Origin of the sequence: Planococcus sp. APC 3906 (genome assembly GCF_030407685.1) — a bacterium.
Lineage (GTDB): Bacteria > Bacillota > Bacilli > Bacillales_A > Planococcaceae > Planococcus > Planococcus koreensis.
The window spans coordinates 1-57,671 of record NZ_JASDCW010000009.1; the positions used below are offsets into that span (position 1 = coordinate 1).

The 57,671-nt window shown below is 49.1% G+C and carries 51 protein-coding genes and 1 riboswitch (1 of these 52 running past the window's edge); of the genes, 23 read left to right on the plus strand and 28 right to left on the minus strand.

The annotated features are described in order from the left end of the window. Positions 1-290 precede the first annotated feature (290 nt). Positions 291-1,787 (plus strand): peptide MFS transporter, encoded by a 1,497-nt coding sequence (locus QMA09_RS07085; protein WP_135502648.1) that lies wholly within the window; start codon positions 291-293, stop codon positions 1,785-1,787. A gap of 52 nt (positions 1,788-1,839) precedes the next feature. On the opposite strand, the gene QMA09_RS07090 is transcribed toward QMA09_RS07085, so the two are convergent. Together QMA09_RS07090 and QMA09_RS07095 are read right to left on the minus strand one after the other, a co-directional pair. Then, positions 1,840-2,481 carry a pentapeptide repeat-containing protein gene (locus QMA09_RS07090; protein WP_290212566.1) on the minus strand — a complete coding sequence of 214 codons (642 nt, stop codon included), beginning with the start codon at positions 2,479-2,481 and terminating at the stop codon, positions 1,840-1,842. A gap of 68 nt (positions 2,482-2,549) precedes the next feature. Further along, positions 2,550-3,239: an adenine nucleotide alpha hydrolase family protein gene (locus tag QMA09_RS07095; RefSeq protein WP_183736460.1), complete on the minus strand. Its 690-nt coding sequence runs from the start codon at positions 3,237-3,239 to the stop codon at positions 2,550-2,552. Between the two features lie 273 nt (positions 3,240-3,512). Here QMA09_RS07095 and QMA09_RS07100 point away from each other — a divergent pair, with 273 nt between their 5' ends. From QMA09_RS07100 to QMA09_RS07150, 11 genes are all read left to right on the plus strand, one after another. Further along, the gene (locus QMA09_RS07100; protein ID WP_290212567.1) at positions 3,513-5,915 is read left to right on the plus strand and encodes a Na+/H+ antiporter subunit A; all 2,403 of its coding nucleotides are present in this window, start codon (positions 3,513-3,515) and stop codon (positions 5,913-5,915) included. After that, positions 5,902-6,324 carry a Na(+)/H(+) antiporter subunit B gene (locus QMA09_RS07105; RefSeq protein ID WP_183736462.1) on the plus strand — a complete coding sequence of 141 codons (423 nt, stop codon included), beginning with the start codon at positions 5,902-5,904 and terminating at the stop codon, positions 6,322-6,324. The genes QMA09_RS07100 and QMA09_RS07105 overlap by 14 nt, the downstream gene beginning before the upstream one ends. 3 nt (positions 6,325-6,327) lie before the next feature. Next, complete coding sequence (locus tag QMA09_RS07110) at positions 6,328-6,666, plus strand: Na(+)/H(+) antiporter subunit C (RefSeq protein WP_183736463.1); 339 nt, start codon at positions 6,328-6,330, stop codon at positions 6,664-6,666. Beyond that, positions 6,659-8,146 (plus strand): Na+/H+ antiporter subunit D, encoded by a 1,488-nt coding sequence (locus QMA09_RS07115; RefSeq protein WP_290212568.1) that lies wholly within the window; start codon positions 6,659-6,661, stop codon positions 8,144-8,146. The genes QMA09_RS07110 and QMA09_RS07115 overlap by 8 nt, the downstream gene beginning before the upstream one ends. A 46-nt stretch (positions 8,147-8,192) precedes the next feature. Then, the gene (locus QMA09_RS07120; RefSeq protein ID WP_290212569.1) at positions 8,193-8,678 is read left to right on the plus strand and encodes a Na+/H+ antiporter subunit E; all 486 of its coding nucleotides are present in this window, start codon (positions 8,193-8,195) and stop codon (positions 8,676-8,678) included. Then, the gene (locus QMA09_RS07125; protein WP_183736466.1) at positions 8,675-8,959 is read left to right on the plus strand and encodes a Na(+)/H(+) antiporter subunit F1; all 285 of its coding nucleotides are present in this window, start codon (positions 8,675-8,677) and stop codon (positions 8,957-8,959) included. The genes QMA09_RS07120 and QMA09_RS07125 overlap by 4 nt, the downstream gene beginning before the upstream one ends. Then, positions 8,937-9,305 (plus strand): Na+/H+ antiporter subunit G, encoded by a 369-nt coding sequence (locus QMA09_RS07130; protein WP_290212570.1) that lies wholly within the window; start codon positions 8,937-8,939, stop codon positions 9,303-9,305. Before QMA09_RS07125 ends, QMA09_RS07130 begins: the two co-directional genes overlap by 23 nt. Before the next feature lie 110 nt (positions 9,306-9,415). Further along, positions 9,416-10,111 carry a DUF1538 domain-containing protein gene (locus QMA09_RS07135; protein ID WP_290212642.1) on the plus strand — a complete coding sequence of 232 codons (696 nt, stop codon included), beginning with the start codon at positions 9,416-9,418 and terminating at the stop codon, positions 10,109-10,111. Further along, the gene (locus tag QMA09_RS07140; RefSeq protein WP_290212571.1) at positions 10,108-10,851 is read left to right on the plus strand and encodes a DUF1538 domain-containing protein; all 744 of its coding nucleotides are present in this window, start codon (positions 10,108-10,110) and stop codon (positions 10,849-10,851) included. The genes QMA09_RS07135 and QMA09_RS07140 overlap by 4 nt, the downstream gene beginning before the upstream one ends. Further along, positions 10,826-11,533: a P-II family nitrogen regulator gene (locus tag QMA09_RS07145; protein WP_290212572.1), complete on the plus strand. Its 708-nt coding sequence runs from the start codon at positions 10,826-10,828 to the stop codon at positions 11,531-11,533. Before QMA09_RS07140 ends, QMA09_RS07145 begins: the two co-directional genes overlap by 26 nt. A 180-nt stretch (positions 11,534-11,713) precedes the next feature. After that, positions 11,714-12,901: a CDP-glycerol glycerophosphotransferase family protein gene (locus QMA09_RS07150; RefSeq protein ID WP_290212573.1), complete on the plus strand. Its 1,188-nt coding sequence runs from the start codon at positions 11,714-11,716 to the stop codon at positions 12,899-12,901. A gap of 404 nt (positions 12,902-13,305) precedes the next feature. Here QMA09_RS07150 and QMA09_RS07155 read toward each other — a convergent pair whose 3' ends face one another. Further along, positions 13,306-14,061 carry an exodeoxyribonuclease III gene (locus QMA09_RS07155; protein ID WP_290212574.1) on the minus strand — a complete coding sequence of 252 codons (756 nt, stop codon included), beginning with the start codon at positions 14,059-14,061 and terminating at the stop codon, positions 13,306-13,308. 182 nt (positions 14,062-14,243) lie between these two features. Here QMA09_RS07155 and QMA09_RS07160 point away from each other — a divergent pair, with 182 nt between their 5' ends. Further along, positions 14,244-15,521 carry an MFS transporter gene (locus tag QMA09_RS07160; protein ID WP_290212575.1) on the plus strand — a complete coding sequence of 426 codons (1,278 nt, stop codon included), beginning with the start codon at positions 14,244-14,246 and terminating at the stop codon, positions 15,519-15,521. Between the two features lie 52 nt (positions 15,522-15,573). Here the strand turns inward: QMA09_RS07160 and QMA09_RS07165 are convergent, their stop codons facing one another. The 3 genes from QMA09_RS07165 to rlmN form a co-directional block, all read right to left on the minus strand. Then, entirely contained in the window at positions 15,574-16,359 is a 786-nt protein-coding gene (locus tag QMA09_RS07165) for a YkuS family protein (protein ID WP_183736473.1), read from the minus strand. Between the two features lie 139 nt (positions 16,360-16,498). Continuing rightward, entirely contained in the window at positions 16,499-17,641 is a 1,143-nt protein-coding gene (locus QMA09_RS07170) for an ABC transporter ATP-binding protein (RefSeq protein ID WP_290212576.1), read from the minus strand. Positions 17,642-17,948: 307 nt separating this feature from the next. Beyond that, positions 17,949-19,019, minus strand: a complete 1,071-nt coding sequence (gene rlmN / locus QMA09_RS07175; protein ID WP_135503873.1) for a dual-specificity RNA methyltransferase RlmN — start codon at positions 19,017-19,019, stop codon at positions 17,949-17,951. Between the two features lie 160 nt (positions 19,020-19,179). On the opposite strand from rlmN, the gene QMA09_RS07180 reads away from it, so the two are divergent. Continuing rightward, positions 19,180-19,653 carry a VOC family protein gene (locus QMA09_RS07180; RefSeq protein ID WP_290212577.1) on the plus strand — a complete coding sequence of 158 codons (474 nt, stop codon included), beginning with the start codon at positions 19,180-19,182 and terminating at the stop codon, positions 19,651-19,653. Positions 19,654-19,701: 48 nt separating this feature from the next. On the opposite strand, the gene QMA09_RS07185 is transcribed toward QMA09_RS07180, so the two are convergent. The 3 genes from QMA09_RS07185 to QMA09_RS07195 form a co-directional block, all read right to left on the minus strand. Further along, positions 19,702-21,216: a succinyl-CoA:acetate CoA-transferase ScpC gene (locus QMA09_RS07185; RefSeq protein ID WP_290212578.1), complete on the minus strand. Its 1,515-nt coding sequence runs from the start codon at positions 21,214-21,216 to the stop codon at positions 19,702-19,704. A 123-nt stretch (positions 21,217-21,339) separates the two neighbouring features. Beyond that, positions 21,340-21,984: a LytTR family DNA-binding domain-containing protein gene (locus QMA09_RS07190; RefSeq protein WP_290212643.1), complete on the minus strand. Its 645-nt coding sequence runs from the start codon at positions 21,982-21,984 to the stop codon at positions 21,340-21,342. Between the two features lie 67 nt (positions 21,985-22,051). Further along, a complete protein-coding gene (locus QMA09_RS07195; RefSeq protein ID WP_290212579.1) occupies positions 22,052-23,551 on the minus strand; it encodes a succinyl-CoA:acetate CoA-transferase ScpC in 1,500 nt (499 codons plus the stop codon). 223 nt (positions 23,552-23,774) lie between these two features. On the opposite strand from QMA09_RS07195, the gene QMA09_RS07200 reads away from it, so the two are divergent. Both QMA09_RS07200 and QMA09_RS07205 read left to right on the plus strand, forming a co-directional pair. After that, positions 23,775-24,974, plus strand: coding sequence for an MFS transporter (locus tag QMA09_RS07200; RefSeq protein WP_290212580.1), 1,200 nt, complete (start codon positions 23,775-23,777; stop codon positions 24,972-24,974). A 145-nt stretch (positions 24,975-25,119) separates the two neighbouring features. Beyond that, entirely contained in the window at positions 25,120-26,025 is a 906-nt protein-coding gene (locus tag QMA09_RS07205) for a MerR family transcriptional regulator (protein WP_290212581.1), read from the plus strand. A 136-nt stretch (positions 26,026-26,161) separates the two neighbouring features. On the opposite strand, the gene QMA09_RS07210 is transcribed toward QMA09_RS07205, so the two are convergent. Both QMA09_RS07210 and QMA09_RS07215 read right to left on the minus strand, forming a co-directional pair. Next, a complete protein-coding gene (locus tag QMA09_RS07210) occupies positions 26,162-26,347 on the minus strand; it encodes a hypothetical protein (protein WP_290212582.1) in 186 nt (61 codons plus the stop codon). A gap of 472 nt (positions 26,348-26,819) precedes the next feature. After that, positions 26,820-28,115, minus strand: coding sequence for an NCS2 family permease (locus tag QMA09_RS07215; protein WP_135503887.1), 1,296 nt, complete (start codon positions 28,113-28,115; stop codon positions 26,820-26,822). A gap of 183 nt (positions 28,116-28,298) precedes the next feature. On the opposite strand from QMA09_RS07215, the gene QMA09_RS07220 reads away from it, so the two are divergent. Then, positions 28,299-29,243, plus strand: coding sequence for a nuclease-related domain-containing protein (locus QMA09_RS07220; RefSeq protein WP_290212583.1), 945 nt, complete (start codon positions 28,299-28,301; stop codon positions 29,241-29,243). Between the two features lie 421 nt (positions 29,244-29,664). On the opposite strand, the gene QMA09_RS07225 is transcribed toward QMA09_RS07220, so the two are convergent. The 6 genes from QMA09_RS07225 to QMA09_RS07250 all read right to left on the minus strand — a co-directional run bounded on the left by QMA09_RS07225 (position 29,665) and on the right by QMA09_RS07250 (position 37,483). Beyond that, on the minus strand, positions 29,665-30,876 hold the full coding sequence (locus QMA09_RS07225) for a NupC/NupG family nucleoside CNT transporter (RefSeq protein WP_290212584.1): 1,212 nt from the start codon (positions 30,874-30,876) through the stop codon (positions 29,665-29,667). A gap of 247 nt (positions 30,877-31,123) precedes the next feature. Continuing rightward, a complete protein-coding gene (locus QMA09_RS07230; RefSeq protein WP_290212585.1) occupies positions 31,124-34,186 on the minus strand; it encodes an efflux RND transporter permease subunit in 3,063 nt (1,020 codons plus the stop codon). 121 nt (positions 34,187-34,307) lie between these two features. After that, a complete protein-coding gene (locus tag QMA09_RS07235; RefSeq protein WP_135503893.1) occupies positions 34,308-34,559 on the minus strand; it encodes a hypothetical protein in 252 nt (83 codons plus the stop codon). Positions 34,560-34,693: 134 nt separating this feature from the next. After that, complete coding sequence (locus QMA09_RS07240) at positions 34,694-35,860, minus strand: TraB/GumN family protein (RefSeq protein ID WP_135503895.1); 1,167 nt, start codon at positions 35,858-35,860, stop codon at positions 34,694-34,696. Positions 35,861-35,964: 104 nt separating this feature from the next. Then, positions 35,965-36,813 (minus strand): KPN_02809 family neutral zinc metallopeptidase, encoded by an 849-nt coding sequence (ypfJ, locus tag QMA09_RS07245; protein WP_135503897.1) that lies wholly within the window; start codon positions 36,811-36,813, stop codon positions 35,965-35,967. A gap of 67 nt (positions 36,814-36,880) precedes the next feature. After that, positions 36,881-37,483, minus strand: a complete 603-nt coding sequence (locus QMA09_RS07250; RefSeq protein ID WP_290212586.1) for an SAM-dependent methyltransferase — start codon at positions 37,481-37,483, stop codon at positions 36,881-36,883. Positions 37,484-37,590: 107 nt separating this feature from the next. Then, positions 37,591-37,769: riboswitch (Lysine riboswitch) on the plus strand. Between the two features lie 158 nt (positions 37,770-37,927). Here QMA09_RS07250 and dapA point away from each other — a divergent pair. Beyond that, positions 37,928-38,818, plus strand: coding sequence for a 4-hydroxy-tetrahydrodipicolinate synthase (dapA, locus tag QMA09_RS07255; protein ID WP_290212587.1), 891 nt, complete (start codon positions 37,928-37,930; stop codon positions 38,816-38,818). A 46-nt stretch (positions 38,819-38,864) separates the two neighbouring features. Here dapA and QMA09_RS07260 read toward each other — a convergent pair whose 3' ends face one another. The 4 genes from QMA09_RS07260 to QMA09_RS07275 all read right to left on the minus strand — a co-directional run bounded on the left by QMA09_RS07260 (position 38,865) and on the right by QMA09_RS07275 (position 42,402). Continuing rightward, the gene (locus tag QMA09_RS07260) at positions 38,865-39,707 is read right to left on the minus strand and encodes an STAS domain-containing protein (protein ID WP_290212588.1); all 843 of its coding nucleotides are present in this window, start codon (positions 39,705-39,707) and stop codon (positions 38,865-38,867) included. A gap of 133 nt (positions 39,708-39,840) precedes the next feature. Further along, the gene (locus QMA09_RS07265) at positions 39,841-40,776 is read right to left on the minus strand and encodes a GGDEF domain-containing protein (RefSeq protein WP_290212589.1); all 936 of its coding nucleotides are present in this window, start codon (positions 40,774-40,776) and stop codon (positions 39,841-39,843) included. Positions 40,777-40,791: 15 nt separating this feature from the next. Beyond that, positions 40,792-41,592 (minus strand): alpha/beta fold hydrolase, encoded by an 801-nt coding sequence (locus tag QMA09_RS07270; RefSeq protein ID WP_290212590.1) that lies wholly within the window; start codon positions 41,590-41,592, stop codon positions 40,792-40,794. Positions 41,593-41,760: 168 nt separating this feature from the next. Continuing rightward, positions 41,761-42,402 (minus strand): Yip1 family protein, encoded by a 642-nt coding sequence (locus tag QMA09_RS07275; protein ID WP_290212591.1) that lies wholly within the window; start codon positions 42,400-42,402, stop codon positions 41,761-41,763. 270 nt (positions 42,403-42,672) lie between these two features. On the opposite strand from QMA09_RS07275, the gene QMA09_RS07280 reads away from it, so the two are divergent. Then, positions 42,673-43,566: a DUF2382 domain-containing protein gene (locus QMA09_RS07280; protein ID WP_135503911.1), complete on the plus strand. Its 894-nt coding sequence runs from the start codon at positions 42,673-42,675 to the stop codon at positions 43,564-43,566. 77 nt (positions 43,567-43,643) lie between these two features. On the opposite strand, the gene QMA09_RS07285 is transcribed toward QMA09_RS07280, so the two are convergent. Both QMA09_RS07285 and QMA09_RS07290 read right to left on the minus strand, forming a co-directional pair. Next, positions 43,644-45,104, minus strand: a complete 1,461-nt coding sequence (locus QMA09_RS07285) for a CoA-acylating methylmalonate-semialdehyde dehydrogenase (protein WP_135503913.1) — start codon at positions 45,102-45,104, stop codon at positions 43,644-43,646. A gap of 12 nt (positions 45,105-45,116) precedes the next feature. After that, complete coding sequence (locus QMA09_RS07290) at positions 45,117-46,307, minus strand: iron-containing alcohol dehydrogenase (RefSeq protein ID WP_290212592.1); 1,191 nt, start codon at positions 46,305-46,307, stop codon at positions 45,117-45,119. 359 nt (positions 46,308-46,666) lie between these two features. Here QMA09_RS07290 and QMA09_RS07295 point away from each other — a divergent pair, with 359 nt between their 5' ends. Further along, positions 46,667-47,950: an ATP-grasp domain-containing protein gene (locus tag QMA09_RS07295; RefSeq protein WP_135503917.1), complete on the plus strand. Its 1,284-nt coding sequence runs from the start codon at positions 46,667-46,669 to the stop codon at positions 47,948-47,950. 476 nt (positions 47,951-48,426) lie between these two features. Here the strand turns inward: QMA09_RS07295 and QMA09_RS07300 are convergent, their stop codons facing one another. From QMA09_RS07300 to QMA09_RS07315, 4 genes are all read right to left on the minus strand, one after another. Then, entirely contained in the window at positions 48,427-49,695 is a 1,269-nt protein-coding gene (locus QMA09_RS07300; protein WP_290212593.1) for a sensor histidine kinase, read from the minus strand. 12 nt (positions 49,696-49,707) lie between these two features. Beyond that, positions 49,708-51,612 carry a SpoIIE family protein phosphatase gene (locus tag QMA09_RS07305; protein ID WP_290212594.1) on the minus strand — a complete coding sequence of 635 codons (1,905 nt, stop codon included), beginning with the start codon at positions 51,610-51,612 and terminating at the stop codon, positions 49,708-49,710. 346 nt (positions 51,613-51,958) lie between these two features. After that, on the minus strand, positions 51,959-52,735 hold the full coding sequence (locus QMA09_RS07310; protein WP_290212595.1) for an anti-sigma factor: 777 nt from the start codon (positions 52,733-52,735) through the stop codon (positions 51,959-51,961). After that, entirely contained in the window at positions 52,728-53,294 is a 567-nt protein-coding gene (locus QMA09_RS07315) for an RNA polymerase sigma factor (protein WP_290212596.1), read from the minus strand. Before QMA09_RS07315 ends, QMA09_RS07310 begins: the two co-directional genes overlap by 8 nt. A gap of 300 nt (positions 53,295-53,594) precedes the next feature. Here QMA09_RS07315 and QMA09_RS07320 point away from each other — a divergent pair, with 300 nt between their 5' ends. Beyond that, positions 53,595-54,926 carry a hypothetical protein gene (locus QMA09_RS07320; protein ID WP_290212597.1) on the plus strand — a complete coding sequence of 444 codons (1,332 nt, stop codon included), beginning with the start codon at positions 53,595-53,597 and terminating at the stop codon, positions 54,924-54,926. A 54-nt stretch (positions 54,927-54,980) separates the two neighbouring features. After that, positions 54,981-55,934, plus strand: a complete 954-nt coding sequence (locus QMA09_RS07325; protein WP_290212598.1) for a class F sortase — start codon at positions 54,981-54,983, stop codon at positions 55,932-55,934. 75 nt (positions 55,935-56,009) lie between these two features. Here QMA09_RS07325 and QMA09_RS07330 read toward each other — a convergent pair whose 3' ends face one another. Then, positions 56,010-57,437 carry a bifunctional metallophosphatase/5'-nucleotidase gene (locus QMA09_RS07330; protein WP_290212599.1) on the minus strand — a complete coding sequence of 476 codons (1,428 nt, stop codon included), beginning with the start codon at positions 57,435-57,437 and terminating at the stop codon, positions 56,010-56,012. Positions 57,438-57,605: 168 nt separating this feature from the next. Here QMA09_RS07330 and QMA09_RS07335 point away from each other — a divergent pair, with 168 nt between their 5' ends. Continuing rightward, positions 57,606-57,671, plus strand: the 5' portion of a protein-coding gene (locus QMA09_RS07335) for a hypothetical protein (RefSeq protein ID WP_290212600.1). Its footprint extends 591 nt past the window's final position; the window shows 66 of its 657 coding nt (coding positions 1-66); the start codon lies at positions 57,606-57,608; its stop codon lies beyond the right edge, outside the window.

A 57,671-nucleotide genomic window follows, 5' to 3' on the forward strand; every position in this document is an offset into this window, starting at 1 on the left:
ACAATTTTCGCGCGAATACCTAATAAATGGTTATTATGGTACATAAATACTTACTATATTCTTTAGTTCGACCCGTTTGGCTACTTATTTGCCATTCCACTTCCATTTCAAGAAAAGTTCCACTGTTTTAAATTCATTTATTATTCTAATAAAACTATTTAAAAGTAAGTATTAAATAGTCTTACAGAAAAATTTAAATTTAGCGCCTATTTTACTAATTTTTAAGTTTTTTTTGATTTTCATACTTAAAAAAAGTATTATATTAGCATACGTAAAAAGGAGGTAGTAAGATGTCTGACAAATATAATCGCCAAGACATCGTGAACACAGTGCCGCAAAAAGGTTTCTTCGGCCATCCAAAAGGATTGTTTACTTTATTCTTTACTGAATTTTGGGAGCGCTTCTCATATTACGGCATGAGAGCCATCCTGGTTTTTTACATGTACTACGAACTTTCCGACGGCGGACTTGGACTGGACCAAACAACGGCCCTTTCCATCATGTCCATTTATGGATCTCTTGTTTATATGTCCGGTGTCATCGGTGGCTGGTTAGCCGATCGAATATTCGGCACATCGAAAGCCGTCTTTTACGGCGGAATACTCATCATGTTCGGTCACATTGCTTTGGCCATTCCTGGCAGTCTGCCGCTTTTTTTCGTTTCCATGGTACTCATCGTCCTTGGTACCGGTTTACTGAAGCCGAATGTTTCCAGTGTCGTCGGTGAAATTTATGCTGAGAACGATGACCGCCGCGATGCCGGATTCAGCATCTTCTACATGGGGATCAATATGGGTGCATTTATCGCGCCGTTGATCGTCGGTACAGTCGGCATGAATATGAGCTTCCACCTGGGCTTCAGCATTGCCGCAGTCGGCATGTTCCTCGGGCTTGTTGTATTCATGCTGACGAAAAAGAAAAACCTCGGTTTGGCTGGCACTGTGGTTGCAAACCCTTTGACTCCTTCCGAAAAATCAAGAACCATCAAAGTTTTCTCAATCGGCGCCATTGCCATTGCTGCCATCGTCTATCTTGGCTTGCAAACTGGCTTCCTGACGTTCGACAGCTTTATCGCATCAGTCGGTATTCTTGGGATTTTGCTCCCGACTGCTTATTTTGTGGTCATGTACCGCAGCAAAAAAACGACAGAAGTGGAACGTTCGCGCATCTTGGCCTACATTCCTTTGTTCATCGCATCGGTCATGTTCTGGGCAATCCAGGAGCAGGGATCGACCATCCTTGCAGCATACGCTGACACACGCACAGACCTTGAATTTGCGGGCATCACGATTTCACCTGCATGGTTCCAGTCGCTGAACCCATTGTTCATCATTGTGCTGGCTCCCGTGTTCGCATGGATGTGGGTTAAACTTGGCAGCCGCCAGCCTTCCATCCCGCAGAAGTTTTCGCTCGGCTTGCTGTTTGCCGGAATATCGTTCCTGGTCATCCTGCTTCCTGCCTATTTCGGCGGACCGGATACACTGGTGAATCCGTTATGGCTTGTACTGAGCTACTTGATCATCGTATTAGGTGAACTTGCCTTGTCGCCTGTCGGATTATCAGCAACTACCAAGCTGGCCCCTGCCGCTTTCTCAGCGCAGACGATGAGCCTTTGGTTCTTGTCAAACGCAGCCGCGCAAGCAATCAACGCACAGCTCGTGAAATTCTACTCAGCTGAAAACGAAATGATGTATTTCGGTATCATCGGTGGAGCATCCATCGTCCTGAGTATCATCCTGTTCCTATTAGCTCCAACCATCCAGCGCTATATGAGAGGCGTACGATAAATAAACGACAAAAGGCCGGAAGCATTTTGCTTCCGGCCTTTTTATTTCACGGTCAAACGTCCTTGATCACTAATCCCATCTGGCGCGCGAATGCCATTGCCTGTTCTGGCGACACTTCGCAGCCTGCCAATTTTTCGACAGTCACTTGGATGTTCTCAAAAGAATTGCTGCTCAGGTCGACGCCTTTCAAGCTAGCTTCAACAAAATTGATGTCGTTCATCTCGCATTTATCAAATTCGGTCTGTTTTAATTCCGCTTGGTAAAAATCAGCATAGCGCAGACTTGATGATTCAAAGCGCGCCGTATTGCACAGCGAAAAACCGAATGTCGCGTAATTGAGCACGCAATCCTGAAACAGGGTATGGCGCACGCCGGCTTCCGCGAAGTTCGTGCCGACAAGCTTGGAATTACGGAACTCCGTCCGGTGAAAGACGCAGCGGCTGAAATCCGCGTTCGACAAATCACAATTGATGAACAGAACGTCGATAAATTCACTGCGCGGCCACGCTGCTTCAAGGAAATTGACGTTTTCGAAAATGACTTTATCAACCCGAAGCCCCTCCTCCGGTTCGATGTCGATGGTTTCATGTACGATTTTGCAATTGCTTATGTAATGGTCGTCCAACGCAGAGGAAAACGGCATGGTTTCCATATCATTGGATATTATCGGCGCAAGGCGCTTGGCTTTTTTCAACATGAATCCCCCTTTAACTGAACAAGCGGCCGCTTCCAAATGGAAAGTGGCCGCTTTGTTATAGCAATTTATCCAATTGACGGCGTTTTTTCAATGCATGACCGGACGAGCATCGGATCCACGATGTAGTCGTCTTCCACTTCCACTTGGTATAGCTTGCTGTTGTGCATGAACTTGAAAATCCCGTTATTGAAATCTGTGCCAATTTCTTTGAAGAAAATTCCTTCATACTGGCATTCTTTCGTTTGGGTAAAACTGATTTTATACGTGTCAGCGTCTTTCACTAAATAGCAGCGGACCCCTTTTTCAAATTCTTCATGATCACTGCCTTTGATTGAACGTTCGACTGAAACGACATGAAAATCCGCAAATGGAATTTCCCGCAGCAGCGAATTCAAGAAAGAGCCTTTTGTAATTTCCTCCCAGCGGCTTCTCGCCGTCTGGCCGATGATGATTTGGGTAATATTCAAATCATGCGAAACTTCGGCAATGACTTTTGCGGAGGGGCGGCTTTCATTATCCCGGATGATAAAATCCTCAGCCCCGTATTCTTCAGCCAGTTCTTTCCACCGTTCAACATAAGCTGATTTTTCGGTATCAAATTCATCAAATGGCCGTGAATCGACCATCAATATATACAACGGACAATCCAGCATGCTCGCCAGCTTGTTCCCACGGTTAATCAGGCGTTCGCCATTCGGCCCGTAAAAAACGCAGACCAATATGCTTTCGTCCATACGCCCTCTGATTTTTTTCATCTTTTTCACACCCCTCCTATGATTTTCTATGCAATCTTTCTTCACAATCCGTAAGTTCAAAACTATGACATTGTACTGCGTATTTCATTATAAATCAAGACACGCCTTCACTTACCTGTACCATACAGGAGCCCATAAGTGAAAACAAGCCGTTATTCCTGTATAATTTAATGTATATGCCAATAGCCTAACCCATATTCCATTCCACTCAGGCTGCTACTGTCAGCCTTTTTTATTTACCTGTTCCTAATCCCAACTTCAGGAGGTTTTGCAATGCATTTTCTTATCTTAGCCATTTTGATTCCCTTTCTCGCAGCCGCTTGCATTCCATTCATACATAGGCGCATTGGGCTAATTAACATCGGCTGGCTCATCCTTGCTGTTCCTTTGGCACTTTTCATCGTTTTTGTTTTTCAGATTCCTGTCATCTCATCCGGAGAAACCATCTCCGCATCCATCGATTGGATTCCTTCCCTCGGCATCAATTTCACCATTTTTGCGGATGGCCTCAGCCTGATTCTTGCTTTGCTGATTACCGGCATGGGAACCTTAGTTATTCTCTATTCCATCTACTATTTGTCTCCAAGGGATTCACTTCCACATTTTTACGCTTACTTGCTCTTGTTCATGGGAGCAATGCTGGGCGTCGTCCTCACTGATAACTTATTGGTCCTGTATGTTTTCTGGGAACTGACGAGCATTTCCTCGTTTCTATTGATCGCTTTTTGGTATCACCGAAAAAATTCCCGTGTCGGCGCCCAAAAATCTTTGCTGATCACGGTTTTCGGCGGCTTCGGCATGCTGGCAGGCTTCTTGATGCTGCATGTCATGACCGATTCTTACAGCATCCGCGAAATCATCTCCGTCATCGGACAGCACACAGACCACAACTTATACTATCCGGCGCTATTCCTGGTGCTGCTCGGGGCGTTCACGAAATCGGCCCAGTTCCCTTTCCATATCTGGCTGCCCGATGCCATGGAAGCTCCGACTCCCGTCAGCGCTTACCTGCATTCAGCCACCATGGTCAAGGCTGGCATTTACCTGGTCGCCCGTTTCACTCCGATTTTCGGCGGCACGGCTTCCTGGTTTTGGACGGTGACATTGGTCGGGCTCGCCACGTTGTTCTGGGGAGCATTCTGCGCTGTCCGCCAAACCGATTTGAAAGCGCTGCTTGCCTACTCGACCGTCAGCCAGCTCGGCCTGATCATGAGCCTATTCGGCATGGGATCGGCTGCCCTTCATTACGGCGCCGCCCCTGAAGGCGCCGTCTACGGACTGGCTACGTTTGCCGCGCTGTTCCACCTGGTCAACCATTCCACTTTCAAAGGCGCATTATTCATGGTGGTCGGCATTATTGACCATCAAGTGGGAACGCGTGATATCCGGCGTCTCGGCGGACTGATCGCATTCCTTCCAGCCACGCTTACGTTCGCGGTGATCGGCAGTTTTTCCATGGCCGGTTTGCCATTATTCAACGGTTTCCTAAGCAAAGAGATGTTTTTCACAGCTTCGATCAATGCGGCCGGACTTCCGTTGTTTTCCGCTGCCGCCTGGGGCTGGATTATTCCTGTTATCGCTTGGACAGCGAGCGTCTTGACGTTCGTTTATTCGATGATTCTTGTGTTCCAGACGTTTTTCGGCAATTACCATCCGAAAAAACTCGATAAAAAACCGAAAGAAGCTCCTTTGGGCATGCTGATTTCTCCCGCAATCCTCTCCATCTTGATCATCGGGATCTTTTTCGCGCCGAATTTGCTTGGGGACCATTTGCTGAAACCGGCAATGGCCACTTTGCTCCCGGGTGTGGCCGGCGCAGCCCCTCACATTTCGGCCTGGCATGGCGTTAACGCCGAATTGCTGATGACGCTCGGAGTTTTTGCTATCGGCGCTGTCCTGTATGCATTCTTGCGCCAATGGAAGAAAATCTATGGCCTCCTGCCTGAAAATTGGGCATTCAACGTGTTGTACACCAACTTCCTGAGCGGCCTTGAACGAAAATCGGCACAATTGACCGGTTCTTATATGACAGGCCATTTGCCGCATTATTTCACCTACATTTTCGTGTTTTTCATTCTTGCAGCTGGCGGTTCCTTGCTGTTGTCGGGTGGATTGACGTTCGACTTCGCAAACGACGCGCCGCTTCCGGCATACGAAGTGCTGCTGGCTATTGTCATGATGATTGCCGCCATCGCCATTCTTTTCGCCAAATCTAGGCTGACAGCAATCTTGCTGAATGGCGTTCTCGGCTATTCCATCGCGATTTTCTTCGTCTTGTTCCGTGCGCCCGATTTGGCGCTTACCCAATTGGTCATCGAAACCGTGACAACAGCCTTATTCCTATTGAGCTTTTACAACCTGCCTGAGTGGGAAAAGGAAAAGGCGCCGAAAAAAACGAAAATCCGCAATGCTGTTATCGCCGTTTCCGGGGGGCTGACCATTACGCTCATCGCCCTATCCGTGAACGGCACCCGGTTGTTCGAATCGATTTCAACGTTTTACGAGGACTCCTATGAATTGACCGGTGGAAAAAACATGGTCAATGCCATTCTTGGCGATTTCCGGGCTTTTGACACATTGCTCGAATCGCTTGTCCTTTTTATCGCCGGCCTTGGTGTCTATACGCTGATCCGGCTTAAAGGCGGAAAGGAGACTCGCAAACATGGAGATCAATGACGTTATTTTAAAAACAGTCGCTAAAGCAGTCGTACTGATTATTTTCACCTTTGGCATCTATCTATTCCTGTCCGGCCATAACGAACCGGGAGGCGGATTTATCGGCGGACTCGTCCTGGCATCGGCTTTCGTGCTGATGTTCCTGTCCTATGATTCCGAAACGGTCAGCGACGCCATCCCGATCGACTTCAAGAAATTGTCTGCGTTCGGTGTGCTGTTAGCTCTTTCAAGCGCCACCATTCCGATGTTTTTCGGCCAAGCTTTTCTGAGCCAGTCTTTCGGCTATTTCGATCTGCCCATCTACGGCAAAACCGAATTGGCGACTGTGACCATCTTCGAAGCCGGCATCGCTTTGACCGTCATCGGGGTCGTCGTCAATATAATCTTAAGCATAAGTGAGGATGAATAGCCCATGGAAACCTTGATCATTTTATTGGTCGGTGTGCTGACTTCTGTCGCCATCTACCTTCTATTATCCAGAAACCTGGTGCGGGTCATCCTCGGCACTGCCATCCTTTCGCATGCTGTCCATTTGCTGATTTTGTCTATGGGCGGCTTAAAGCAAGGCACCGTCCCGCTGCTTGGCGAGGAATCCGGCAGCTATGTCGATGCATTGCCGCAAGCCCTCATTCTGACAGCCATCGTCATCAGTTTTGCTGTCACAGCTTTCATCCTGGTATTGGCTTACCGCGCCTATCAGGAACTCGGAACCGACGATCTCAATGAGATGAGGGGTGTAAACGATGAATAATATCATTTTGCTCCCGATGCTCATTCCGATCATAGCGGGCGTCCTGCTGATTTTCCTGCGTACATTCGGACGTATGCAAGCCTGGTTCAGCATCGTTTCTATGGCGGCCGTGGCAGGCATAGCGTTTTACTTATTGAACACGGTACAAGACCAAGGAATTTTGCGCCTTGACTTCGGCGGCTGGGTGCCGCCTTTCGGTATTTTGTTTGTAGCGGATTCATTTGCGCTGCTGCTGGTGCTCGCAACAAGCATCGTGACATTGGTGTGTTTGTTGTATGCTTTGTTCACGACCGGCAAGCTTTTGGGGTCGATGTATTTTTACCCGACCGTGCTGTTTCTTATCGCCGGCGTCAACGGTTCGTTCCTGACTGGCGACTTGTTCAATCTTTTCGTCTGCTTTGAAGTGATGCTCCTGTCTTCTTACGTCCTCCTTACGCTCGGCGGCACCAAGCGCCAGCTCCGCGAAGCCGTCAAATACGTCATCATCAATATCGTATCGTCATGGTTCTTTTTAGTGGCGCTCGCCTACCTGTATGGAACGGTCGGAACCTTGAACATGGCACATGTTGCCGTACGCGTTGCTGAAAATGGCCAAGGACCGCTGCTCACGACTATCAGTATCGTTTTCCTTGTTGTCTTCAGCTTAAAAGCGGGCTTGCTGCTTTATTTCTGGCTGCCCGGTTCCTACAGCACGCCGCCTACTGTCGTTTCTGCGTTATTCGGTGCACTTTTGACAAAGGTCGGGATCTACGCGCTGTTCCGTGTATTCTCCCTTATTTTCCACCACCAGCCGGAAACCACGCATACCATCATCGGCGTCATGGCTGCTGCGACGCTGATCGGCGGCAGTTTAGGCGCGATCGCGTTCAACGATATCCGAAAAATTGCAGCCTATAACATTGTCATCTCGGTCGGTTTTATCCTTGTCGCGCTCGCGGTATCGACACCGAATGCCATCGAAGGCGCTGTTTATTATCTTGTCCACGACATGATTGTCAAAGCGCTGTTGTTCCTATTGATCGGCACGCTCATTTCAATGACCGATACCGTCCAGTTGAACCAAATGAGCGGCTTGATGAAAAACTATCCGCTGCTCGGCTGGTCATTTTTCATCGCTATGCTGTCTCTTGCCGGCGTACCGCCATTCAGCGGATTCATCGGCAAAGTCCTCATAGCGGAAGGCGCCATCGACAATGGATCGTATGTGCTGCTGGCACTTGCGCTATTGTCCAGCTTGTTCGTCCTGTATTCCATGCTGCGCATCTTCAAAAACAGCTTCTGGGGCGAAACCATTATCAGCAAAGAAGAACAAGTTCCGCTGCACAATAAATTCCTTTTCCCGAGCCTGCTGCTGGTATTGCTGACATTCGGCATGGGCATCGGCACCGAATGGCTTTCCGTCTATGTGACGGATGCTGCTGAGACATTGCTGAAACCTGAAATTTATATAAACGCCATTTTAGAAGAAGGCGTAAATTAATGGCTGCCCGCAAGAACTTAAACAGTAACGAAAGGAGAGGCTTTTAATGCCGGCTCAGTTTCTGCTGAACATCACCATCGCCCTGTTATGGACGCTGCTCATGGACGAAGATGCATTCTACTTGCCGACGTTTCTGACCGGTTATTTGATCGGCATCGGCATCCTGTTTTTCATGCACCGATTTTTCGGGACGAAATTTTACATGCTGCGCGTTTACTCGACCATCAAGCTTTTGTTCATCTTCACCTCCGAACTGGCGCAGTCAAGCCTGCTGATCATGAAACAGATCCTCAGCCCGACATTGAAAATCCGGCCCGGCATTTTCACGTATGAACACAATATGAACGGCCCTTATGAACTGACGACGCTTGCTTTGCTGCTGACGCTGACGCCAGGTTCGGTCGTCATGGAAGTGTCGCCGGACGGCAAAACATTTTATATCCACGCCATGGATGTTGAAGAATCACGTGATACCATTTTAAAATCAATCAAAGTATTTGAAAAAGCGATCATGGAGGTGACAAGAGGATGATAAACACGATATTATCGATTGCGCTGTTCCTATTCATCTTTGCCATCCTGCTTGCCCTTTACCGCATCATCAAGGGGCCTTCGATGCCGGACCGGGTTGTCGCGCTTGATATGATCGGGGTCAACTTGATCTCAGGGGTCGCGGTCTTTTCCGTGGTCCTGCAGACACACGCTTTTCTGGAAGTCATCCTGATTGTCGGCATCCTTGCTTTTATCAGCACCATCGCTTTGGCCCGGTTCGTTGAAAGGGGGGATATCGTTGAGCATAAGCGGGATCTTTGAATACATCGGCGCTTTTCTGATTTTGATCGGTTCGGTTATGGCGGTCATCAGTGCAATCGGCATCCTTCGCTTGCCGGACGTCTATACCCGTTCCCATGCGGCAACCAAAAGCTCGACCTTGGCGGTTCTGCTTTCGTTGACCGGAACGTTCATTTACTTTTGGGCGTCTGAGAATTTCATCAGTGTCCGCCTGCTTCTCGGCATCATGTTCGTCTTTTTGACAGCTCCGGTTGCAGGCCATTTGATAACCCGGGCGGCCTACCGTTCCCGCGTGAAACTATCGGATTCCTCGACCGAAGATGCACTGCATGATGTGCTTTATGGCAAACAGAAAGATTCACAGTAAACAGCAAGGAGCTTACGGGCTCCTTGCTGTTTTTTTAACAAAAGGTCATGTTTATGACATTAAGAGAGAGGGAATAACAGGGAAAAATGCGGGGAAAGGGATTGTTGATGATGGGAAACGTCAGAGATACCTTAAAAGAAGTAGCTGCTGCTATCCTCCCTGTCACCATCGTGGTCCTTATTCTGCAAATCCTCCTGATCCGGCTGCCGTTGGAGGCGATTCTGCAATTTCTGATCGGCGCCGCTTTTGTCGGCATCGGATTTTTTTTATTTCTTCTTGGCGTAACAGCCGGCTTGCTGCCAGTCGGCGAGTTGATCGGCAAACGCTTGCCGAAAACCAAGAATATTTTCATCATTGTCGGCACCGGTTTTTTGCTGGGGCTCGTAGTGACGATTGCCGAACCGGATGTCCGGGTGCTCGCCAAGCAGATCGACCAAGTCTCTGAAGGCGCCATCGGCTCAGGAATCCTGGTTCTCGCCGTCGCACTCGGTTTGGCCATTTTCGTCGCACTTGCCATGGTCCGGACCATTTTCAGCATCCCCATCCATTACCTATTGATCGGCGGCTATATCCTGGTCTTTGGCTTATCGTTTTTCGTTCCCCATGAATATGTCGCCATCTCTTTTGACGCTGGCGGAGTGACCACGGGTCCCATGGCGGTGCCGTTCATCCTTGCTCTCGGCGTCGGCGTAGCCTCCGTCCTTCGCTCCGGTTCATCTGCAGCTGGTGAAGGTTTCGGGCTGATCGGCCTTGCCTCGATCGGACCGATTCTGGCGATCATGCTATTGGGGGTGTTATTCCAGTGAATCTTCATGTATTCCAAGGATTCGGGGATATCCTCATTGAAGTGAGCTATGCCTTGATCCCCTTAATCCTCTTTTTTATCACCTTCCAATTCTTCATGCTCAAACTGGATAAACAAAAGGTTTATCAAATTGTCCTGGGCTTCATCCTCACCTTTTTCGGACTGGCCTTTTTTTTGCAGGGCGTGCATATCGGATTTTTTCCCATCGGCCATATGATGGGGCAAGAGCTGGGCTCTGATCGGCATACATGGCTGCTGATTCCGATCGGTTTCGTACTGGGCTTTGCGGCAACATTCGCCGAGCCGGCTGTCAGCATCATGAACAGTGAAGTCGATAAAGTGACCGGCGGCTATATTTCAGAAAAGGTCATGCTTTACACCGTTTCCACCGGAGTCGGAATTTCAGTGGCGCTATCGATGTTCCGCATTCTTTATGGCATTTCCCTTTGGTATTTCCTCATTCCGGGATATATAATAGCGTTAATCCTCGTATTTTTTTCCAATAAAACATTTATTGCTATCGCGTTTGATTGTGGCGGCGTCGCTACCGGACCTATGACGGTTACGTTCATCTCAGCGATGGCAGTCGGAGCGGCTTCTGCCATCGAAGGCCGGCATCCGCTGACAGACGGTTTCGGGCTTATTGCATTGGTGGCGTTGACGCCCATCATCGCGGTATTGATAGTCGGACTGATTTTCACAAGGAAAGGTGGCGATGCAGACGATGAACCTGAATCATAGACTGATGATTACTATCGTCAAACGCGGCTATTCCCGTGCGGTTATTGCTGAAGCGAAAAAAGCCGGCGCAGACGGCGCAACTGTCATGTATGGAGAAGGCATCGGCCGCAACGAAAAACCGACCTTCATGGGCCTCCCTGCTACTCATGAAAAAGACATCATTTTCATTGCCATTGACGGCTCACTGGAAAAACCGGTTGCTGAAGCGGTTTCCCGCTGTGGAAAATTAGGCCAGCCTGGACAAGGCCTCGGCTTCACGCTCCATTTGAACAAATTGATCGGCGTACCGCATTTGTCGGACCGCCTTTACTTCACCAAACCGCAGAAAGGGGAACGTTCCATGAAGCCTTTGAAGGATCAGTTCCAATTGATCGTCACCATCGTCAATAGCGGTGATGCTGAAAAAGTAGTCGCTGCCGCTGCCGAAGCCGGAGCCGAGGGCGGCACCATCCTTACCGGCCGGGGCACGGGCGTCAATGAACAGACGAAATTCATGAATTTCACGATCGATCCCGAAAAAGACATCGTCTTCACGCTGGTGCCGGAAAGTTTCGCCAACGCCGTCGTCAAACGCATTGAAGAAGCCATTGATTTATACTCTCCTGGACAAGGCATCGCTTTTTTGATCGATGTCGAAGAAGTTTTTGGCGTCAATCACTCTTCATTGAGCAGAATGGAATAAAATAGGCTCTTATGCTAATTAAACAATTTTAAAAACCGGAATCGTCTTGGATTCCGGTTTTTCATGCGCTTTGATATGAAAACAAACACCAGAATTATTAGTTTATTTCTTCCAGATAGACAAACACGCGTGAATATGAAAAACTTGAAGGATAACGTTCTTTAGAAAGCAGGGTTTTGAATGAGTGTCGTATTAAAAGAAAAAGGGAGATGGGATCCTTTGAAGGTATTTGCAAAAGTAGCTGCCGCCTACCTGGTATCAAAGATGCCTCTCCGCAAAGAAAAAAGAAAAATCGCATTGATCGGCGGAAATCTTGGTGAAAAATACGAAGACAACGCCGCCATTTTCCATAAATACGTAGTAGCCAACCACGCGGACAAAGTGATGGCTTATTGGATGTATGACCCAAAAACGGCTTATGCTTTGGATGGCAAAGTAGAAAATGCTGTCCCTCTTGGAAGCTTCCGCAATTACGTATTGTTTTTCCAGGCAGAGTACACGTTCCATGGACATTCTTTGCTTTATGACATCGTGCCGTCAGCGGATAAGTTCCTGTTCCTCAACCGCAAAACCATCATCACGCACGTCAGCCACGGCATTGAAGGCTTCAAAAAAATACTGATCCAAAAAGAAGACATTCCATTGTTGAGCCGCACGAATTATTTTAATTGTGCGTCTGAATACGAGAAAGAATTGAAACGGAAAGAGTGGAAAATACCTGAAGAAAAGCTGATTGTCACCGGCTTTCCGCGATTTGACCGCTACGAACTACACGAGCCGGCCAAAGAAATGAAAAAAATTCTTATGATGATGACTTGGCGCGAATGGCTTTTTGAATTGACGGAGGAAGAATTCCTCGAAAGTGCCTATTTCCGCAATACGATAGGGTTGATTCAGCACCAGGGAATCCGGGAATTGATCAGCCAAAATGGTTTGCACATGGAGATTGCCTTGCATCCGTTCATGAAGAAGTTTGAAAAGCATTTCGCTGGAATGGGCGCACCGTTTACAGGCATTGAGTTCCTGGATGCCAAGCACCATACCATCGAGAAGGCAATCGAAGACAATGATATGCTAATCACGGATATCTCGAGCGTTTCATGGGATTTCCTGTATTTGAACAAGCCGATCATTTTCAATATGTTCGACCGAGACGAATACATCGCTAAGCGCGGCAGTTACCTGGACCTCGAAAAAGATCTGTACGGCTACAAAGCCGATTCCATCGATGAGGTCTATATGGCTTTAAAACGGATTGTCGAACAAAACATCACTACTAACGAATGGCAGCCTCAGGCACACCAATACATCGATTATTTCGATCACCAAAATTGCCAGCGGCTCGCTGAACGCGTGCTGGAAGTTTAACGTGTGTCTCTATAAAAAAGAAAGGCCTTTCGCGCAATGCGGAAGGCCTTTTCTATTATTGCAATTAAGTTCAGGCGGCAATGAGGCGCTTAATGCCGGTTAACTTCGAAATAGTTCATGTTAACTTCTGGCTAGGTCATGTTGACTCTCTCGCACTTCATGTTAACTTCCGGCTTAATACTGTTAACTGCGATTTTGTTCATGTTAACGGGCGAAACTACTGCCCAAAACCAACAGATAGATGCATTTCGCTTAGACGAAATGCGCAAGTGCTTGAACTTGCAGCTTAGAGAGGCTCCCATCTGCTAGTGCCGGTTAACTTCCTAGCAGTTCATGTTGAAGTCTCCGCTCGCCATGTTAACGCTGAATTATTGCAGGTCAACGGGGAAAGCTTTCTCATCTTCTTATAAATTAATCTCTAATTCGACGGGGCAATGATCCGAGCCAAGAACATCCGTGTGGATTCTGGCTGCAGCCAATTTCGGCGACAGGCTTTCCGATGTAATGAAATAGTCGATGCGCCACCCGATATTGCGCGGCCGGCAATTGGTCCGGTATGACCACCATGTGTAGCTGTCGGTCTTGCCGGGGTAGAAAAAGCGGAATGTATCCACAAATCCACTTGCCAGAAATTCACTCATCTTTCCTCGTTCTTCAGGCGTAAAGCCAGAATTTTTCAAGTTTGCTTTCGGGTTGCGCAAATCGATTTCCTCATGGGCTACATTCAAATCACCACACAGGATAACCGGCTTGATTTCATCCAATTTTTTGACATGCGATAAAATCGCATCTTCCCATTGCAAACGGTAATCGAGCCGCAGCAGGCCGTGCTGCGAATTCGGCGTATAGACGTTGACCATGTAAAAATCCTCGAATTCCAGCGTGATGATGCGCCCTTCTGCGTCATGCTCTTCGCTTCCGAGTCCATACAATACGGACATCGGCTCTTTTTTCGTGAAAATGGCCGTCCCCGAATAACCTTTTTTCAACGCGTAATTCCAGTATGTATGGTAGCCTGGCAGTTCCAGATCAATCTGGCCTTCCTGCAATTTGATTTCCTGCAGGCAGAAAATATCGGCGTTTTCCCTGTTGAAAAACTCCATAAATCCTTTTTTCATCACAGCCCGAAGGCCGTTGACGTTCCACGATATCAATTTCAAATTAAGCAGCTCCTATCTCTCCCTTTCAGTCTACTGAAATTGTCCCCGCTTCTCAATCACAGTGCTTTTTTGCCAATACCAATAAAAATTATGTAAAATTTCAGTGAATTTATTGGATAATGCATCATTTTTTATTTTCATCAAGTACAATGAAATTATCTATCGCTTAAGGGGATTCAGCCATGAAAAAATTTACGAAAGAAGAGAAAAGCTGGGCATTGTATGATTGGGGCAGCTCCGCCTATTCGATCATCATCACGACAGCCGTGTTTCCGCTTTATTACAAAGCATCCGCCACTGAAGCGGGCATCGATTTAGCGGATTCCACCGCTTATCTCGGCTATACGATTGCCATTTTCACATTCATTCTGGCAATGATCGGCCCCATTCTCGGTACGATTGCCGATTACCAAGGACTGAAAAAGAAATTCTTTACCGCCTTTTTCCTGCTCGGCACCATTTCCACTGCCGCATTGGCATTCGTGCCAAGCGAGAATTGGCTCATGCTGCTCATCTGCTACACATTTGCGGCACTTGGTGCTACGGGAGCCAATGTGTTCTACGACGCCTTTATCGTTGACGTCACGACAGCGAAGCGCATGAACAACGTTTCCGCATTCGGCTATGGACTGGGCTATATCGGTTCGACCATTCCGTTCATCTTATCGATTGCCGTCATTCTGCTGGCATCAAATGGCGTCATTCCGATTTCGACGACAACGGCCAGCCGCATCGCTTTCCTGATTACAGCTGTCTGGTGGGCCTCTTTCTCCATTCCGATGTTCAAACGGGTGCACCAGAATTATTACATCGAGCGGGAACCAAATCCGATCCGCCAAAGCTTTAAGCGCCTCAGTAAAACGATTCGGGAAATCCGCCAATACCGTGCGTTATTCCTTTTTCTTCTCGCCTACTTCTTTTACATCGATGGCGTCGGGACGATTATTGCCTTATCGACCGCTTACGGCACAGACCTCGGCTTGTCGGCCACCAGCCTGTTGATTGTGTTGTTTGTTACCCAAGCGGTAGCTGCGCCATTCGCCATCCTTTACGGCCGGCTGTCTGAGCGCTTTACCGGCAAGAAAATGCTGTATGCCGGAATATGCGTTTACATCGTCGTCTGCATTTATGCCTTTTTCCTGGAGACGATTACCGACTTCTGGATTTTGGCCATGCTTGTTGCAACGAGCCAAGGCGGCATCCAGGCGCTTAGCCGCTCATACTTCGCCAAATTGGTGCCAAAAGAGAACTCCAATGAATTTTTCGGCTTCTATAATATTTTCGGCAAGTTCGCCGCCATCCTTGGACCGCTGCTGGTCGCTGTCACTTCGCAAGTCACTGGAAATTCCAGCATGGGCGTCTTCAGCCTGGTCGTCTTATTCGTCATCGGGCTCGCTATTCTGTCGCGTGTCCCAGAACCTGAGGAACACATTACAGTCGACGAAGCCGCGGTGGAATAAACAAAAATAAAGCGGCCCCGGGATATCCCGGGGCCGCTTTTTATGTGATCGCTTATTTATCGTTTGAGTCTTTTGGCGTGATTACTGCTGCGCCTGTGCTGGTCTTTTTGACTTCGGAATCTCCGAATTCAACGACTTCGATGCCGCCTTTTTCTTTATCGGCTTCTTTTTCAGCTTTTTTGATTTCTTTTTCAGCTTGTTTTTCAGCTTTTTCGTGCTCTTTTACTGCTTTTTCTTCAGCCTTTTCTTCGGCTTTCAATTCTTTTTGGACTTCTTTTTCCTGCTTTTCCAGTTCTTTTTCTTCTTTCTTTTCTTCACGCTTCGTCTTCAGCTCGTCGACTTTGCCTTTTGTTTTGCCGCTGACATCTGCCGCTTTTTCTTTCACAGTGCCGACTTTTTCTTTTACCTGCTCGACAGTGCCGCTCAATTTTTCTTTAGAACCGGCAGTTTTCTCTTTCAGCGTCTCTTGCATTTCCTTGCCGCTTTTCGGCGTTAATAGGAGTCCAGCTGCCGCTCCGACGATTGCGCCAGTAACTGCGCCTTTCAAGAATCCACTTCCTGTACCGCCGCCTTCATGAGCGGTTTCAGGTGCAGGGAGTTTTCCGCTGCGTACAAGGCGTTCTTCGACTTCTTCGACGATTTCGTATAATGTGCGCCCTTTAGCTTCAACCAAAGGAACGTTCATATGGAAATCAGCCAAATCTTCCAAGTCTCTTACAACGACACAGTCATAATCTACCGCATCTGTTTTATCTTTTAACATTTCTGCATTATATCCTTTTTTCTCTAATGCATCTTTAACTGAAACAAACGGTTCTTCTACTGCAACTTTTACCATTTCTTTTCCACTCCCTTTACCTTAATTGTGTATACTTGTTTATTTCCCCTCATTTTCTGCAGGATAAACGCATACTTGAAAATGAAATATTTTTAATATACCGTAAATTTTAAAAAAGTGTGGGCAAGCTAGTGGAAAGTCAGGTGTGAAGAATTGCAGTTTCTTCATTGCCAATAGCTGTATCGTTTTTTATCCGGTTGCCGCTTTCCGCATCAAAGAAATGGACATGCGACATATCGAACGCCAGGCGAGCCGTATGCCCAGGTTCGATGGCCGTGTCGGCCTCAACGCGCGCGATAAACTCCTGGCCAGCATAAACCGCGTAAATAATCGTTTCCGCACCCGTCAGTTCTGAAACCGTGATTGTGGCATCGAATTCACTGACTGGCAAGTTCGAGAGATCTTCATTATTGACATGGATGTGTTCAGGACGGATGCCCAGCGTGATGTCTTTGCCTTCATATCCCTGATTTTTCAAGACTGCCAGCTGTTCAGGCAAAATGTTTACTGCTTTGTCGCCAAGCTTGAACGTGCCGTTTTCCATATGCCCCTCGAAAAAATTCATCGCGGGCGAGCCGATAAAGCCGCCGACAAAACGGTTATCCGGAAAATCATAGACTTCTTTCGGGCTGCCAATTTGCTGAATAAAACCGTCTTTCATAATGACGATGCGCGTTGCCATCGTCATGGCCTCAGTCTGATCATGGGTCACGTAAATCGTTGTCGTTTTCAGCCGCTGATGGAGTTTGGTGATTACCGCCCGCATTTGAACGCGCAGCTTCGCATCCAAATTGGACAGCGGTTCATCCATCAAAAACACTTTCGCATCGCGGACAATCGCACGGCCGAGCGCCACGCGCTGGCGCTGTCCACCAGACAACGCTTTCGGCTTGCGATTGAGATATTCTTCCAAGCCTAAAATAGCCGCCGCTTCCGAAACGCGCTTCTTAACATCCTCCTTATTCATCTTGCGCACCTTCAAGCCGAACGCAATGTTTTCATACACCGTCATATGCGGGAACAATGCGTAGTTTTGAAAGACCATCGCAATGTCCCGGTTTTTCGGCTCCACATCGTTCATGCGCTTGCCATCTATGTAAAAGTCTCCTTGCGTGATTTCTTCAAGCCCGGCAATCATCCGCAGCGTTGTGGATTTTCCGCAGCCGGATGGGCCGACAAAAACGATGAACTCTTCATTTTTAATATCCAAATTAAAATCCGAAACGGCTACCGCGCCGTTTTCATATATTTTGCCTAAATGATTGATCTGTATTTCTGCCATCGTTTACCACCTCTTTTTTATTTTTGATTATATCACTTATCAGTATTTTACGAAAAAAGAAGGCCGGTTGCCTCTTTCAGACTCGTCAAATGCAGTTTATGCGCGTTCAGAAAGTTTTACGTGCGTTCAGCTCAGTTTACGCGCGTTCAGATTTTTTTATGCGCGTTCAGCTCAGTTTATGCGCGTTCAGCAAAGTTTACGTGCGTTCAGCTCAGTTTACGTGCGTTCAGAATTTTTTATGCGCGTTCAGCTCAATCTACGCAAAAAAGGCACCCTCTCAAGAGGATGCCTTCAATCCGCATACTTATTAAACTGCCGCTGTTTTTTCTTTTTTGATTTGCTTGCTGCGCAATTGGCCGCAGGCTGCGTCGATGTCGGCGCCTTGTTCGTGGCGGACGCCGCAGTTGATGCCTTTTTTCTTCAAAGCGTCATAGAAAGCGCTGATCGCTTCCGGCGTGCTTTGCTGATACTGGTCGTGCTCGCTGACCGAGTTGTACGGAATCAAGTTGACGTATGACAGGTGGCGCTTGTCTTCAAGCAGCTTCGCCAGCTTATGCGCTTCTTCGACGTGGTCGTTGACGTCGCGCAATAAAATATACTCGAATGTGATGCGGCGGTTGGATTTCTCCAAATAATAATCGATCGCATCCATCAATTTCTCGATCGGATAGGCTTTGTTGATTTTCATAATGCGTGAACGCAATTCGTTCGTTGGCGCGTGGATGGAAATCGCCAAGTTGACTTGCAGGCCTTCATCCGCGTAATCGTAGATTTTCGGCACGATGCCGCTTGTCGATACGGTAATGTGGCGAGCACCGATGGCCAAGCCTTTTTGTGAGTTGACGACTGTCAGGAAGTCCATCAAATTCGTGTAGTTGTCGAACGGTTCGCCGATGCCCATAACAACGATGTGGCTGACGCGCTCTTCTTTTTGCTGAGCGTCAAAGTGAGCCTGCACTTGCATGATCTGCTCGACGATTTCGCCCGCGTTTAAATCACGGCTCTTTTTCAATAGGCCGCTGGCACAGAAACTGCAGCCGATGTTGCAGCCGACTTGGGTTGTCACACAGACCGAGTTGCCATATTTAAAGCGCATCAAAACGGTTTCGATCAAGTTGCCGTCCTGCAGGCGGAAAAGGAATTTAATCGTGCCGTCAGCAGATTCCTGTTTCACTGCTTCTTCAAGCGTGCGGATTGCAAAATTATCTTCAAGCAAAAGGATGACGTCTTTGCTCAAATTGTTCATTTGGGAAAATTCAGTGACGCGTTTAATATACAACCAGTCCCATACCTGCTCAGCACGGTATTTCTTCTGGCCATTTTCTAAAAACCATTCTTTTAATTGATCTATCGTCAAACCATAGATGGAATTTTTCATTAGTAGTACCCTCATTTCGGAATTTCACAATTGCTTATTATAATACTAAATTTCCAGCTTGACAACAACTATTTTCGTTTATACTGAAAAATCTGTTTTTTATTGATGAATTAAACCCTTTAAAATGGGGTAATAGCTAGGTATAACAGGAGGCGATTAGATGAGCAGTGAAATTACACATGTCGGACTGGCAGTACCGGATTTGGACCAGGCGATGCAGTGGTATTGCAGCGTATTAAGCTTTTACATATTGTCAGGGCCGACCGAATTTGACGCGGCCGAGGCAGAAGTTGAAAACATCACACAAAATTTGCAAGGACCGGAAATCAAAAAAATGCGTAATGTCCATTTGATGTCGATGGGTGGCGTGGGCATCGAATTATTCGAGTTCCGGGAAGCGGACCTCGATGAAGGGCCGCCAACTGCGCACCGCGGATTTTTCCATATCTGTCTGATTGTCGAAAATGTGGTTGAAGCGATCGAGCGCATCGTCCAGCACGGCGGCAAGCAGCGCAGCCAAATCCACCAAATGAACAAAGACAAAAATCATTACCTTGTTTACACGGAAGACCTTTTCGGCAACATCCTGGAGCTTTCCAGCCGCAGCACATCCGAAATGTACAGCAATCGATAAATCATTAAAGCCGGCCGCTCCCATAAAGGGGCGGCCGGCTTTTCGGGCTTAAACCAGTTGTTCTTTTTTCGCCAGCATAGAGCCATGCTTGGCCAAGTCCGCGTGCCACGAGAATGCTTTTTCCAGCACATGCGGCGTCTGTCCGCCCCGTTCCAGCGCTTCTGTGTAATAGGCACGCATTTGCTCGCGGTACATCGGGTGGACGCAATTCTCGATGATGAGCGGCACCCGTTCACGCGGCGCCAAGCCCCGCAGGTCGGCGTATCCCTGTTCCGTGACAACGACATCGACATCGTGCTCGGTGTGGTCGACGTGCGGCACAAATGGCACGACGCTTGATATGTTGCCGCCTTTGGCAATCGATTTCGTGACAAAAATGGCGAGGCGTGCGTTACGGGCGAAATCACCTGAGCCGCCAATGCCGTTCATCATTTTTGTGCCCGACACATGGGTCGAGTTCACATTGCCGTAGATATCGAATTCCAACGCCGTGTTGATGGAAATCAGCCCCAAGCGGCGAATGATTTCCGGGTGGTTGGAAATTTCCTGCGGCCGCATGATGATTTTATTGCGGTATTTTTCAAAATCGCCAAAAACCTGTTTCATTTTCGGTTCCGACAACGTAATCGAACAGCAGGAAGCAAAATCGACCTTGCCTGAATCCATCAAATCGAAGACAGCGTCCTGCAGCACTTCCGAGTAAACTTCCAAGTTCTTGAATTCCGAATCGACCATGCCGTGGAGCACGGCGTTTGCCACCGAACCGATGCCTGACTGAAGCGGCGCCAGCTTGTCCGTCAAACGCCCGGCTGAAACTTCAGCACGCAGGAAATCCAGCAGATGCCCCGCCATGATTTCCGTTTCTTCATCCGGCTGGACGATTGTCGACGGCGAGTCCTGTTGCTCGGTAAAGACGATGCCGCGTATTTTTTCCAGATTAACTGGAATGCCGATCGTGCCGATGCGGTCATCCACTTTCGTCAACGGAATCGGTCCGCGTTCCCCTTGCTTTCCAGTATCGTAGATATCGTGCAACCCTTCAAACAATTCCGGCTGCGCTAAATTGATCTCCACAATGATGTTCTTTGCGTGTTTTGCAAACACCGAGGAATTGCCGACTGACGTTGTCGGGATGATCATGCCATCTGCCGTTATCGAAAGCGCTTCCACAATCGCAAAATCAATCGGCTCGATGACGCCTGCCCGAATCCATTCCGCCGTATGCGATAAATGATGATCCACGAACAGCATCTCGCCTTCGTTGATCTTTTTGCGCATCGCCGGTTCTGCTTGGAACGGAAGGCGTTTGCCCACAATGCCCGCTTCTGCGAATAATTTATCAATATCAGAACCGAGTGAGGCCCCAGTAAAAACATTCACTTTGAATTTTTCCGTTGCCGACCGCTGAACAAGTGCGGTCGGAACCGCTTTCACGTCGCCCGCCCGTGTAAATCCGCTGAGCCCTAGAGTCATGCCATCAGCAATCCAGGATGCCGCTGTTTCCGGCGATACAACACGGTCCTGCAGTTGGGTGGCTTTGATTCGTTCAAATCGCTTTTCCATTTCCCATCACTCTTTCATCGTTTTTAGCTAATTTTAACGCAAGCCTCTTTGAAAAAGCGTAATCGGGTGTGGAATAGCGAGTCTAGGACTGAACCAGCGGAAACGGCAGCTGAACCAGCAGAATCAGAAATCCAGGAGCTTCCGGAAATAACTTGAATACGTCTGGCTGACCGGAATCCGCATGCCATTGTCCATCGCCAGCACAAAAGTCGAATGGGTGTCCGGATAAATCTCTTCTATATGATGGACATTGACGATAAACGAACGGTGACAGCGGATGAACAGCTCCCTGGGCAGCACCCATTCGAATTCCTGCAGCGAGTTCTTATGGGTTCCCGAAAAGCCGTCAGTGTGGACATGGGTCTTGCGGTCTTTCACTTCCAAGTATTTGACCTCTTCGAACGGAATCGGCTTCCAGCCGTCCGCACTCTTCACCGTCACCACCGACTTGCCTTCTGTATACGCCGGATAAATCGCCAGCGCGCAGCCCGCAATTTCGCCGCCTTCCTCAAAAGGCACTGCCATTCCATGGTACGGCACACCAAACACTTCTTTATCAATAAATTCCGATGCTTTATGCCCCGTCGCCAACGCTTTATGGGCGATGGTGCCTTCTTTCACCGGATCCCCTGCTTCGATTTTGAGGTCGATCCGCTTGCTCGGCCGGTAATAGATGTATTCAGTTGTATTGGTGACGGCAATCGACACTTCATCGGAAAACAGCGTCCCCATGACATCGAGCAGCGATCCCAGCGTAAATTTATCCATCATGCATTTCCCGCCCCGCTTTCTTTCATTTCATATTAAAACAGCCGGCAAGAACCGGCTGCGGAGTTTATTCCTCAAGCATCGTCCCGGTTTCCAAGAAACGGGTATGCCACGAAAAGGCCTGCTCCAGCACATGCGGCGTCTGGCCGCCGCGCTTCAGCGCTTCTGCGAAATACGCGCGCATTTGCCCGCGGTACATGGGATGCATGCAATTCTCGATGATGAGCGGCACCCGCTCACGCGGCGCGAGCCCCCGCAGATCGGCGTAGCCTTGTTCGGTGACGACAATCTGCACATCGTGTTCCGTATGGTCAATATGGGAAGCAAACGGTACGATGCTTGAAATCTTGCCGTCTTTCGCCGTCGAGCGCGTGACGAAAATCGACAGCCGCGCGTTGCGGGCAAAATCGCCGGAGCCGCCGATGCCGTTCATAATTTTCGTGCCGCGCACATGCGTTGAATTGACGTTGCCATATATATCGAATTCGAGTGCTGTATTGATCGACAGCAAGCCGAGCCGGCGGATGATTTCGGGATGATTGGAAATTTCCTGCGGCCGCAGCATGAGCTTGTCGCGGTATTGTCCAAAATCCCCATACACCTGCTCCATTTTTTCAGGCGACAGCGTAATCGCCGACGCGGAAGCGAATTTCACTTTCCCGGCATCCATCAAGTCGAAAATAACGTCCTGCATCACTTCCGAATACACTTCCAGATTCTCGAACTCCGAGTCGATCATGCCTTCGAGCACGGCATTCGACACCGTGCCGATACCCGACTGGATCGGCGCCAGGCTGTTCGTCAGCCGCCCGCTCCGGACTTCACTGCGCAGAAATTCGAGGAGATGCCCAGCCATGCGTTCCGTTTCCTCATCGGGCGGCACAATCTCCGAAGGCGAATCCGGCCGGTCGCTGAACACGATGCCCCGAATTTTCTCCAAGTCGACTGGAATGCCGATCGTGCCGATGCGTCCATGGGCATTTTCAAGCGGAATCGGCCCCCGCTTGCCTTGTACCCCGGCATCATAAATGTCGTGGATGCCTTCGAAACCTGTGGGCTGCGCCATATTGATTTCGACAATGACATTTTCCGCCTGCTTAACAAAAATAGCCGAGTTGCCCGCAGATGTTGTCGGAATGATCATGCCATCCTCGGTGATCGCAAGCGCTTCAATGATGGCAAAATCGATCGGTCCGAGCACGCCGCTCCGCACCCATTCGGCGGTATGCGACAAATGCTCGTCAACGTACCACACTTCGCCGTCGTTTATTTTTCCGCGCATGACAGGGTCCGACTGATACGGCAGACGCTTTTCCATAATCCCCGCTTCGGCGAAAAGCCGGTCGATGTCTGCACCAAGCGATGCGCCGCTGTAGACGCTCACTTTAAAGCGCTCACTTTTCCCGCGCTCCGCCAGTGCATGCGGCACCACTTTTGCATCGCCGGAATGGGTGAATCCGCTGAGCCCCAATTTCATGCCGTCCGAAATCCAGGAAGCCGCTTCTTCTGCAGTCACCACGCGCTCCCGCAGCTCCTCCGCTCTAATGCGTTGAAGTTTATTGTCCATTCACATCACCTTCCTTGCATTTATTGCGGCGCAAGCCGCCACACATTGCTTTGCAGGAACACAAAGCCCTTTGCCAAACCGCTTTTTCTCCATAAGTATACCCTTTTAAGGGCCGAGTTCTCCAGATTGACAAGCTCTTAAAGCTCCCATAATATAGAAAAGTTGATTAAATAAATTCTATTAGATTGTGCACCAGCCGGCTATAGAAGAAAAGAGGCATTCCATGACTACAGACCAACGCAAGAAAATATATATTTTGATGATCAATATGTTCATCGCCATCGCAAGCTTCGGAATCGTTATCCCGATTCTTCCCTCATACCTCGAATCCATCAATCAAGGCGGCATGGCAGCAGGTTTGATGATCGCCATTTTCGCCGGAGCCCAGTTCCTATTTTCTCCGATTGCCGGCAAATGGGCGGATCAATACGGCCGCCGGCAAATGATCATCTACGGGCTTTTGGGCCTGACCATTTCCATGTTCGTCTTTTACCTGTCGAACGGCATCTGGGTCTTGTACCTGTCGCGCGTCATCGGCGGCATCGGCGCAGCGATGCTCATCCCGGCCATCTTCGCTTACATAGCGGACATCACGACGCTTGACCAGCGCGCGAAAGGCACTAGCTTGGTATCCGCAGCGATGTCACTTGGAATCGTCGTGGGTCCTGGCATCGGCGGATTCCTCGCCGATTTTAGCTTGAAATTGCCTTTCCTCGTATCGGCATTGGTCTCGCTTGCCGCTGTATTGTTCTCAGTCGCGCTGTTGAAAGAACAGGACGCAATCGAAGCGGACCCTGCCACCACGATGGACATGACGCAGAACGAGGCGATGCTCACGAAGATTTTCCGTTCCGTTAGCATGCCGTATTTCATTCCGCTTGTCATCACGCTCGTCATGAGCTTCGGGCTGCTGGCTTTTGAATCGGTCATCGGCCTGTATCTTGACAATCAGTTCAATTCAACCGCCAAGGACATCGCCTTTATGATTACAGCGACAGGCGTCGTCAGTGTCATCGTCCAGCTGTTCATCGTCGACCGCATCGTCCGCCGTTTCGGCGAAGCTGCGATTCTGATCGCTTTCCTCGGCGTTGCTGCAGCCGGTTTTGTGATGGCGCTGTTCGCCGGAAGCTATGTGATGTTTTTCGTGGTGACGCTGATCATCTTCCTGGCGACGTCAATTCTGCGCCCCGTCCTTAATACGCTGATTTCCAAAATGGCTGAAGGTGAAGTCGGTTTTGCAATGGGCATGAACAACGCCTATATGAGCGTCGGAAACGTACTTGGGCCGCTTCTTGCAGGCGCATTATATGATATCGACATCTCGTATCCGTTTATCCTTGGCCTCGTGATGCTCATGATCACGTGGACCATCACAGTCGCATGGCATCGCAGCCGCATTGCTAAAACACGCACCGCTCTCTGAAATTCCCATCCCCTGCATCTTTTGCGAAAGATGCAGGGGATTTTTATTGCCGATAACCGATATTGCAAAGGCTCTGGGCTTTACGGCGTCCGGAAATAAGTTGTATAATTATTATACAAAAATCTTAAGGAATGTGGGTAATGCTATGTACAACATCAAAGCAGCTGCCAAAATTTTAGATATGCCAAAAGTGACGATCCGTTCGTGGGAAACGCGCTACAGCGCCATTACACCAGCCCGCACGGAAACTGGGCACCGCCTGTATTCAGACCAGAATCTTGAAGACTTGAAATGGCTGAAGATCCAAGTCCAGGAAAAAGGCATTAAAATTAGCGAGGCCGTAAAACAACTGCATTCTTCCAAGAGAAAACCGATCGAAAAAGTGCAGAACCCCGGTGATTTTGACGCGGATACCTACGACAAACAAATTTATGAATTGTATATGGCCGCGTCCGAATTGGATACAGAGCGCTTCAACTACTTGCTGGACTTGAATTTCTCGCTTTTCCATTACCGCACGGTATTCTTCTCGATTGTCGTACCGTTGATGGTGCAAATCGGCAAAGAATGGGAAAACGGCTCGATGCCCGTAGCACACGAGCATTTGATCAGCCACATCATCCAGCAGCGCTTCACGCAATTTTTCCGTGTATTCCCGACATCGCCCGATTTGCCGAAAGTTATGGCGTTCTGCCCGACTGGGGAATACCATCAGCTTGGCTTGATGCTGTTCACGCTGTTCTTGCGCGAAAACGGCTTTTCGGTCATGTTCCTCGGCGCTAATACACCGCTTGATGGATTGGAAAAAATTGTCGAACAGCAAGACGTCCGCATTGTCTGCATGGCGATTTCCGATCCTTCATCCCGCCCGTTAGCCGAGAAATACGTTGCGGAAATCGGTGCCGCTGATAAAAGCGTCCACTTCATGGTAGGTGGACAAGGCGTCATCGAACCGCTGACAACCGGCAATGTCTCTTTTCTCGGCCCGACATACGAGTCTTGGCAGCAGGAATTGGATCGCATCAAAAAACTCCCGTTAAGCAAAGCTTAACGGGAGTTTTTATGTATAGCTTTTATAGCGTTAATGTAAAATGACTTGAGTGACTATAGAACCAATTATCTCCGATTATTATTAATACTACACAAAAATATGCCAGCTTCCAGGCAAAAAAAAAAGACCCCCCTGCTTACAGCAGGTCAAGGTCTTGATAATCTTTCTGGTATGGTCCATTGTCGGTGACTTCAGAATGGTACAGCGCCTTCAGCGCGAAGCCTTTTTCAAGCTCCATCTCTTTCATCAAAATTTTCAAGCGCTTTTTCAATTCAGGATGATCGCTGACGAGCTGTTCCATTTTCGATTTCGTGTATTTCATGGGAATTGCAACTCCTTTCCGGTGTTCTTTGTTCCATTATACCACCGCTCAATAGGAAAACGCTGTCCAGAAATTTCAAACAACCGCTTTCCTCTCGTGAGTTGCGAATGGCAAAGAAAAGGCGGAGTAGCAAGAGCGGAACGGATGCATTTCGCAGGCGAAATGCGAAAAAAGCGGGTGGATCGGTGAAGAAAGTGAGTTTACGTGCGTTCGTGAGGATTTACGTGCGCTCAGGAAAATTTATGCGCGTTCAGGAAGTTTTATGCGCGTTCAGCGAAATTTACGTGCGTTCAGAAAGTTTTATGCGCGTTCAGCGAAATTTACGTGCGTTCAGGAAGTTTTATGCGCGTTCAGCGAAATTTACGTGCGTTCAGGAAGTTTTATGCGCGTTCAGCGAAATACTGAGTATCTTGCCGCCGAATTTATTCTCAAAAAACCCCGCATTTGCAAGGAGCAAATGCGGGGTTTCGTTTCAAATATAATGCAGTACGAAGTTCATCAGGAACAAGCCTGAGATCACGTATAGCGGCACAGAAACTTCGCGCCATTTGCCGATGCCGATTTTGAGGATCGGGTACAGAATAAAGCCGATGGCAATGCCATCCGCGATGCTGTACGTAAACGGAATGAGCGCGATGATCATCAGCGCCGGGAACGTTTCGCTCATGTCTTTCATTTCGATGTTGCGGATCGTCTGCAGCATCAGCCCGCCGATAATGATCAGGATCGGTGCAATCGCACTGTCCGGAATCAGTTTAATAAGCGGAATGAAAAACACGGAAGCCAGAAACAGGACACCGGCAGTGATGGCCGTCAAGCCTGTGCGTCCACCGGCTGTCATCGCCGCAGCGCTTTCGACGGAAGCCACGGTCGGGCTTGTGCCGAATACGCCGGAAGCCATTGCCGACAGCGAAGTCGCCTGGAAAGCACGCCCGAATTTTTCAGGCTGATCAATCAAGTTGACTTGGCCATGGACGAGTCCGATGTTCTCGAACACCATCACCATCGTCAGCGAGAAAACCGCGACCCAAAAGACCATCGACAATGCACTATCGAATGACAGCGCGCCAAAGCCAGCGAAAGCTTCTTGCAGATTCAGCGAAGAATCTCCCATATTGCTCGTATCAATCAAGCCGAAAAACGATGCAATGATGGTACCCGCAATAATCGTGATGAGGAAATTCCCCGGCACGTTGCGGATGAACAAGATAACCGCGAGAATAAGCGTCAATGCCGTTGCCATAACAACCGGATCACTCAGCGAACCAAGCGCCAGAATCGACGCTTCTCCGCGGATGACGAGCCCGCCTTTTTCAAGGCCCAGCAGCATTAGGAACAACCCGAGCCCGACCGTAATCGCTTCTTTCAGCGAATGCGGCACCGCGGCGCTGATCACTTTTGCAAAGCGCGTAAACGCGATCGCCACGAAAATCACACCGGTGACAAAGACAACCGCCAATGCTTCCTGCCACGTCAAGCCCATCGACTGGACCATCGTGTACGAAAACAGCGCATTGATGCCCATGCCAGGAACCAGCAGGATCGGCGCATTGCCCCAGAATCCCATCACGAACGCTCCGAACACCGAGGCCCCGATTGTTGCGATGATTGCCGCCTCGATCGGCATGCCGCCTTCCGATAAAATCAGCGAGTTGACTGCAATGATGTAAACGACTGTAAAAAAGCCGATCAATCCCGCTGTCATTTCGCGTTTTACCGTCGTACCGTTTTTTTGAAGACCGAAGAACCGGTCCATCCAATTAAACATATGTTCAACCTTCTATTAAATTAGCCCTCTCCCTACCCGCTCTGCCTATAAATTTCATAGGTAAGCCAAGACAAAAGTGTAATCCCAAAACGCTTTAGTGTCAAGGGTTGAAGCTTGTCATCTTGTATGGTTTATTGGCGGCTGCGGTGCTATAATTCAGGTACTTTACCCGGAGGTGATCGATTGAAACGATTGACTGAAAATGAAGCATTGGAAACCTTGCTGCTGCGGCTGGCGGACGGCCATCCGCAGCGAATTTTCTTGGAGAACCGGCTGTACCGGACCGCTGGCGGCGAGCGCGGCGAAGCACGCCTGCAATCCCGGTTCAAGGAATTCTGGATAGACGGCGACTTCAAGGTCTTATGGGACGTGAGCCTTGCGCTCGGCGACTGGAAGGTGCAGCTGGACGGCATATTGTTGACGGAACGCTGCGCTTTGGTGATCGAATCCAAAAACATCAGCGGCGAAATCTATTTCAACGAAGCTACAGGCGAATTTTTCCGCCTGAACCTGAACGGCGAGAAAACCGTCTTGGAAGACCCGCGCGTCCAGCTAAGCAAACACATCCGCTTTCTCACCCGCTGGTTTGCGCAGCACAAGATTCCGTTGCCTGTCAGCGGACTGGCAGTATTCACTTCCAAGCACTGCGAATTCATCACCAAACCGCCTGGCGCCCCCATCTGCAAAACGTACCAGATGCCGGACCACCTACTGAAAATATGGCAGTCCCATCCCCCAAAAACTGCCAGGCTTCACATTGCCAAAGTCTCCAAACTGCTTCTCGCCAATCAAACCCCTTTCAAGCGCCAGCCTTTGTGCCGGCAATACACCATCAACCCAAGTGACATAAAAACCGGTGTTCTGTGCCGCGCCTGCAGCACACTTTCGATGCAGCGCGAAAAGCGCGGCTGGACCTGCACTCGCTGCGGCGAACGCGATGCCGCTGCACACGTTCATGCCGCACGCGAATACTTTTCAATCGTGGACGACTCTCTGACCAATCGCGACTTCCGGAAATTCTGCAAGCTCGAATCGCGGTCAGTTGCATCTCGGTTGCTCAGCAAACTCGAACTCGACACGACTGGTGAATGGAAATCATGCGTCTACCGCCTGCAGAAGAAAAAATAGTTTCTCCCCCTCCTTCGGAATTTTCGGAGGAGGGATTTTTGGCTGAACGCGCGTAAATTTTCCTGAACGTGCATAAATCTCACTGAACGCACATAAATCCTCACGAACGCGCATAAATCTTTCTGAACGCACGTAAATCCTCACGAACGCGCATAAACTCACTTTCTTCACCGCTCCACCCGTCTTTTTCGCATTTCGCCTGCGAAATGCATCCATTCCGTTCTTTTCACACCGCTTTTTCTTCACCATTCACCACTCGCAACCCATAAAAACAAATTCAAAGGCTGAAAAGGATGCTTTTCGCCAGCGAAAAGCTTTTTATAAGAGATAAAAGACTACATCCTACAGAAAAGAAAGCAGGCTCTCAAAACAAAAAAACCTCACTCGCAGTTTTCTGCGGGTGAGGCTGATCTATATTCTATTAAACGAACATACCGGCGATTGCTGCGCTTAAAAGCGATGCAAGCATACCAGCCGCAACAGCGCGCATGCCGAGGCGTGCGATGTCCGGGCGGCGGTTTGGTGCAAGTGCGCCAAGACCGCCAAGCAGGATGGCGAGTGAGCTTAAGTTAGCAAATCCACATAACGCAAAGCTGACAACCAATACTGTTTTAGGTGACAGGTTAGCAATTTCAGGGGCAAATGCAGTGTAAGCAACAAATTCATTCAACACCAATTTCTGGCCGATATAGCTTCCGGCTTGTACAGCTTCTTCCCATGGCACGCCGATTGCGAAAGCAAGCGGGGCGAAGACAAAGCCAAGGATGCCTTGGATTGTCAGGTTATCCGCTCCGAACCAAGAGCCGATTCCGCCAAGCATACCATTCAGCAAAGCGATTAACGCGATGAACGCAAGAAGCATCGCACCGACATTCAACGCAAGCTGCAAGCCATCTGCTGCACCGCGTGCAGCAGCATCGACGACGTTGACCGATGACTGGTCTTTTTCCATGACGAATTCTTTTTCAACGATTTCTTCCGTTTCCGGCATCATGATTTTCGCCATGATCAAACCGGCAGGAGCGGCCATGAAGCTTGCCGCCAACAAGTATTCAAGAGGCACGCCCAAGAGCGCGTAACCCGCCAGTGTAGAACCGGCTACTGAAGCCAGTCCGCCTGTCATAACTGCGAACAATTCCGACTTTGTCATGTTGGCGATGAACGGACGGATAACGAGCGGCGCTTCTGTCTGGCCGACGAAGATGTTTGCCGCTGCGGAAACGGATTCCGCTTTGCTTGTTCCAAGCAATTTCGACAGCGCGCCGCCAAGGATTTTGATGAACCATTGCATGATCCCTAAATAATACAAGACGGAAATCAATGAAGAAAAGAAGATGATGATCGTCAAAACTTGGAATGCGAAAACGAAACCGAAGTTTGCTGCGTCTGCCGCTGGCCCAAATACGAAGTTGATCCCTTCTTTTGCGTAATCAATGACGTTTTGCACTTTATTGGAAAGCCATAATAAAGCGTTTCTGCCCAATTCCCATTGCAGCACCATGAACGCGAATGTAATTTGTATTGCTAAACCGCCCAAAATGGTACGCGGCTTGATTGATTTACGTGCACTTGACATTAAAAAGGCAAGTCCCAGGACGACGAATACACCGAATATACCCCATAAGAAATTCACATTTTCACCTCATTGTTTTATTCAACCTGAAACGCTTACATTCCAGATTGGTTTTCCTTAAAGCTAGTCCTCTGTCGTCAGACATCTTACCAAATCCACAAAGATAAGTAAATGTATAATCCTTGACAAATCTTTAATAGGAAAAATGTTTAAATGCAATGAAAATTCGAACTAAGGCATCTTTTCCAGTCGCTATCCTTTCCTTTCCCATATTATTACCCACCGATTCATTAAAAAAACGCGCAGCTTATCGCTGCGCGCTTACTTTATTTTTTCGATGGCTGATCCGGTAAAACACAAGGTATAATGCCGGAATCATCACCAAGGTAAAGAGACTGGAGAACGTCAGCCCTGCGATAATCGTAATTGCCAATGCTTCAAAAAGCGGATCTCCCGTCAGCGCGACCGGAATCAGCGCGACAATCGAAGTTACAGAGGTCAAAACGATCGGCTTGATGCGGGCATAGCCGGATTCAATAATCGCTTCATCAATATTGAAATTGCCGGATAGCCGGCGCGTTTCCACAAAGTCGATCAGCACGACGGCATTCCTTACAACAATCCCCGTCAAGGAGACAATCCCCATCACACCAAGGAAACTTAATGGCGTCTGTGTCAAGAATAGGCCAAGAATTGCGCCCGACACACCCAAGTACACAGCAATCAGCACAAGGAATGGCAATCCGAACGATTTGAATTGGAACGCAATGACCAAGTAAACAAGCAAGATGACAACCAGGAACAAGACCCCGATTTCAGTGAAGAATGCTTCCTGATCGGAATTTTCCCCGCCTGTCGACAATTCGTAGCCCGACGCCAAGTCTTCTTTCTGCGCATCGACCACTTCAAGCATGCTGGCTTCAAAATCGGCAGCATCGCCAAACGCTTTCAATGTAATCGCACGTTCGGCTTCCTGATGCGGCACCTGTGCCAAAGCAGTTGTCTGTTCAGGCGTCAGCAATTCATCCAAGCCCACCAACGTCGGCGGACCTGGCTGTGCTTGCGGTGAACCAGCGGGCACTTGGAAGTCAGCCAAATCGATGTCCTGGCCGTTCTCTATGCCTGACTGCTTCACTGTCACTTCATACGGCTTCTGCCCTTCGTAAATGCTGTAGAGCGGAACGCCTTGAGTCAAGAACTGCAGCTGCCCTGTCACAGTGCTGAGCGGAATGCCGTTCGCTTCAAGCGCTGCCTGATTCGGCACGTATTCCACAGCAGGAACCGGATCTCCCAGATTATCTGTGACGACGTCTGCGCCATTCTCCAGCATCGCCGCTTTTAATTCGTCGCGCAATGCAGTCAGTTCTTCAAGATTCTCTCCTTTAATGGTGACGGTCACCGGAGCACCTGCTGGCGGCCCTTGAACGATTGTATCCAGGAAAATTTCCGCTTCCGGGTACTGGTCGCGCAACTCCGGCTGCCATTTCTCAATAAAGTCGGCTGCCGTCGTTTGTTCGCGGTCAATCCGAATCGCTACCTGTCCTGTATTGGAGCCGGTATTATCCATCGAAGAGGCGAACAAATTCGGCAAGCCTTCACCAGTGAAAATCGCGATTTCTTCGATATTTTCGTCTTCTCCCCTTAACTCTTCCGTAACGTTAGCGAGGAATGCATCGGTTTCTTCAATCGAAGTCCCTTCAGCGAGGCGGACGTTCATCGTCACCTCTTTGCGGTCAGCTGCCGGGAAGAATTCGAATGGCGTGAAGAACGCCAACGCCAATAGCCCTGTTGCCAGCACCAATCCTCCGATGCCGATCCAGAGCGGGCGTTTCAATACGCCGCGCAATACTTTATTCGAATAAAACAGCGCAAGCTTCTCAAGCGGTTTGCCAAGAAAACCTGGTGTATCGGATATCTTTTTCGAGCGGCGTTTCGTTTTCAGGTATTGCATCATCGGCACCAAGGTAATCGACAACACCGTAGACGCGATGATTGTCGTGATGAGAATGCTCGGCAATGCTTTGATGAACGCGCCATTGCCGCCTGACAGCAGCAAGAGCGGAGAAAAAGTTACAACAATCGCCAAACTGGATGCGATGATGGAAGAAAACACTTCTTTGACGCCGTTGACAGCGCCATCCAACGGCGAGTCGCCCAGCTTGTAGCGGCGCTGGATATTGTCATTGACAACGATGCTGTCATCGACCAAAATACCGATCGCGATGATCAGGCCGATAACCGAAATCTGGTTCAAGTCGACGCCCATCGATGGAATCGGGATCATGCCGATCAACACAGATGAAAGAACTGTCACCGCTACGACGAATGCACCGAACAGCGTCAATCCAGCGGTCGTCACGACGAGCACCGCAAGCACGGCAATCAATAGAGAGACGTATAAGCCTTCAAAAATCGATGTGACATTTTCAGCCTGTGATTCATAGCGTTCCGCTTCAACGCCAGCTGGCAAGCCTTCATTGAACGCATTGATCACTTCAGATACTTTTTCATCAACGCCCGGGACATCTTGTCCCCCTTGCAAAAATACCGTATACGAAATGGCGCGTTCACCTTCGAACGTCACGATATCTTCCGTTTCGCCATCCACAGTTTCAATCACTGCGATGTCTTCAAGCGGTACTGCAGCGGATCCTACCTGCAGCTTCTTCAATTTCTCGATGCCCTGTTCCTGCTGCACCGTCAAAACCACTTGCTCGTTGCCATTGTCATGGGTGCCGAGCGACAACGGCTGGTTTGCCTGTTGGAGCGACTGCAGCACTTCAAACGGCTGCAGGTTGTTTGCTGCCAATTGCTCCGCTTCCAGTTCAATAAGGATCTGCTGGCTGTTCAAGCCTTTGACAGCAGTGCCGGCCACGCCATTCACCGCTTCCACTTCTTCAGACAGATCGGCTAATGCCTGCTCCATACCGCGGAGCTCTGCTTCATCCCCGTAGAACATATACGATACGAGAGGGAATGTCAGATCCAGCTTTTCTACGGATGGCTGCTGCGCCTGTTCCGGGAAGCTGCTCGATGCACGCTGCACCTGCTGCTGCATTTCCGTCACCAGTTCATCGGGATCGAATCCATCTTCCAATTCAAGCGTAATGATGGAAGCGGAATTCGCTGACACCGATTGCAGCGACGATACGCCATCCACTTTCTGCAATTCCTGTTCGATCGGATTGGTGATGGCTGTTTCGATTTCCTCAGGGCCAGCGCCTGGCAAAATTGTCGACACCAGCACAAGATTCGGCGGCGTCTCCGGAATTTCCCGCTGAGGCAAAGTGACAAATACATAGGCGCCGATAACGGTGAAAATAAAGATTAAGAATAGGAATAATTTGCTGCGATCCAATAGGTATTTCATGATGCGCCTCCTTTATTTATATGTATAACTATTGTATGACATTTATATAATAAAAGCTAAATCGGCAACCGAAAATTGCAGAAAAAAGAGGACCGGAGTTCTCCGGCCCTTTTCATTGTGCTCAATGCATATGCTGAGCGCGTTTGTGCTTCATGAAATACGCTGCAGCAAAAATCAATAGCGGCGGCACCATGCTCAATTTGAACCACATGCTGCCGCTTCCGTCAAAGGCGATCAGGCCCATCGGCAGAAGCAAAGCTGCGCCGCTCCAAGCGAGCGCTTTCCATGACCGTTTCCACAATCCATAGATGAACAACACGACCGATGCGATGACCAGCGACCAGAGCAGGATTCCCATAAGGAATAAGCCCATGATTTGTTCCTCCCCAACCGTAATGTCTTTCTCTCTATCTGTTTACTTCTCTATACCCGTTCTCAAACCCTTTCAATGCGTGCCCAAATAAAAAAAATCCGGGTGCACAAAGCGTCCCGGATTTTCGATTCTGCTTATAGGTTTTTCAGGAATAAACGAATGACGTCTGCCCCGCCGATGATGTTTCCAGCGGAAGTGCCGATGTTCGTCAGTACGACAACAAGCAAGACGCGTGTGACTTTATTGTCCCAAAAGCCTTTAAGGGTAAAAACGTCTTTCGACAAAGTTTCAAAATCGCCGACATTCGGGCGGCGGACATACGCCTGCATCAGACCGGAGAACCAGCCTGCAGCGAGCAGCGGATGGAGCGCGCCGACAGGGCCGCCGACAAACGCCGTCAGGATGGCGAGCGGATGGCCGAACGCCAATGCTGCCCCGATTGCACCAAGCGATGCCGTCCACAGCACCCAGCTGATAGTGCCATCAATGCCCGCAGCGGGATTGTTATAGAAGGTGACCGCGAGCAGGACCACCAGCAAAATCGGCAGCGCCCAGCCCAGAATCTTCGGCCACTTCGATTTCGGCGGCACTTCTGATAATTTCTCCAAATCGTGTTCGCGGTGGATTTCCTGTGTAATTCCCGGTACGTGAGCAGCGCCAAGCACCGCGACCACTTTTTGGCCTGGCGCATCTTTGATCTTTTGGGCAAGGTATTGATCCCGTTCATCGATGAGCGGCTTTTTCAGTTTTGGAAACGATTTGGTGAAATCGTTCAAGACCGCATTCAGCGTATCTTGCGATTTCATCTTTTCAAGGTCTTCCTCTGAAATCGTTTCGCTGCTGAAAATGCTGTAGAACACAGATGTCAGCAGCTGCGCTTTGCCCATAAAGCCGATATTGCTCCAGATGCGGGAAAACGTGACCTGGATGTTGCGGTCGGCAAGCACCAGCTCGGCGCCGGTTTCTTTGGCGGACTCAATGCCTTGAAGCATTTCCTGCCCCGGCTTGATGCCGAACTGATCGGCCAAACGGTTCTGGAACGAGGAAATGGCCAAATTCATCAGCAGCAAGCTCGATTTCTTTTCCTTGATGACTTTGAAAATATCGGTTTCTTTCCACTTGCTCTTGTCAGTCACCGACTGGTAGCGCTGAGCGTCCAGCTCGATGCAAACCGAATCCGGCCGCTCCGCTTCAATGACTTCTTTGACCTGCACCGCGCTTTGGCGCGAAACGTGTGCTGTACCGATGAGAATGATTTCCCGGCCGTCGATGTGCAGACGCGTTATATTTTCTTCATGCATGGATTTACTTCCTTCACAGAACTTAATTTCCCTCCGCCGCAAGGCGAAAAGACTGTCTATTTCAATAATGAATCACATCGCCGAAAATATCAACTATTGGCGCGTCAAAGCCCTTTTGCGTTGAACGTATTGCCGTTGCGCAGATCGCCATGTTCAAAGCCTTTATAGAACCAGCGCTTGCGCTGCTCCGACGTGCCGTGCGTAAAGCTTTCCGGCACGACATAACCGCGTGAGCGCTTCTGGATCGTATCATCGCCCACCGCACTCGCTGCCGTCATCGCTTCTTCCAAGTCTCCTTCTTCAAGAAGGTCCATGCCTTGCGCATGATGCGCCCAGACGCCGGAATAATAATCTGCCTGCAATTCAAGCTTCACTTGCAATTCGTTATAGTCTTCCTCACTCAGCTTATTGCGCATCGGCTGTACCTTGCCCATCGTGCCGAGCAGATTTTGCACGTGATGCCCCACTTCATGCGCAACGACATAAGCCATCGCGAAATCCCCGGGCGCCTGGAACTGTGTCTGCAATTCTTCATAGAAGCTCAAATCGATGTAGAGTTTCTGGTCGCCGGGGCAATAAAATGGCCCTACTGATGCGCCAGCTGTGCCGCATGCCGAATCGACGCTGCCTGTATAAAGCACCAAGGTCGGCTCCTCATATTCCAAGCCTTCTTCTGCGAACACTTCCGTCCATACCTGTTCGGTATCCGCGAGAACGACCGATACAAATTCCGCCAGTTCCTCTTCTTCTTGGGTAGCCACATAAGGTTCATTTGATTGCTGGGCGCCGCCCATTGTATCCAATATGGCGTCCGGGTCGCCTCCGAGAAATGATATCAGCAAGACAATAAGCAAGCCGCCGATGCCGCCTCCGGCAATCAGGCCTCCGCCTCCGCCCCCTCTGCCTCTCCTGTCTTCAACGTTGCCGCTGCCCGCTCTGCCTTTCCATTTCATCTTTTCCCTCTCCTCGCCAATCACTTTTAATAAGCTATACCCCGTTCGGTACTGCTTTTAATCCATTTTAAAGGAGTCGATAAATTAAAAATCGCTCTCTTAAATCGCCTTCTACTCCCGGCAGTTCGATTTCCCGGAATTGTTCAAATGCCGTGCTATGCTCTAAATAGCCAATGTAATCATCTGACGGGAAGAATAAGATCAGCTCGACAGGCCGCGGCGAGCGTTCTGTGGACTTCAGGATATTATTGATGACCGAGATGAAAATCTGAACGGAAAACGGGTTGAAAAAATAGAATTTATTGTCGCGGGGATGGATCCGGTATTGTTCAGCAAGCGTGCATGTGAAACGGATCCTCCCTTTTGCCGTGGGCCGCTTTTGCACGTATGATTCCAGGTTTTCACAAGCCAGTTGGTGAAGGCCTTGATCCATTTCCACACCAGTTGTTGCCGCACCGAACAAATGGTGCACCAAAAAATTGAGGCGTCCTTTGCCGGAGCCGAAATCGACAAGCTGGTCGGTTTCCGATAAGCGGTGGTTGTTGAACAATGTCTCAAGCAGTCCGTATGGTGTCGGCTCGTAGCGATTGTAATGGAAAGAATCATGGAATCCCTGCTGGATGCCCGCAGTATGGATATTCAGGTCGTGGTCGTATTGGCGTTCGTCCATCAAAATCTCCTCGATTCTTTGTGTAATCAAGCCTTGCATACTTGCAATTCAAGCAGGAATTTGGTAAAGTCTAGCTAATTCAATAATTTCTTGCTCCGCTTTTTCGGAGTGAGGATAGAGGCGCAAAAACCATCAGTAAACAGTTCGAGGATGATGAGATCCGGCGACAGCTGTTGAAAGGGGGATTTGCCGAAGTGGCCAGGCGCTCATTGCCGAAGCTGCTGGGTCTGCATTAAACAAATGCAGGACTGTCATATAGGAGACTATATGGGGGGCTATCTGACGCATGGATTGGGCGCTTTACACGCCAATCCTATCGCAGCAACGAGACCCCTCGTTGCTGCTTTTTTGTTTTTCCGATACGCTTGCAGCCTCTGATTACGCACGATCAACGCAGCAGCAGACAATACAACAGACTAAAAAAATGAGAAAAGGGTGGTATTTATGAATTTCGGACAAGTAGTGACAGCAATGGTGACGCCTTTTGACGCAAGCGGCGACATCGATTTCCCAGCAACTGCAGCCTTAGTGGAACATTTGATTGAAACCGGGAGCGATGCATTGGTGGTAGCCGGCACTACAGGCGAATCGCCGACTTTATCAGCGGACGAAAAAATCGATCTTTTCAAGTTTGTCGTCGACACGGTCCAAGGCCGCATCCCCGTCATTGCGGGAACCGGCTCAAACAACACACGTGCTTCAATCACGTTGACGCGCGGCGCAGAAGAAGCGGGCGCTGATGCCATCATGCTGGTGACACCATATTACAACAAACCTTCACAAGAAGGCATGTTCCAGCATTTCCAAGCGATTGCAGCAGCCACTCATCTGCCAGTCATGCTATACAATATTCCGGGGCGCAGCGTCGTCAATCTGTCGGTCGACACCATTGTGCGCTTATCGGAAATCGACAACATCGTCTCCATCAAAGAAGCAAGCGGCAGCCTGGACGCAGCAGCCGAGATTATTGAGCGCACACCGGATACGTTCAGTTTATACAGCGGCGATGACGGCTTGACGCTTCCGCTACTTGCCATCGGCGGAGCTGGCATCGTTTCTGTAGCCGCCCACATCATCGGCCGTGAAATGCAAGAGATGATTTCGAGCTTTAAAGCCGGCGACACAGCAAAAGCCGCGCAGCTTCACCGCACACTCCTGCCAGCCATGAATGCGCTATTTGCTGCACCGAATCCGGTTCCTGTTAAATCAGCCCTAAACTGGGCAGGCATAGCGGTCGGCGGTGTACGCTTGCCGATGATTCCGTTGACGGAACAAGAAACACTGACGTTACAAGAAACTTTAGCGCCGGTCGTAAAAACGGCAACTACACAATAATTAAAAATAAACCCGCTGAAGCGAAGGCTTCAGCGGGTTTTTTGCATCAAATTTCAGCAGTCAGTTTTTTAAAGGCTTGCTTCAAGCTGCCGCCAAGCGCCAGCTGCCGGACATCAACGCCTAAATGCGTAATCGTCTGCGCTATTTCTGGCCGGATGCCGGTCAGGACTGCGTGCACGCCGATCAGTTTCAGCGATTCGACCAGCCGGATGATTTGTTGCGCCACCATCGTATCGACTTTCACGACGCCCGACAAATCAATGATTAACGTAGAAACGTCCAAGTTTCCAACCGATAGAAGCGTTTTCTCCAGAATGTGCTCTGCGCGGTCCACCTCGATTGCCCCGATAAGAGGCAAAATCGCAATTTCGTCATTGACGGGCACGACTGGCGAAGACAGTTCTAAATACTCTTTCCGCGCTTCTTCGAGATTTTTTTGATACGAATTGATGTAAGCGAAGCTATAAGAATACGCCGCATGATCGAGCAGGCTGTGGAAAAATTCCATAACGTCGAAAAGCACTTCAAGTTCGATGCCTTCGTGGACAGCTTCCGACTTGATGACTTTGCTGATATGCTTGCGGTAAATATTCGTTTCTGCCAAAGCGCTGTCGAGCATGATGCCTTCTTTCAGGAAATAATTCCCGGTGGCATGGCCCCATTCTGTAATTTCATCATACGCTTTTTGCGGATCCAAGAAATTCTTGATGGATTTTCCGATCAAGCCGATCAGCCCTGAACGGAATTCCACAACCGCTTTCAATAGTTCTTCATAGCCTGCGATATCCGACGGAGCAGCATCTTTAAATGCCTCTTCCTGAATCAATTGGGCGATTAAATATTTATCTTCTTCCACCCGTTGGCCAAGCAATGTAATTTCCCTTTTCATGTGGTACCCCCTGGAGTAGCATTAATCATTCTTTGTCATTATTATACCTGCCAATAAAGGGTTTAGGATACACCAAATTTTCCCGCTAAAAACTTTCATGAAATTATTGCCCGGGAAATAAAAGCGAGCCCACTCAACCGACCGTCACACAATTGCGACCTGCATTTTTGGATGCATAAAGCGCTTTGTCTACGCGCGCAAAAAGCTTTGTGGCTGTGTCTCCAGGCTGGTAGTTTGTAACACCTATGCTGACAGTGATCGGAACATGCTGCCAATCGGCCATTTCCAGGTTTCTGCATAGCTTCTCACCGAGTTCTTCTGCCCACTCAATGCTATAACCCGGCATCAGAATAATGAATTCTTCTCCTCCCATTCGGGCAACAGTACCTTCACCTTCAGTTTCGCCCAAAAGTTTACCCGCCAATTCCTGCAGCACCGCATCGCCCATTTGATGGCCATACGTATCATTGACGCGCTTAAAAAAATCAATATCCACTGCCAGCAGCGATAACGGAAAACCGAATTCTGATTTGACGAGCAATCCTGCTAGTTCCTGTTCCAAATAGCGGCGGTTTTTCAAGCCAGTAAGCGAGTCGACATTTGCGAGCTGATGCAAATCGGCATTGAGTCTTTCGAGCTCTGCTTTTTTGCATTTCACTTCACCAAGAAGATGCTGCAGTTCTTCGTAAGCTGCCGCTGTCTCACGATTGATCTGTTCTGCGTTTTGCTTCGCTTGAAGCAATTCTCTTTCGTATTCACCGCGGATGGTCATTTCGATCATGGCACATTCAAAGCGTCCTTCCCTCTCCACTGCATTCATCAATACAGGAACAGAACCGGCTGCACCTTTGATTGTCAGAAACATTTCGTTCACTTTGCCGTGAAGGGTGATGGCCGGCAAGAAATATGTCTGAAAATAAACCATCGATGCGATCGTCAACATTTCGTGAAAATGCTTCGGGCTTTTGTTGCTAAGCATGTTTCGCATCGCTTCATTCATTTCCAGCACCTTAAGCCCACGATCGAAGACAAGATATGCCAAAGGCGCGAATTGCAATTGCTTTTCCATAACCGGCCACACTCCTCATTGTTCTAGAAAATCTTTGATGCAATAAACCGTTTCTTCCGGGTCGCTCAAATGTGGATTATGGCCCATCGCCTCCATCACGACAAGCTGGCTGCCGTCAATGTGCTCGTGGACATACCGGCTTACATTTGGCGGAGCAATGGCATCGAATTGCGGCTGCAATATCAATGTTGGAACGCGGACTTTGCTTAGCTCACTGCGAACATCCGATAAAAATGTCACTTCCGCGAATTTGCGGGCAATCACCGGATCATTTGCGCACAGGATCTGTTCAAATTCCTGCGCCAAACCGGGGCGCTCTTCGTTCTGCATGACGACTGGCGCTAAATACTTCGCCCATTCTTTATAATTGATTTCCATCATATCCAATAATTCAGCAATGTCAGACTGGTCAAATCCACCTTGATAGTCTTCGTCATTCAGGTAATATGGCGATGGACCGATCATGACCAGTTTTTCAAAAAGCTCCGGCCGCTCAATAGACGCCAGCATACCGATCATGCTGCTGACTGAATGGCCGACAAACAGGATGTTTTTCAATTGCAGCTCATCGCAGACATCCAGCAAATCCTGCTTATAGCCGTGCAGCGAGTTGTAGCGCTCTACTGAATACTGCGATTTATCGCTTTGGCCAGAACCGACGTAATCAAAAAGAACTACGCGGTATTGTTCTGTAAAAGCAGGAGCTACACCACTCCATACCTCTTGATCACAGCCGAAACCGTGTCCAAATAACAGGGTTTTTTCTCCATTTCCATATATCTTTATATTATTTCGGTGAATCACTTGCTGTGCCATTTGCAACTCCCCCTTGCTTTAAGCAATGCTATCTCTATAAAAATCTTCCTTGCTCTAGAATACCATCAATATCTGCAATAAATTCATCTTAGACTAATTACCCTGTTATATATAATTTAGACAGTCCAAAAAGCATATTTCACCCTATTTAGTTTGTTCCATCTTTTCTCAATAAAATTGATTGAAAAACGATGCGAAAATGACAAAGACAATAAGAAGAACAAATATCGTAATGATGATGCCTGGCAGCACAACAATGAAAAACCCTTTCCAAGACGAGACACGATGCGCTTCGCCTACCGCTTTGCAGACGATGATGAATGTCCAGACCGAGACAACCGCCATTACGATAGACATAATCGCCACAATGGGGTTCCCCGCCACATCAGCGCGGTCTGCAAAGAAAGTTTCCGGTGATGCTAGCGCCCAAATGATCAGCAGCGGCAACAGCCAAATCTGTGGTATCTGCGCTGCAGGAAGCGCTTTGAACATTTCCTGATAAGTCGCCGTTCCTTTGAACAGCCGCCCTACAAGCGTCAATATAGCTGCACCTAGGAAATAGCCCACTGCACTCCCGATTGGACCGGTGATCAACGCCTGAAGAATAGCCGCCCACGGTGCCATGTCCGAACTGCGGGTGTTCATCATCCCCAGCAGGCCGGATGCGAATCCTGTCAGAACGATAAGCAGAATGATGTATTTGACCGATTTTCGGTCGATGACGAAACGGACTGTTTCACGGGTTCGCAGCCAAATATCGGTGAACGGATTCACCCCGCGCTCTTTGCTTAAACGATCTTCTCTTACCATAATTCCCTCCTCCTTTCATCAAAATATCGATATGGCGGCCAGCAGTTCCAAGAAATTTTATAATAGTTATCTATTACCCGTTTCCGTATTTTATTAAATATGTATTATAAGAAGAAACTTCAATTCTCTGGATTTTATTTTCCAATTGCTTATTGTTTTTCGGCTTCCGCGGCCAATTGATATGTTTATAAAACTGAAAAGGGTGGGTACACTACCTCTACCTTAACTTTTAGGTTCTACATCGAACCACACACTTAGGAGGAATTCATAATGACAAACCACGAAAACAAATTGATCGGCGCATATGACGTACAGGCAGAAGTATTGAATAAAATCACAGAATTGAAATCACAGGGCTATAGCGAAGATGACATTTACGTCGTTGCGCAAAACCACGACCAAGTAGCGATGGTAGAGCGCCAGACGCATGTGCATGTAGACGCGGATTCAACAGAAGCAAACGGCACACCGCAGCAAGAAGAAGGCTTCATGGGCAAATTCATCAACTTGCTGGCAGGCGAAGAAGCTTCAGGCGATGCCTTCAACAGCTTGAAGTTAAATGAAAAAGATGCGGAACAATCGCGCCGCCAACTTGAAGAAGGTAAACTACTGGTTTACGTCGACAGCGACTACAACGAATCGTATAATTCATTCCATGAAAAACGCGGAACTTCATCTTCCCGTGAAGGTTTTGCTGCCGGCAATACAAACGATGGCTTAACGGCTGGAAACACAAATGGTGTATCATCGGCTAGTGAAGAAGAGAAATTGCGCCTTCATGAAGAACGCTTGCATGTCGACAAAGAGCGCGTGCAAACTGGTGAAGTGAATGTCGGCAAACACGTTGTTGAAAATGAGCAGACAATCGAAGTCCCTGTTGAGCGCGAAGAAGTATACGTTGAGCGCCGCCCAGTGAACGATTCAACGGCTTCGACAGATACGAATCATTCATTTGATTCCAAAGATGCTTACACAGAAGGCGACACAATCCGTGTGCCATTGACGGAAGAGCGTGTAGAAGTGACGAAAACAGACGTAGTAGCTGAAGAAATCGTCATCGGTAAACGCAAAGTCCAAGATACAGAGCATGTGAAAGAAACAGTCCGCAAAGAAGTAGCAGACATTGACGAAGATGTGGAAGATAAAGACCGCAACCGCTTCTAATGTCACTAGCTGAATAGATAAATAACGATGCAAAAGCCCCCGGAAATTCATTTCCGGGGGCTTTGCTATGTCACCGATCAGCTCCAGCGGGCTGTCAGCATTTTTCGTCTTGTGTAGAATTCGACGCCGTCCGAACCGTTGGCGTGAAGATCTCCGTAGAATGAGTTTTTCCAGCCTGAGAACGGGAAGAACGCCATCGGAGCAGGAACGCCCAAATTGACGCCGAGCATGCCAACTTCGATGTTCTCGCGGAAATAGCGCACACTGCGCCCGCTTTCAGTAAAGAGGCAAGCGCCGTTGCCGAAATCGGATTTATTGGTCAGTTCAATCGCTTCTTCCAAAGTTGCCACACGGACAATCGACAGGACCGGCGCAAAAATCTCTTCTTTCCAAATGCGCATATCGGTCGTCACGTTGTCGAAAATAGTCGGGCCGATGAAATAGCCTCCGTCTTGCATGCAAGCATCTTCGCGCCCATCGCGCAGCAGTGAAGCACCTTCCTGCTGGCCGATTTCAATATAATTAGCCGTTTTCGTTTTGTGCTCGTCGCGGATGACCGGGCCAAGGAAGACGCCTTCGTCCATGCCGTTGCCGACTTTCATGCTGTCTGCCGCTTCCATTAATTTTTCAACCAATGTGTCGGCCACGTCTCCCACCGCAATGACGACTGCGCAAGCCATGCAGCGTTCGCCAGCAGAACCGTAAGCGGCCGAAACGATTTCTTTTACCGCCGGGTCAAGCTGCGCATCCGGCATGACGATCGAGTGATTTTTTGCACCGGCCAATGCCTGGACGCGTTTGCCGTGGCTGGTCCCTGTTTTATAGACATATTCCGCAACCGGCTGTGAACCGACAAAAGAAATGGCCGGGATGCCCGGGTGCTCAAGAATGCTGTTGACGACTTCGCGTCCGCCGTGGACGATATTGAAGACGCCTTTTGGCAATCCCGCTTCTTCGAACAATTCCGCCAGGCGGTTCGCAAGCAATGGCGTTTTCTCTGAAGGCTTCAGTACAAATGTATTGCCGAGCGCAATCGCCAGCGGGAACATCCAGCATGGCACCATCATCGGGAAGTTAAAAGGCGTGATGCCGCCGACGACGCCGACAGGATAGCGGTACATGCCGGATTCGATGTCCGTTGCGATATCAGGCAATTGCTTGCCCATCATCAAGGTAGGCGCACCAGCTGCAAATTCGACGCACTCGATGCCGCGCTGCACTTCCCCTTTGGCTTCGGCAAAGCTTTTGCCGTTTTCCACTGTGATCAATTCCGCCAGTTCGTCCCAATGATCGACCAGCAGCTGCTGGTATTTGAACAGAATGCGTGCGCGCCGCGGAACCGCTGTTTTGCTCCATAATTTATAGGCCGCTGCCGCTGCTTTTGCTGCGTCATCGACATCGTCCAAGGTGGAAAGCGGCACTTGCGCAAGGATTTCTCCCGTCGCCGGATTCGGTACTTCGTCAAATTTCGTTGTTTTTGCTTCCACCCATTCGCCATTGATATAATTCTTCAATCTATTCTTTGTCATTGTGTCCATAATTGTTTCCTCCTAAAGTTTTGCTTTTGCCGCTCCGCTTGCCGTAAATTCATAATCGAAACAAACGCGGTACAGCTCTTCGATTTCCTGCTGGTCCGGGATTCGCGGATTATTGCCGGGACTGCCACTGGCCAGCGCATCTCCTGCCATTTTAACGATTGAGCGGGTGAATTGGTCTGCATCGATGCCCCAATCGCGCAAATTCGGAATTTCCAGATCCAGGCAGAGCCGTTTGACTTCATCGACTGCGAATTGCGCCGCCTCTTCGTCTGTCAGCACCGCAGTGTCTCCAGCGAAGACGCGACCCAAATCAGCTAGACGCTCGGCGCACGCATCTTTGCTGAATTCCAGCACACCCGGCAGCAGCATGGCATTCGAAACACCGTGCGGCACATGGAATAATGCGCCGATTGGCCGGGACATGCCGTGCACCAGACAGACAGAAGCGTTCGAGAACGCCATCCCTGCATACATCGATCCTGTCGACATCGCTTCACGCGCCGCAGTATCTTCCGAATCCGCATAAGCTTTGCGCAAATTCGGTACAATCAGTTTGATGGCAGCCATCGCGAGGACATCGGTCATCGGATGAGCCTTTTTCGATAGATAAGCTTCCACTGCATGGCTCAACGCGTCAACGCCGGTGGCCGCTGTGACTTTTTTCGGCGACGACATCGACAGCAGCGGATCGACGATCGCCACAGCCGGCATGAACGCAGGCTGCTTGATCATCATCTTCACGTCGTTTTCCGTATTGGTGATGATTGTGACGTCCGTCACTTCCGACCCCGTGCCGGCAGTCGTCGGTATGGCCAGATGCGGAACAGGCGCTGCCTCCGCAACTTTCGCCATGCCCATATAGTCGCCGATGAACCCGCCGTTCGCCGCCAGGACCGATACCGCTTTCGCTGTATCGATGCAGCTGCCGCCGCCAAGCGAGATGATCAAATCGCATCCACTTTCATTGAACAGCGCCAAAGCTTCTGCGACATATGTATCTGTTGGTTCCGACTCCACTCCAGTATAAACTTCGCTTTCCACATTTTCCTGCTTAAGCAATTCAACACAGCGGCCGACATTGCCAAGCGCTTCCATAATTCCGTCGCTGACGATGAGCGCCTTTTTTCCCCTTAACGCCGCCTCCGTGCCTGTGCGCTCGAATGCGCCGCGTGCATAGACGATCAATTGCGGTGTTCTGAACATTTCACAACCCACCAATTCCTTCACTCCCATCCCTTGTGTTAGTCAATAAAATCATACCGCTTTCTATTTTATCATTAATGCGCAGAGTTTTCTGAAAAATGGAGCAAACACCCATAAGCGGAATAAAATATCCAGAATGTAAATTTTGTTTCAAATGATTAATAATTCAGATTATTTATTGACATTAAGTTATGGTATTGATACCTTTATAGTAACTACGAATCAATAACACGCATGCTTAATGACATATTTTTGATTTCACGGACAGGCAATTTGAACTCCTTTCCGAAGTTAACTATGGGCATTTATCCACCAGTCGAACACTATAGAATTTCACCACATCATAAGGAGGTATTTAAGTGAAAAGCACAAAGCAAAAAAAAATTCTGATTCTCAGCGGCATCGCGCACATGGTCAATGTGGTGGAAACAGCGAAAAGGATGGGCTATTACACAATCGTCACTGACAAAGCGCCGGGATCGCCTGCCAAAAAAGTGGCCGATAAATCTTATGATATCAGCACCTCTGAAATTGACCGGCTCGCAGAAATGGCGAGGCATGAACAAATCGACGGTGTCTTCAATGGCTTTGATGACTTGAATACTTGGAATGCCCTGGCTTTATGCGAGAAACTGGGACTCCCTTATTACGCGACCGAAGAACAGCTGGAAATTTGTTCGAATAAGGATCAGTTCAAAGAACATTGCCGAAAGTTTGGCGTGCCGGTTTCCGAAGAATATGTAATTGATGCAAAGCTCCAGGACGAAGACATTGCCAAGCTTACCTTCCCCGTCATCATCAAGCCGGTCGACAGCTACGCCAGCCAAGGCATCACCATTTGCTATACCCCAGAAGAGCTCAAATCCGGCTATGAAAAAGCGCTGGACTATTCCAAATCCGGCAACGTCATCATCGAACGCTTTATCGACACTCCTTACGGAACCATGATGTATTACACTGTACAAAACGGCGATGTGTTTCTATCCGCCGTAACGGACCGCCACGTTCATCAGCAATTCAAGGAATTACCGCCGCTGCCTATTGCTGTGGCTTTCCCGTCGATGCACAAAGAACTGTATCTCGAAAAAGTGGATCCGCAAATCCGTGACATGCTGAAAGGCATGGGCATTCAAAACGGCGTTCTGATGATTCAGGCACTCTACGAAGAAGGGGAATTCTTCATCTATGAAATGGGCTTCCGCATCAGCGGCTCGCAGCATTACACAATTGTGGAACAGCAGACCGGCATCAATTTGCTTGAAATGATGCTTGATCATGCGCTTGGCGAACCGATCGACAAATACGACATCTCGTCATTTGATGACAGCTATATTCCACGGCCGTCCTGCAATTTGCCAATCTTGCTGGACAACGGCATCATCGCTAAAGTGAGCGGCTTGGAGAAAGTGCTGGCGATGCCGCAAGTATTGTCGTTCGTAGGCTGCAGGCATGCAGGCGATGTTGTCGAGCACACCGGCTCTTATTCGCCGATGTTCGGCCGCTTCAATATCACTGCGGATTCGCTCGACGAACTGCACGAAACAATCGATGCCATCTACGACACATTAACAATCACTTCCACCGAAAAACGCGACATGATATTGGTGCGCTACCAGCCAAAGGCTTTACCTGTCTACGAATAAACGCAAAAAACCGGAGCCCCTACCAAGGGACTCCGGTTTTCTTATGGGTGCAGACATTCTGCCGCGGCGGATATGGCATTTTCGGGCTTGGGTCGTGGAGCGGCGCTTTTTTTTTAGTGCCGGTTAAAATCGGAACAGTTCATGTTAACTTCTCGCTAGGTCATGTTGATTTTCTCGTACTTCATGTTAACGTCCCACTAGATCATGTTAACGCAGATTCAGTTCATGTTATCGAGAGAACCTTCTATCTAAAACCATAGATGGATGCATTTCGCCGTAGCGAAATGCGCAAGTGCATGTGAAGGAGCCGTTCGCCGGGGCGAACGGCTTTTCCATTTGTGCTTTTGAACTTGATCGTGAAGAGATGCTCTCTAGAACACCCTTTTTCGCTAATGCAGGTTAAAGTCCGAGCAGTTCACGTTAACAGCGAAACCTTCTTCTCAAGCCCATGGATAGCTACATGTTCTTCCTGCTTTTTATTGCCCGATAATCTGAGAAGGCAACTTCAAACTCACCGTCGTACCTTTGCCGATCTGGCTGGAAAACGAGATGGCGCCGTCCATTTCCCGAATCAGCTGCTGGGTGACTTTCAAACCCCGGCCGATGATGGTGTTTTTGGCATCGCTGTTGAAATCCAGTAAGGAAGCCAGCTGTTCAGGCGCGATGCCGATGCCGGTATCTTCAATGTAGATGAAGAGATGATGCCTTTTCATCAACGTGGCGATCTGGACCTTGCCGCCGCGCGACGTGGCGTCAATTGCATTTTTCGTGACGTTCAGCAAAATCTGTTTGACGCGCAGCATGTCTTTTTTCAGAATGAGCTGCGGATCGATGTCAAAAGCCGTTTCAATGCCTTTTTGTTCAATATAAGGATTTAAGGTGAGCAACACATCTTCCATCATTTCCTCCAAGGAAATGATGGTTGGCTGACCCTCTGTTTCCGCGCTCGTGAAATGCTCCGCGACAGCGGCTTTCAGTTTGCTGATTTCCAGCACCGCCGCCCGGGAATGGCCCCTGACGCCCGGGTCGTCCGAACTGACAAGCGGTTCCAGCTGCTTAACGGATTTCTCGAGCCCCTGCGCAAGTTCCAGCGACAGCAAATCATTGATTTCGGTCACATAATTCAGCTTTTCTGTTTTCAGCGCCTGGTCTTTCAATGTCGAATAAAACCGGATCGATTCCGAGAAGTAGACATACAGGCCTGTCGACAATACATACAAAAGCAGCATCGTCCCGAAAATCGGCAAGCTATTATGCCACAACCACTCCGCTGCGCCAGTCATATAAAAATGTACAGTGATGGCACTGACCACGATGAGCCACGTCAAAACGCTGAAACCGATTCCTCTTTTGAGTTTATTCGGAAAAGGCTGCTGGATGAAATGGCGCCGCAAAAAGAAGAACAGCAGCAAGATGAAGACGGCCACCAGCAAAACGTTGAGCGAACCCAGCATGCCGCCGATTGCGAAACGGTAAACGACGATCATCGTCGCGGTGATGCCGCCGCTCAGCAGCCCGCCGTAAAGCAGCGACACCAAGAGGGCAATCCACCGCAGATCCCAGACAAAGCCATCCCCCGAGACGATTGGAAAAGTCATGCACAAAATTGCCGAAAGCCCCAGGATGCTACCCAAATAGAACTTGGCATGAAGTTCTGAGTAATTCGACAAGATGAACTGGAAAAAGTACAGCGGCGTCAAGATCAGGAAAAAATTCAGCAGAATATCTTCGATTGCAAAAGCCATTCATGTTCCCCCTTATATTTTCAAGATGATCAAGGTTTGATCATCTTCGATTGCATGCGGTTCCAAAGCGTTGACTTGTGCGAAAATCTCCTGCGCCAAAGTCGCGGCATCGAGTGACAGATCCGCTCGGAGGACGGCTTCACGCAATAGCCTATTCGTATCTTCCGTGTGCTTTTTCCGTTCCACCAACCCGTCCGTAAAGAGGACGACTAAATCCCCTGCCGCCAGCTGAATCGAATCCGATTTGAATTTCAAGCCTTCAGAAATGCCAAGCACCGGCCCCGTCGGATTTAATTCGCGGAAACGCTTTTCCGCCGGCTGGTAGACAAGTACCGGTTCGTGTCCGCCGGAAGCGTAATGCAGCGTCTTGGACGCCAAGTCGATATAGCTGCAGAACATCGTGATGAAACTGGCCTGTTCCATATAATGCGCCGAGAATTTATTGATCCGCGCCAATACGGTCTGCGGCGATTCTTTCTGGTCCATCGCGAATTTCATCATCGTCATCTGGATGGCCGCCGGAATGCCTTTGCCGCTGACGTCGGCGATCGATACGAAGACCCCTTCTTCGTCAGGTACAAGCGTGTAGAAATCGCCGTTCAACTCTTTGAACGGGATGCTGACAACGCCGGTATCGAAAGCCATCGGCACAGTGTTCGTCGACTTCAGCAGCGCTTCCTGCACGGTGACCGCGAGCGCCACTTCGTATTGAATGTTTTGATGCTGGATTTCAAGGCGCTTCAGCTTCTCGCTTTCCGTCACGTCCTTGAACGTCACCATTGTCCCGGCTGCCCCTTCGCTGACAAGCGGCTGTGTAAAGTATTCCACCGGAAAATTCGTGCCGTCTTTGCGCCAGAACACCTCATCGGTCACGAACGAATAATCGTTCGTTTCGACGGCTAGGCAAATCGGGCATTCCTCCATAAAATAAGGGCTGCCGTCCGTCTTCGTATGGTGGATGATTGGGTGGCTGGACCTGCCGACGAGTTCATCGCGGCGGAAACCGAGCATTTCCACCGCCGAATCGTTGACGAAAGTGACCTTGCCTTGAAAATCAATGCCGTAAATGCCTTCGCCAACGGAATTCAGGAACCGCTCGTACGTATTGGAAATTTCCTCAACTTCCTTGAACGGCCGCTGCCCGTAGCGCACAAAAATCAGCACGAATAAAAATCCGTAGCCCGCCACTTTGAAGACATGCGAAACCGTCGCGCTCCAATCGGTGATGGCGGTGAACGAATAAACCAAAGTCGAAAACAGCAGGAAGATGGAAGCCGGCGCAATAAAGCCGACTTCGATGGAATTTGTCTTCCCTTTCTTCTCGAGCGACAGCAAATACAGCAGAATACCGAGATGGACAATTGTCGACAGCGCCATCCCTGCGTTGAACAGCAAAGTCGGCCTGCGGTCCACAACCAGCATCGGCAGCTCACTTTGCAGCAGCAGGATGAAAATGGAGATTGACGTTACGTAAAAGATCGACAGCACCGCAGCCATCGACTTCAATCCCCGGAGTTTAAGCGGCGAATCCAGCTCCACCATGAGGATGATGAACAAAATGGTCTCCGTGATCCGGGCCACCGACCAGAACCAGCCGGTTACCGACGGCTCCACCATCAACGAGCCCGGCATACCTGCGACTGTCAGAATGTGCAGGATATCAAAAATACCGACCGCAAAAAACAAGCTTGAGAAAATCAGCTGCTTGTAATTGTCTCCGATGCGGGTGAACAGCCAGCCTTGGACGGCAATGGAGATAGCGATAAAGATGCTCGTCATTTCCAGAACGACATGCGTCATCAGGAACGCCGGATCGCTGAAATCCGAAAAACCCACTCGCTCATCGATAAAAATCGTCAAGTAGAACAGGATGCTCACGGCGATGGATATTTGTATTAAACGGTTAGCGGCAGTCATAAAAATCACTCTCGAATCTGTAAAGGGATAGTAGCGCATAAATTTTGTGCAGTTTCTATATAAATTGAGCTAGTGAAGCGGACAAGACTCAGCTAAGAGATCTCTCGATATCATATCAAGCAAAATCACGCAGCAGCATCAGCTTTTCCGTTAACCGGCGTTAAAATTTTTTTAACAGGCGTTACATCCGATTTAACAGGTACTGCTTGAAAATTAACAGGTGTTAGCCGGCAGTTAACATGACTTGCTCGGAATTTAACCGGCATTAGCAACAAAACTCTTTTTGCCCACAAAAAAACAAGGAAGGCTCGTTGTAAGACCGAGAACTTCCTTGCTCTTCATCTGCCTATAGACCAGCGCTGAGCACGATTTCACCTTCCGGCAATTCGTTGCCCGCTTCTGGTTCAAGCGTGATCGCGATTGTATCCCATTCTTCTGTATTCTGTTCAAGTTGGTAAAACGCTGCGCCTTGGCCTCCTGCATCCGCTTCGAATGCACCTGCCGGTATCGGCTGCCCGTCTTTCAACAGCCAAATCTGGTAGACTTCACTGCCAGACAACGCCTGCAGCCCTTCGCCTTGGACAACTACTTCGAGCGAATCGCCTTCGCGGACAAGCGCTGCTTTTGCAGTGCCGCCGAAGCTTTCGCTTGCTTGCAAGTCAATCGACTGGAACGCCGCTTCTGTTTGCGCGCCGCCGTCGCCGTCATCGTCCGACAATTGCATTAACGCATAGGCGTTGCCGAGCAATGATACTAGCAGCACCGCGGCGATCATTGGACGCCACCAAATCCGTTCTTTCGGCGGCTTCACCATTGGCACTACTTTCGGTGCCGGCTTCGATGCCGGCTGTGCAGCTTCTATGGATGGTTCTTGAGCTTTGATGGTTTCCTCTTTGACCGGTTCCTGTTGATGGCTTTCGTCAAAGACATTTGCCAGGATGCGGGCTTTCATGCCTGCCGGCGGTTCTGCCGCTTCAGTCAGGTAAGGGAGTTCGCCTACTGCTTCGACAAGTTCGCGGCAGTCTTCGCAGCTGTTCAAATGCAATTGGAATTCGCGCATTTCTTCTTCTGTCAATGTACCGTTCAAATAATCGATGACGTGGTCACAATTCATCTTAGTCATCAATGGCTCCCCCTTCCTGCACACCGTGCAATGATTTTTTCAATTTGCCGAGCGCCAGCCGGATCCTGCTTTTCACTGTACCCAGCGGCAAATCGCAGATTTCCGCAATTGCCTCATGGGTATGCCCCTTAAAGTAAAAGAGCTGGATCATTTTCTGCTGTTCCGCAGACAAGCGCTCTACTGCGGTTTGAATCTGGTCTTTTTGTTCCTGCCATTCGGCCTTTTGTTCCACCGAAGAGTCTCCGTCCGCCATATCGCTGATTTCATCGAGCGGCACTGTCGGTTTTTTGCGTTTTCGTATCAAATCAATCGCAGAATTCCGCGACATTGTAAACAGCCAAGAAGTGAACTTGCCTTTGCTTTCATCGTATTCCCCAGTACCCCGCCAAATTTTGATGAAGACTTCCTGCATGGCTTCTTCCGCCAGTGCACGATCTTCCGTCATCTTCAGCAAAAATGAGAAAAGGATTTTTTCGTAGCGATCATACAATTGTTCGAGTGCGTCTTTGTCCTTGTCCTGAATCAGCCGGTAAAGCATAAAGTCTGAGCTATTCTCCATCCATGTACCCCTTTTTTCATATTTCGTCCTTTAAGCATACTACAATGCTTGCTGCAGATGCATTGCCTAACTCAAAAAACTGCAATTTGGGGAGAAGAAGTTTTTGTTCGAATTCTATAAACCAAACGTGAAAACACGCGGTTTAGATCACTTTTTCCCCTAGAAAATATTGCTTCCTTATATATAGATTCACATCTTTCACGTTTTCTAATCTTTTTTTATTTTCCAGCCGAAAAAGTGATCTATTCTTCTATCACTTGCGTTAGGTCGGCATGGCAATAAAACAAGAGGAGTGTTTTTATGAAATGGAGAAAAGTATTGGCACCGGTCCTTGGTGCAGCATTATTGATCCCAGGAATGGGAACGGCATTCGCAGATGAAATGCCGAAAACGGATACGACAGGCGTTGAACTGCGGGCAACATTGGATTCGTTATTGTCCGAGCATTATGCGCTGGCAGTCGATTCCATGATGAAAACCTATGACGGCGACAAAGGCGCAGAAGCAGCAGCCGCTGCATTAGCTGAAAATGCCGCTGACATGGAGCCGGTGATTGCTTCTGTCTACGGTGAAGAAGGCGGCGCGGCTTTCGAAGAAATTTTCGCGGAGCACAACATGGGCACCACTGAATACGCCCAAGCGATCAAAGATGGCGACGAAGCGATGGAAGAGGAAGCATTAGAGCAGATCCAATCGTTCGTTGACGACATGGGTGCGTTCCTGGCCACAGCAACTGAAGGCAATTTGCCTGAAGAAGGCGCAGTAGACGCACTTCGCCAGCATGAAGATTTCGTCCAAAACACATTCGACCTTTATGTAGCCGGGGATTACGTGGAGTCTTACACAACGTACCTTGAAGGCTTCAAACAGATTTTTGGCGCAGGCAGTGCCATCAGCGGGGCGATCTCCACGCAGTTCCCTGATCAATTCTCCGACCCGAACACAGCGGCAGGCGACTTCCGTTCAACCGTCAACCGCATTGCAGCTGAACATTTCGCTTTGGCACAATTGAGCCTGACAAAAGGCTTTAACGGTTCCGCAGATTTCGATTTCGCGGATTGGGCCCAAGACCAGAACACCGAAGAATTCCGTGCAGCCATCGCTTCCCTTTACGGTGAAGAAGCTGCCACCCAATTTGCACAAATCTGGAACAACGAACACATTTCCGCACAAGGTGCATTGTCAGGTGCGGCAGCATCACAAGACCAAGCAGGCATTGACGAAGCAAAAGAAGCGTTGACTGGCACATTTGCCACTGACTTGGGTACGTTCCTTAGTACAGCAACCGAAGACCGCATGCCGCTTGATGAAACAATCGCCGGTGTAGCAGCTCACGAAGAATCGGTCATTGGCACATTTGAGCAATACGTAGCTGGTGATTATGAAGCTTCATACAACACATACCGTGAAGGCTATGCGATCATGTTTGATATCGGCAAAGGATTGAGCGGTGCAATTGTCGACCAATTCCCTGAAGAATTCCAGAACACAGCACCCGAAAAAATGCCGAAAACAGGCTTTGGCGGCACAGCAACCGAATCCAACTCAATGATGCTGTGGGTCGCTTCAAGTATGTTGCTGCTCGTTGCTGCTGGAACTATCACGTATCGTCAAAGAACGAAACAGCAATAAACTCTTGAGGGAGCCACGCGTTCCCTCTATTCCTATGGAAAGGGAGGATGGACTATGAAGACCTATGCTCCAATGGGCATCGCATTGCTTCTCTCTGCGATCCTGTTCTTTATCATGAAACCGTACGAAGATAACTCAAAGCCCGTCACTGAAGCTGAACCTCCGTCCGAGCTTGCGGCGGAGACCAAAACCGTATCGGCAGAAAAGACGGATAAAATCGCAGAGTTTCCCATCCTTCCTGCCCAACGCGAGAAGCTGGAAGCCTTGCAGCGTGAGCGCCAGGAAAGCATCCGCGGCATGGAACCTGCACGAATTGAAATTCCGTCCATCGGCGTCGACACAGCGATCGAACCAACCGGCATCCTGGAAAACGGCGAGATGGGCGTTCCTGAAGACGTCGATCAGGTCGGATGGTTCGAGCCCGGCTACAAGACCGGTGCCAAAGGCCATTCCGTTCTTGCCGGACACGTCGATAGCTTGACCGGCCCTGCCGTCTTCTACGAATTACAGAATGTGAAAATCGGTGAACAAGTGACCGTGACAGACAAAGATGGCCGTAAAATGGTTTTCGAAATCAAAGAAAAAGTCAGCTACGAAACCGACGAAGCGCCGATTGAAGAAATATTCGGCCCTTCAGACAAGCGCATGATCAACTTGATCACATGTACCGGCGACTTTAACCGGTCGATCGGCTCGCACGAAGAGCGCCTTGTCGTTTCCGCTGAACTCGTTTCCGATTCGGCTGTCATTCAGAAAGCGCCTGAAGCACCGACAAACGTCGAAGCGACTTCGTTCAGCCTTTCTTGGCACGCAGTGCGCGATGACGCCATTATCGGCTACCGCGTCTACGAGGAAGACATCGAAACAGGCGAAAGCAAAAAAATTGCGACCGTATCATTGTTCGACCGCAAGAATATCGAGATTGAGCAGGATCCCAACAAGCGCTATTTTGTTACAGCGGTTGATGTGGACTTGAACGAGTCCGAGAAAACAGAAGCACAGCAATAATAAAGAAACTGCAGGATCCCGGGAAACCGGTGATCCTGCAGTTTTTTGCGGTTAAAAGGCTTTCATCAACCGCTGCTACACACTGACGACATCTGCGCCATCCTTCAATTTATAAGGCCCTTTTTCTTGAAGGAATTTTTGGATGACATCGATTGCGTGAACACCTTGATAGTTTTTTTTGGCCTCGTGCTTTTTGAACGACTGGCTTCCCCCGCCGGCAACCCGATAGATTTTATCCGGCTGAAAGCCTTCGCCTGCAATTTGAAGGCTTTGGATGCGGTGGCCTTTCGGATTATACGGCTTGAATGTCATTTTCAAGCCGCTGGAACGGAGAACATAGCCGCCTTTTTGTTCGAATGGATCAGACGAGTAAACTTGCTCCAAATTATGCTCCAGCGCATCCAGCAATTCTTGGCCCGTGAGATCCAAGGTAAACAGTTCGGGATTCGTTGGAATAATTGTATGCAAATCGTAAAGTGTCAGCGGTCCGGCGGCAATGGGGTAGCCGTAGCGCCAACCATGGGAAAAAGCAGCGCTGCTGCCAAAAGCGGCCAAATAGGCATCGGTTATCAGTTTATCCATCGGCGCTTCTTCGAGCGTCATACGGTGAAGCACCGTTTCGGTTTCTCCAATTACAGCGCTTCTTTCTTTTCTATAACGGGCTAAGACTTCGTCAACCAGCCCCTTGATCTCCTCGTCTTCCTCGAACGTTTCATCCATCTCGATCAGTTCATAATGGACATTGCTGATCTCCCCATTTTCAACTTCTACATCGAGGCGCCCTAAAAATGAACTGCTGGATCCTGCCTGCACAATATAAGCACCGTTTTCAATGATGGGTGTTGTGATGCGGTCATGGCTATGACCGGAAAGCACAATGTCTATGCCGTCCACCAAGGACACCAATTTAACATCCAAGGGAAGGCCCATATGGCTTAACAGCACGATGGCATCGACCTGCCCTTTGAGTGCTTCGACAGACTGGCGGACTTCTTCCACCCCTTTTGTAAAACTCAATCCTGTTGAAAAATCAGGAGGCATCGTGATGTCGACATACGGATACGTCAATCCGATAACCCCGATTTTGATGCCATTCAATTCCTTGATTACGTACGGTTTTAAAAACCCTTCTTGCGTATCGTCATCGGCCACATTGCAGGAAAGCGCCGGAAAAGGCAGGCTTTCCGTCAAATGCCGAAGCTGTTTCTTGCCGTAGGCGTAATCCCAGTTCCCCGGCACGAAGCCATCGAGATTCATTTTCGCGAGAATCGGCAGAATCGCCTCGCCTTCACTTGCCACTAGCGGCAATGTCCCGTGGAATAAATCCCCGCCATCGAAAAACAGCACATTTTCTTTGTCCTTTTTAAGATTTTTGACGTACTGGCTGATCCGCGAAAATCCGCCGGCCTTTTTCAATATCGGCCCATCCGCATTCCAAAAAAGTTCGTTATGCATTTCCAGGCATCCATGGGTATCGTTTTGCTGAATCAACGTAAACTGCATGCGCGTCCCTCTTTTCCCAAATAGTTTGAAACTCCTTTTACTGTAATGGAAAAGTGGTTTTCTCACGAATGTTTTAGCTTACGCCAAAAACCTTGAAGATATTCATGAAATCTTCATATTCAACACGTAGAGTTGATGGGGAATGACACAGAAATGAGGGGAGAAACCATGCCCACAATCGCAATCTTCCCGATGTTGCTGCATGTACTGAGCATTGGGTTAGGGCTTGCCGTT

What these genes read in the sequence shown, in the direction of transcription:
- QMA09_RS07185 (WP_290212578.1), bottom strand. Translation starts at nt 21,216, where the DNA reads ATGGAAAAGCGATTTGAACGAATCAAAGCCACCCAACTGCAGGACCGT.
- QMA09_RS07235 (WP_135503893.1), bottom strand. Translation starts at nt 34,559, where the DNA reads ATGGGCTTATTCCTTATGGGAATCCTGCTCTGGTCGCTGGTCATCGCA.
- QMA09_RS07135 (WP_290212642.1), top strand. Translation starts at nt 9,416, where the DNA reads ATGGGAAACGTCAGAGATACCTTAAAAGAAGTAGCTGCTGCTATCCTC.
- QMA09_RS07195 (WP_290212579.1), bottom strand. Translation starts at nt 23,551, where the DNA reads ATGGACAATAAACTTCAACGCATTAGAGCGGAGGAGCTGCGGGAGCGC.
- QMA09_RS07315 (WP_290212596.1), bottom strand. Translation starts at nt 53,294, where the DNA reads ATGGAGAATAGCTCAGACTTTATGCTTTACCGGCTGATTCAGGACAAG.
- QMA09_RS07200 (WP_290212580.1), top strand. Translation starts at nt 23,775, where the DNA reads ATGACTACAGACCAACGCAAGAAAATATATATTTTGATGATCAATATG.
- QMA09_RS07290 (WP_290212592.1), bottom strand. Translation starts at nt 46,307, where the DNA reads ATGTTCAGAACACCGCAATTGATCGTCTATGCACGCGGCGCATTCGAG.
- QMA09_RS07330 (WP_290212599.1), bottom strand. Translation starts at nt 57,437, where the DNA reads ATGCAGTTTACGTTGATTCAGCAAAACGATACCCATGGATGCCTGGAA.
- QMA09_RS07310 (WP_290212595.1), bottom strand. Translation starts at nt 52,735, where the DNA reads ATGACTAAGATGAATTGTGACCACGTCATCGATTATTTGAACGGTACA.
- QMA09_RS07145 (WP_290212572.1), top strand. Translation starts at nt 10,826, where the DNA reads ATGCAGACGATGAACCTGAATCATAGACTGATGATTACTATCGTCAAA.
- ypfJ (WP_135503897.1), bottom strand. Translation starts at nt 36,813, where the DNA reads ATGAAATGGAAAGGCAGAGCGGGCAGCGGCAACGTTGAAGACAGGAGA.
- QMA09_RS07115 (WP_290212568.1), top strand. Translation starts at nt 6,659, where the DNA reads ATGAATAATATCATTTTGCTCCCGATGCTCATTCCGATCATAGCGGGC.
- QMA09_RS07190 (WP_290212643.1), bottom strand. Translation starts at nt 21,984, where the DNA reads ATGGATAAATTTACGCTGGGATCGCTGCTCGATGTCATGGGGACGCTG.
- QMA09_RS07150 (WP_290212573.1), top strand. Translation starts at nt 11,714, where the DNA reads ATGAGTGTCGTATTAAAAGAAAAAGGGAGATGGGATCCTTTGAAGGTA.
- dapA (WP_290212587.1), top strand. Translation starts at nt 37,928, where the DNA reads ATGAATTTCGGACAAGTAGTGACAGCAATGGTGACGCCTTTTGACGCA.
- QMA09_RS07240 (WP_135503895.1), bottom strand. Translation starts at nt 35,860, where the DNA reads ATGCATGAAGAAAATATAACGCGTCTGCACATCGACGGCCGGGAAATC.
- QMA09_RS07205 (WP_290212581.1), top strand. Translation starts at nt 25,120, where the DNA reads ATGTACAACATCAAAGCAGCTGCCAAAATTTTAGATATGCCAAAAGTG.
- QMA09_RS07105 (WP_183736462.1), top strand. Translation starts at nt 5,902, where the DNA reads ATGGAGATCAATGACGTTATTTTAAAAACAGTCGCTAAAGCAGTCGTA.
- QMA09_RS07325 (WP_290212598.1), top strand. Translation starts at nt 54,981, where the DNA reads ATGAAGACCTATGCTCCAATGGGCATCGCATTGCTTCTCTCTGCGATC.
- QMA09_RS07260 (WP_290212588.1), bottom strand. Translation starts at nt 39,707, where the DNA reads ATGAAAAGGGAAATTACATTGCTTGGCCAACGGGTGGAAGAAGATAAA.
- QMA09_RS07160 (WP_290212575.1), top strand. Translation starts at nt 14,244, where the DNA reads ATGAAAAAATTTACGAAAGAAGAGAAAAGCTGGGCATTGTATGATTGG.
- QMA09_RS07180 (WP_290212577.1), top strand. Translation starts at nt 19,180, where the DNA reads ATGAGCAGTGAAATTACACATGTCGGACTGGCAGTACCGGATTTGGAC.
- QMA09_RS07085 (WP_135502648.1), top strand. Translation starts at nt 291, where the DNA reads ATGTCTGACAAATATAATCGCCAAGACATCGTGAACACAGTGCCGCAA.
- QMA09_RS07285 (WP_135503913.1), bottom strand. Translation starts at nt 45,104, where the DNA reads ATGGACACAATGACAAAGAATAGATTGAAGAATTATATCAATGGCGAA.
- QMA09_RS07165 (WP_183736473.1), bottom strand. Translation starts at nt 16,359, where the DNA reads ATGGTAAAAGTTGCAGTAGAAGAACCGTTTGTTTCAGTTAAAGATGCA.
- QMA09_RS07110 (WP_183736463.1), top strand. Translation starts at nt 6,328, where the DNA reads ATGGAAACCTTGATCATTTTATTGGTCGGTGTGCTGACTTCTGTCGCC.
- QMA09_RS07125 (WP_183736466.1), top strand. Translation starts at nt 8,675, where the DNA reads ATGATAAACACGATATTATCGATTGCGCTGTTCCTATTCATCTTTGCC.
- QMA09_RS07270 (WP_290212590.1), bottom strand. Translation starts at nt 41,592, where the DNA reads ATGGCACAGCAAGTGATTCACCGAAATAATATAAAGATATATGGAAAT.
- rlmN (WP_135503873.1), bottom strand. Translation starts at nt 19,019, where the DNA reads ATGAAAAATTCCATCTATGGTTTGACGATAGATCAATTAAAAGAATGG.
- QMA09_RS07300 (WP_290212593.1), bottom strand. Translation starts at nt 49,695, where the DNA reads ATGGCTTTTGCAATCGAAGATATTCTGCTGAATTTTTTCCTGATCTTG.
- QMA09_RS07100 (WP_290212567.1), top strand. Translation starts at nt 3,513, where the DNA reads ATGCATTTTCTTATCTTAGCCATTTTGATTCCCTTTCTCGCAGCCGCT.
- QMA09_RS07320 (WP_290212597.1), top strand. Translation starts at nt 53,595, where the DNA reads ATGAAATGGAGAAAAGTATTGGCACCGGTCCTTGGTGCAGCATTATTG.
- QMA09_RS07215 (WP_135503887.1), bottom strand. Translation starts at nt 28,115, where the DNA reads ATGTTTAATTGGATGGACCGGTTCTTCGGTCTTCAAAAAAACGGTACG.
- QMA09_RS07280 (WP_135503911.1), top strand. Translation starts at nt 42,673, where the DNA reads ATGACAAACCACGAAAACAAATTGATCGGCGCATATGACGTACAGGCA.
- QMA09_RS07210 (WP_290212582.1), bottom strand. Translation starts at nt 26,347, where the DNA reads ATGAAATACACGAAATCGAAAATGGAACAGCTCGTCAGCGATCATCCT.
- QMA09_RS07095 (WP_183736460.1), bottom strand. Translation starts at nt 3,239, where the DNA reads ATGAAAAAAATCAGAGGGCGTATGGACGAAAGCATATTGGTCTGCGTT.
- QMA09_RS07120 (WP_290212569.1), top strand. Translation starts at nt 8,193, where the DNA reads ATGCCGGCTCAGTTTCTGCTGAACATCACCATCGCCCTGTTATGGACG.
- QMA09_RS07170 (WP_290212576.1), bottom strand. Translation starts at nt 17,641, where the DNA reads ATGGCAGAAATACAGATCAATCATTTAGGCAAAATATATGAAAACGGC.
- QMA09_RS07230 (WP_290212585.1), bottom strand. Translation starts at nt 34,186, where the DNA reads ATGAAATACCTATTGGATCGCAGCAAATTATTCCTATTCTTAATCTTT.
- QMA09_RS07305 (WP_290212594.1), bottom strand. Translation starts at nt 51,612, where the DNA reads ATGACTGCCGCTAACCGTTTAATACAAATATCCATCGCCGTGAGCATC.
- QMA09_RS07250 (WP_290212586.1), bottom strand. Translation starts at nt 37,483, where the DNA reads ATGGACGAACGCCAATACGACCACGACCTGAATATCCATACTGCGGGC.
- QMA09_RS07275 (WP_290212591.1), bottom strand. Translation starts at nt 42,402, where the DNA reads ATGGTAAGAGAAGATCGTTTAAGCAAAGAGCGCGGGGTGAATCCGTTC.
- QMA09_RS07265 (WP_290212589.1), bottom strand. Translation starts at nt 40,776, where the DNA reads ATGGAAAAGCAATTGCAATTCGCGCCTTTGGCATATCTTGTCTTCGAT.